The 57,671-nt window shown below is 34.5% G+C and carries 50 protein-coding genes (2 of these 50 running past the window's edge); 12 read left to right on the top strand and 38 right to left on the bottom strand.

Translation table 11 applies throughout. The features are described 5' to 3' along the window. On the bottom strand, nt 1–694 hold the 5' portion of the coding sequence (rlmB, locus tag EZJ43_RS10550; protein ID WP_133262675.1) for a 23S rRNA (guanosine(2251)-2'-O)-methyltransferase RlmB. Its footprint begins 74 nt before the window's first position; 694 of the gene's 768 nt are visible here — the first part of the coding sequence; the start codon lies at nt 692–694; its stop codon lies off the left edge, out of view. A 198-nt stretch (nt 695–892) separates the two neighbouring features. Here rlmB and dnaB point away from each other — a divergent pair, with 198 nt between their 5' ends. After that, entirely contained in the window at nt 893–2,458 is a 1,566-nt protein-coding gene (gene dnaB, locus EZJ43_RS10545) for a replicative DNA helicase (RefSeq protein ID WP_133262674.1), read from the top strand. A 143-nt stretch (nt 2,459–2,601) separates the two neighbouring features. Here the strand turns inward: dnaB and chrA are convergent, their stop codons facing one another. Both chrA and EZJ43_RS10535 read right to left on the bottom strand, forming a co-directional pair. Then, entirely contained in the window at nt 2,602–3,819 is a 1,218-nt protein-coding gene (gene chrA / locus EZJ43_RS10540; protein ID WP_133262673.1) for a chromate efflux transporter, read from the bottom strand. A 39-nt stretch (nt 3,820–3,858) separates the two neighbouring features. Next, nucleotides 3,859–4,194: a tetratricopeptide repeat protein gene (locus tag EZJ43_RS10535; RefSeq protein WP_133262672.1), complete on the bottom strand. Its 336-nt coding sequence runs from the start codon at nt 4,192–4,194 to the stop codon at nt 3,859–3,861. A gap of 63 nt (nt 4,195–4,257) precedes the next feature. Between EZJ43_RS10535 and EZJ43_RS10530 the strand changes: the two genes are divergently transcribed. The 4 genes from EZJ43_RS10530 to EZJ43_RS10515 all read left to right on the top strand — a co-directional run bounded on the left by EZJ43_RS10530 (nt 4,258) and on the right by EZJ43_RS10515 (nt 8,532). Further along, nucleotides 4,258–4,995, top strand: a complete 738-nt coding sequence (locus EZJ43_RS10530) for an electron transfer flavoprotein subunit beta/FixA family protein (RefSeq protein ID WP_133262671.1) — start codon at nt 4,258–4,260, stop codon at nt 4,993–4,995. A gap of 70 nt (nt 4,996–5,065) precedes the next feature. Continuing rightward, entirely contained in the window at nt 5,066–6,034 is a 969-nt protein-coding gene (locus tag EZJ43_RS10525; RefSeq protein WP_133262670.1) for an electron transfer flavoprotein subunit alpha/FixB family protein, read from the top strand. A gap of 65 nt (nt 6,035–6,099) precedes the next feature. Beyond that, nucleotides 6,100–6,714, top strand: a complete 615-nt coding sequence (locus EZJ43_RS10520; protein ID WP_133262669.1) for a bifunctional nuclease family protein — start codon at nt 6,100–6,102, stop codon at nt 6,712–6,714. Between the two features lie 432 nt (nt 6,715–7,146). After that, on the top strand, nt 7,147–8,532 hold the full coding sequence (locus EZJ43_RS10515) for a nucleoside permease (protein WP_133262668.1): 1,386 nt from the start codon (nt 7,147–7,149) through the stop codon (nt 8,530–8,532). 306 nt (nt 8,533–8,838) lie between these two features. On the opposite strand, the gene EZJ43_RS10510 is transcribed toward EZJ43_RS10515, so the two are convergent. From EZJ43_RS10510 to EZJ43_RS10405, 22 genes are all read right to left on the bottom strand, one after another. Then, nucleotides 8,839–10,128, bottom strand: coding sequence for a citrate synthase (locus tag EZJ43_RS10510; protein WP_133262667.1), 1,290 nt, complete (start codon nt 10,126–10,128; stop codon nt 8,839–8,841). A 118-nt stretch (nt 10,129–10,246) separates the two neighbouring features. Then, nucleotides 10,247–10,774, bottom strand: a complete 528-nt coding sequence (locus EZJ43_RS10505; RefSeq protein ID WP_133262666.1) for a DUF3347 domain-containing protein — start codon at nt 10,772–10,774, stop codon at nt 10,247–10,249. A gap of 96 nt (nt 10,775–10,870) precedes the next feature. Further along, nucleotides 10,871–11,410, bottom strand: coding sequence for an outer membrane beta-barrel protein (locus tag EZJ43_RS10500; protein ID WP_133262665.1), 540 nt, complete (start codon nt 11,408–11,410; stop codon nt 10,871–10,873). Nucleotides 11,411–11,531: 121 nt separating this feature from the next. After that, on the bottom strand, nt 11,532–11,915 hold the full coding sequence (locus EZJ43_RS10495) for a DUF3037 domain-containing protein (protein ID WP_133262664.1): 384 nt from the start codon (nt 11,913–11,915) through the stop codon (nt 11,532–11,534). Continuing rightward, the gene (locus EZJ43_RS10490; RefSeq protein WP_133262663.1) at nt 11,893–12,678 is read right to left on the bottom strand and encodes a HipA family kinase; all 786 of its coding nucleotides are present in this window, start codon (nt 12,676–12,678) and stop codon (nt 11,893–11,895) included. The genes EZJ43_RS10495 and EZJ43_RS10490 overlap by 23 nt, the downstream gene beginning before the upstream one ends. Nucleotides 12,679–12,802: 124 nt before the next feature. Then, nucleotides 12,803–13,435: a DNA-3-methyladenine glycosylase gene (locus EZJ43_RS10485; protein WP_133262662.1), complete on the bottom strand. Its 633-nt coding sequence runs from the start codon at nt 13,433–13,435 to the stop codon at nt 12,803–12,805. A 144-nt stretch (nt 13,436–13,579) separates the two neighbouring features. Beyond that, a complete protein-coding gene (locus tag EZJ43_RS10480; protein WP_133262661.1) occupies nt 13,580–14,173 on the bottom strand; it encodes a vWA domain-containing protein in 594 nt (197 codons plus the stop codon). Nucleotides 14,174–14,456: 283 nt separating this feature from the next. After that, the gene (locus EZJ43_RS10475) at nt 14,457–15,578 is read right to left on the bottom strand and encodes a hypothetical protein (RefSeq protein WP_133262660.1); all 1,122 of its coding nucleotides are present in this window, start codon (nt 15,576–15,578) and stop codon (nt 14,457–14,459) included. A gap of 17 nt (nt 15,579–15,595) precedes the next feature. Further along, a complete protein-coding gene (locus EZJ43_RS10470; protein ID WP_133262659.1) occupies nt 15,596–16,204 on the bottom strand; it encodes a hypothetical protein in 609 nt (202 codons plus the stop codon). Nucleotides 16,205–16,221: 17 nt separating this feature from the next. Then, nucleotides 16,222–16,422, bottom strand: coding sequence for a hypothetical protein (locus EZJ43_RS10465; RefSeq protein ID WP_133262658.1), 201 nt, complete (start codon nt 16,420–16,422; stop codon nt 16,222–16,224). Nucleotides 16,423–16,443: 21 nt separating this feature from the next. Beyond that, nucleotides 16,444–17,835 (bottom strand): 5-methylcytosine restriction system specificity protein McrC, encoded by a 1,392-nt coding sequence (locus EZJ43_RS10460; protein WP_133262657.1) that lies wholly within the window; start codon nt 17,833–17,835, stop codon nt 16,444–16,446. An 8-nt stretch (nt 17,836–17,843) separates the two neighbouring features. Then, nucleotides 17,844–20,303, bottom strand: coding sequence for an AAA family ATPase (locus EZJ43_RS17355; protein WP_207924611.1), 2,460 nt, complete (start codon nt 20,301–20,303; stop codon nt 17,844–17,846). Further along, nucleotides 20,296–20,607 (bottom strand): hypothetical protein, encoded by a 312-nt coding sequence (locus EZJ43_RS10450; protein ID WP_133262656.1) that lies wholly within the window; start codon nt 20,605–20,607, stop codon nt 20,296–20,298. The genes EZJ43_RS17355 and EZJ43_RS10450 overlap by 8 nt, the downstream gene beginning before the upstream one ends. Further along, nucleotides 20,600–21,916: a restriction endonuclease subunit S gene (locus EZJ43_RS10445; protein ID WP_133262655.1), complete on the bottom strand. Its 1,317-nt coding sequence runs from the start codon at nt 21,914–21,916 to the stop codon at nt 20,600–20,602. Before EZJ43_RS10445 ends, EZJ43_RS10450 begins: the two co-directional genes overlap by 8 nt. Next, nucleotides 21,909–23,534, bottom strand: a complete 1,626-nt coding sequence (locus tag EZJ43_RS10440) for an HsdM family class I SAM-dependent methyltransferase (RefSeq protein WP_133262654.1) — start codon at nt 23,532–23,534, stop codon at nt 21,909–21,911. The genes EZJ43_RS10445 and EZJ43_RS10440 overlap by 8 nt, the downstream gene beginning before the upstream one ends. Before the next feature lie 1,440 nt (nt 23,535–24,974). After that, nucleotides 24,975–25,433: an IS200/IS605 family transposase gene (tnpA, locus tag EZJ43_RS10435; protein ID WP_133262653.1), complete on the bottom strand. Its 459-nt coding sequence runs from the start codon at nt 25,431–25,433 to the stop codon at nt 24,975–24,977. Between the two features lie 118 nt (nt 25,434–25,551). After that, complete coding sequence (locus EZJ43_RS17350) at nt 25,552–25,713, bottom strand: hypothetical protein (RefSeq protein WP_207924610.1); 162 nt, start codon at nt 25,711–25,713, stop codon at nt 25,552–25,554. A gap of 2 nt (nt 25,714–25,715) precedes the next feature. Continuing rightward, the gene (locus EZJ43_RS10425; protein WP_133262652.1) at nt 25,716–28,790 is read right to left on the bottom strand and encodes a type I restriction endonuclease subunit R; all 3,075 of its coding nucleotides are present in this window, start codon (nt 28,788–28,790) and stop codon (nt 25,716–25,718) included. A 402-nt stretch (nt 28,791–29,192) separates the two neighbouring features. Then, on the bottom strand, nt 29,193–29,618 hold the full coding sequence (locus EZJ43_RS10420) for a hypothetical protein (protein ID WP_133262651.1): 426 nt from the start codon (nt 29,616–29,618) through the stop codon (nt 29,193–29,195). 171 nt (nt 29,619–29,789) lie between these two features. Further along, on the bottom strand, nt 29,790–30,368 hold the full coding sequence (locus EZJ43_RS10415) for a hypothetical protein (protein WP_133262650.1): 579 nt from the start codon (nt 30,366–30,368) through the stop codon (nt 29,790–29,792). A gap of 10 nt (nt 30,369–30,378) precedes the next feature. Then, a complete protein-coding gene (locus EZJ43_RS10410; RefSeq protein ID WP_133262649.1) occupies nt 30,379–31,239 on the bottom strand; it encodes a M28 family peptidase in 861 nt (286 codons plus the stop codon). Nucleotides 31,240–31,336: 97 nt separating this feature from the next. After that, nucleotides 31,337–31,732 (bottom strand): hypothetical protein, encoded by a 396-nt coding sequence (locus EZJ43_RS10405; protein WP_133262648.1) that lies wholly within the window; start codon nt 31,730–31,732, stop codon nt 31,337–31,339. Nucleotides 31,733–32,533: 801 nt separating this feature from the next. Between EZJ43_RS10405 and EZJ43_RS10400 the strand changes: the two genes are divergently transcribed. The 3 genes from EZJ43_RS10400 (at nt 32,534) to EZJ43_RS10390 (ending at nt 36,560) form a co-directional block, all read left to right on the top strand. Further along, on the top strand, nt 32,534–33,670 hold the full coding sequence (locus EZJ43_RS10400; protein ID WP_133262647.1) for a DEAD/DEAH box helicase: 1,137 nt from the start codon (nt 32,534–32,536) through the stop codon (nt 33,668–33,670). An 81-nt stretch (nt 33,671–33,751) separates the two neighbouring features. Further along, nucleotides 33,752–34,087, top strand: a complete 336-nt coding sequence (locus tag EZJ43_RS10395; RefSeq protein WP_243718079.1) for a hypothetical protein — start codon at nt 33,752–33,754, stop codon at nt 34,085–34,087. A gap of 631 nt (nt 34,088–34,718) precedes the next feature. After that, nucleotides 34,719–36,560: a tetratricopeptide repeat-containing sensor histidine kinase gene (locus EZJ43_RS10390; protein WP_165953141.1), complete on the top strand. Its 1,842-nt coding sequence runs from the start codon at nt 34,719–34,721 to the stop codon at nt 36,558–36,560. A 404-nt stretch (nt 36,561–36,964) separates the two neighbouring features. On the opposite strand, the gene EZJ43_RS10385 is transcribed toward EZJ43_RS10390, so the two are convergent. From EZJ43_RS10385 to EZJ43_RS10355, 7 genes are all read right to left on the bottom strand, one after another. Next, nucleotides 36,965–37,882: a HipA domain-containing protein gene (locus EZJ43_RS10385; protein ID WP_207924609.1), complete on the bottom strand. Its 918-nt coding sequence runs from the start codon at nt 37,880–37,882 to the stop codon at nt 36,965–36,967. Nucleotides 37,883–37,907: 25 nt separating this feature from the next. Beyond that, nucleotides 37,908–38,240 carry a HipA N-terminal domain-containing protein gene (locus EZJ43_RS10380; RefSeq protein WP_133262644.1) on the bottom strand — a complete coding sequence of 111 codons (333 nt, stop codon included), beginning with the start codon at nt 38,238–38,240 and terminating at the stop codon, nt 37,908–37,910. Nucleotides 38,241–38,242: 2 nt separating this feature from the next. Then, nucleotides 38,243–38,458, bottom strand: coding sequence for a type II toxin-antitoxin system Y4mF family antitoxin (locus EZJ43_RS10375; RefSeq protein WP_133262643.1), 216 nt, complete (start codon nt 38,456–38,458; stop codon nt 38,243–38,245). 138 nt (nt 38,459–38,596) lie between these two features. Further along, nucleotides 38,597–39,697, bottom strand: a complete 1,101-nt coding sequence (locus tag EZJ43_RS10370; protein WP_133262642.1) for a Fic family protein — start codon at nt 39,695–39,697, stop codon at nt 38,597–38,599. Between the two features lie 250 nt (nt 39,698–39,947). Continuing rightward, entirely contained in the window at nt 39,948–40,874 is a 927-nt protein-coding gene (locus EZJ43_RS10365; protein WP_133262641.1) for a HipA domain-containing protein, read from the bottom strand. Then, nucleotides 40,867–41,202 (bottom strand): HipA N-terminal domain-containing protein, encoded by a 336-nt coding sequence (locus EZJ43_RS10360; RefSeq protein WP_133262640.1) that lies wholly within the window; start codon nt 41,200–41,202, stop codon nt 40,867–40,869. Before EZJ43_RS10360 ends, EZJ43_RS10365 begins: the two co-directional genes overlap by 8 nt. Beyond that, complete coding sequence (locus EZJ43_RS10355; protein WP_133262639.1) at nt 41,202–41,405, bottom strand: helix-turn-helix transcriptional regulator; 204 nt, start codon at nt 41,403–41,405, stop codon at nt 41,202–41,204. Before EZJ43_RS10355 ends, EZJ43_RS10360 begins: the two co-directional genes overlap by 1 nt. A 954-nt stretch (nt 41,406–42,359) precedes the next feature. On the opposite strand from EZJ43_RS10355, the gene EZJ43_RS10350 reads away from it, so the two are divergent. From EZJ43_RS10350 to EZJ43_RS10340, 3 genes are read left to right on the top strand one after another with little or no spacing between them, the layout of a single operon-like run. Next, a complete protein-coding gene (locus tag EZJ43_RS10350) occupies nt 42,360–44,816 on the top strand; it encodes an ATP-binding protein (RefSeq protein WP_207924608.1) in 2,457 nt (818 codons plus the stop codon). A gap of 5 nt (nt 44,817–44,821) precedes the next feature. Continuing rightward, nucleotides 44,822–46,225 carry a restriction endonuclease gene (locus EZJ43_RS10345; protein ID WP_133262638.1) on the top strand — a complete coding sequence of 468 codons (1,404 nt, stop codon included), beginning with the start codon at nt 44,822–44,824 and terminating at the stop codon, nt 46,223–46,225. A 44-nt stretch (nt 46,226–46,269) separates the two neighbouring features. Further along, the gene (locus tag EZJ43_RS10340; protein ID WP_133262637.1) at nt 46,270–47,493 is read left to right on the top strand and encodes an IS256 family transposase; all 1,224 of its coding nucleotides are present in this window, start codon (nt 46,270–46,272) and stop codon (nt 47,491–47,493) included. Nucleotides 47,494–47,679: 186 nt separating this feature from the next. Here the strand turns inward: EZJ43_RS10340 and EZJ43_RS10335 are convergent, their stop codons facing one another. The 6 genes from EZJ43_RS10335 to mnmE form a co-directional block, all read right to left on the bottom strand. Continuing rightward, nucleotides 47,680–48,135 carry a GIY-YIG nuclease family protein gene (locus EZJ43_RS10335; RefSeq protein WP_133262636.1) on the bottom strand — a complete coding sequence of 152 codons (456 nt, stop codon included), beginning with the start codon at nt 48,133–48,135 and terminating at the stop codon, nt 47,680–47,682. Further along, entirely contained in the window at nt 48,132–49,892 is a 1,761-nt protein-coding gene (locus tag EZJ43_RS10330) for an ATP-binding protein (RefSeq protein ID WP_133262635.1), read from the bottom strand. Before EZJ43_RS10330 ends, EZJ43_RS10335 begins: the two co-directional genes overlap by 4 nt. Before the next feature lie 8 nt (nt 49,893–49,900). Beyond that, the gene (locus EZJ43_RS10325; protein WP_133262634.1) at nt 49,901–51,016 is read right to left on the bottom strand and encodes a phosphoadenosine phosphosulfate reductase family protein; all 1,116 of its coding nucleotides are present in this window, start codon (nt 51,014–51,016) and stop codon (nt 49,901–49,903) included. Next, the gene (locus tag EZJ43_RS10320; RefSeq protein WP_133262633.1) at nt 51,000–54,236 is read right to left on the bottom strand and encodes a P-loop NTPase family protein; all 3,237 of its coding nucleotides are present in this window, start codon (nt 54,234–54,236) and stop codon (nt 51,000–51,002) included. The genes EZJ43_RS10325 and EZJ43_RS10320 overlap by 17 nt, the downstream gene beginning before the upstream one ends. Then, entirely contained in the window at nt 54,229–55,104 is an 876-nt protein-coding gene (locus EZJ43_RS10315; RefSeq protein WP_133262632.1) for a DUF4007 family protein, read from the bottom strand. Before EZJ43_RS10315 ends, EZJ43_RS10320 begins: the two co-directional genes overlap by 8 nt. Nucleotides 55,105–55,393: 289 nt before the next feature. Next, complete coding sequence (gene mnmE, locus EZJ43_RS10310; protein ID WP_133262631.1) at nt 55,394–56,752, bottom strand: tRNA uridine-5-carboxymethylaminomethyl(34) synthesis GTPase MnmE; 1,359 nt, start codon at nt 56,750–56,752, stop codon at nt 55,394–55,396. 327 nt (nt 56,753–57,079) lie between these two features. Here mnmE and EZJ43_RS10305 point away from each other — a divergent pair, with 327 nt between their 5' ends. Continuing rightward, nucleotides 57,080–57,671, top strand: the 5' portion of a protein-coding gene (locus EZJ43_RS10305; protein WP_133262630.1) for an AI-2E family transporter. 530 nt of this gene lie beyond the right edge of the window; the window shows 592 of its 1,122 coding nt (coding positions 1–592); the start codon lies at nt 57,080–57,082; the stop codon falls past the right edge of the window.

The raw sequence follows: 57,671 nt of genomic DNA, 5'->3' as shown, positions 1-57,671 counted from the left end.
TGCCAGACATTGGTATTTTTGCTAAATGATCGGCAACGCGCAAAAGATCGTTGGAAATTCCTTCATCTTCCGAACCCATAATAATTGCGGTGGGCAACATATAATCTGGCGCATAAATTAAATCGTTCGTCTTTTCGGTACATGCAACTAATTGTAAGCCACTTTCTTGTAAAAACAAACATATTTTATGCAAATTAGAATGCCTGCAAATTGGAATGTTAAATAATGCGCCAGCAGAAGTTTTAATCGCATCGGCATTAATTTGAGCAGCATTTTTTAACGGAACAACAATTGCATGAACACCCGAACAAGATGCTGTTCTGGCAATGGCGCCCATATTTCTTACATCGGTTATGCTATCTAAAACTAAAATTAAAGGTGTTTCACCACTTTCAAAAATAGCCGGCACTAGGTCTTCGATATTTTGATAGGTAATTGGAGAAATAACTGCAATAACCCCTTGGTGGTTTTTCTGCGACATTCTGTTCAGTTTTTCTACCGGAACAGTGTTTAATGGAATTAACGAGCCGGATAACAGTGCCTTCAATTCTAAAAATAAATCGCCACCTAAACCACGTTGTACATAAATGGTTTCAATATCTCTCCCCGCTTTAATGGCTTCTATAACAGCTCTAATACCAAATACAAACTCATTATTTTCTTTTGCTCTTTGTGGTCTTCTAAAATTATCCATTTTTTATAATTGTTTTGCAAAAGTATTGATTTAAAAGTTTTGCCCCTAATCAATAATTACCTTATTAACATTTAATTGTTGGAAAATAGTGATACGCTAAAATTTTGATAAAATTTCATTTCGTTAAACTTCAATTTGTTAGCAAAGAGCTAATAACTTGTTCCATTAATCGGCAAAAGTTTTACCTACTTTTGTAGTATGAGTATGGATAATGATCAAGGTGGAAAACCGAATATAACAGCACGAAAAGCAAGACTGAGTAATACTGTAAGTTCAATGGGGAAATTACCTCCACAAGCTTTAGATCTTGAAGAAGCTGTTTTAGGCGCGCTAATGCTCGAAAAAGATGCCCTATCAACGGTAATCGATATTTTAAAACCCGAAGTTTTTTACCACGAATCTCATCAAAAAATTTTTGCTGCCATTCATAATCTTTTCGAAAAATCGAAACCAGTCGATATTTTAACCGTTACATCTGAATTGCGCCAAATGGGCACTTTAGAAATTGTTGGTGGTGCTTATTACATTACCAACCTAACTAACCGGGTAGCATCGGCCGCTAATATTGAATACCACGCCCGAATTATTTCTCAAAAATATATTCAGAGAGAGTTAATACGGATTTCTACAGATATTATTACCAGTGCTTACGAAGATACCACTGATATTTTCGACCTTTTAGATCATGCAGAAAAAGGTTTATTCGATATTGCCCAAAATAATTTGCGTAGAGATACCCAAAAAATGGACGATATTATTAAGCAATCTTTAGCTACGCTTGAAGAACTTCGTACCAAAACAGATGGTTTAACGGGTGTTCCAACAGGCTTTACAGGTTTAGACAGAATTACTGGTGGTTGGCAAAAACAAGATTTGGTGATTATTGCAGCCCGTCCGGCGATGGGAAAAACGGCTTTTGTACTAACTTGCGCTCGTAATGCGGCTGTAGATTTTCAAAAACCTACCGTAGTTTTCTCATTAGAGATGTCATCCGTGCAATTGGTAAATCGTTTAATATCCGGCGAAGCCGAAATAGAACAAGAAAAAATTAGAAAAGGAAATTTACAGGAGTGGGAATGGCAACAATTGCACAGCAAAATTGGCAGATTAACAGAAGCTCCGCTCCTAATTGACGATACACCGGCACTAAATATTTTTGAATTTAGAGCAAAATGCCGAAGATTAAAATCTCAATACGATATCCAATTGGTGATTGTAGATTACCTTCAACTCATGCACGGTAAAGGCGAAGGCGGTAAAGGTGGCGGTAACCGTGAACAAGAGATTGGTAGTATTTCGAGAGCATTAAAATCAGTTGCTAAAGAACTCGATGTACCCGTTTTAGCACTTTCCCAATTAAGTCGTGCGGTAGAAAGCAGACCAGGTTTGCAAGGTAAACGCCCAATGCTGTCCGATTTACGTGAATCGGGATCTATTGAGCAAGATGCAGATATGGTGTTATTCTTATACCGACCTGAATATTACGGAATTACGGAAGATGAGCAAGGTAGATCGCAGGCAGGTGTTGGTGAAGTAATTATTGCAAAGCACCGTAACGGCGAAACCGGAATTGTGCCACTTAGGTTTATTGGAAAGTTTGTTAAATTTACTGATCTTGAAGAGGATTTTAGCGCTCCAACTTCTTTTTCAATGGATAGTCCTTCATCCGGAATGTATCCTTCTCAAGATTTTGAAAAACAAAGTAATGTGATTATTCGCCCTTCGAAAATGGATGATTATAATGATGACGAACCGCCTTTTTAAAAAATGAAATAAAAATATTTGCTCAAGGATTGTGATGATGTTAATGCAATTTTAATACATCAATTAAGATTATTATTAACTTGATATAAATACCACAAAGTACTATTTTTGAATATTTTATGGATGTTTATTAAACAAATTAATTAGAACAAATAACCAATCAATATCCCGATTAGCACAATAATTGGTGGACTAATTTTTGTAAAATTTAGTGTTAAAAACGTGGCAATCATAATTAAAATGAAAAGCCAATTTATACCTATCGGGATGAGTAAAAGGATAAACGCTGCAATTATAAAACCAACGCTTACCGCATTAATGCCAGCTAAACTATAGCGAATTCGAGAGATTTTTTTCAAGTCATCCCAGAATGGAACAATAAATAATACCAAAATTAAGCCGGGTAAATTGATACCAACTACGCCAATTACTCCACCTAATATTTGCCCCCAAACACCATAGCCAAAATTCTTCATACTTAAAGCACCCAAATAACTGCTAAAAGAGAAAGTCGGGCCAGGTAATGCCTGTTGCAGTGCAAAGCCTGATAAGAAACCCGGCGCCGCCAAATAATGCTTCATTTGTACAAACTCGGTAAACATTAATGGCACGAGCACTTGTCCGCCACCAAAAACTAGAATTCCATTTCGATAAAAATTTTCCAACAAGCGGATTGGCAAACTAAAAGGAGATGTTCTGTTGATGATTGCCCCCACCAATGCGAACAACAGTAAGGCGCCCAAAAAATAAATTAATTTGCGTGGATTGATGTTTGAGAACAGTTTTACGCGCAAATCTGATTCTTCTGTTGGTGTAGCCAAGGCCGAAGAAATCATCCCTCCTATTAAAATAGCCAAAGGAAACACATAGGCGTTTTTTAAAACTAAAGTGGCAATAATGGAACCTACTGCTAAAAATATTGAAATTTGATTGGTAAGTACTTTTTTACCTAATTTAAATGCACCATAACCAACAATGCCCAAAGCAATAGGTTGTATATAATGAAGAATATCGATAAATTTCTGTTTCTGATCCAACATGGCATAACTTATGGCAGCAAAAGTCATTACCGAAGCTGTGGGAATAATCCAGATTAGGAACGTTATGATTGCAAGTTTTAGTTTTCCAACTTTCCAAGCAATACCCACTAAAGTTTGCGTAGATGCAGGGCCAGGCAATACCTGTGCTAAAGCATTAAGCTCCAACAGTTCTTCTTCAGAAATAAATTTAGTATTGTGCACAAAATACTTTAAAAGCAAAGCCAAATGCGCTTGTGCACCACCAAAAGAAGTAAAGGTAAACAATACAACTTTTTTAATAAATAGCCATTGTTTTTTTGCTGAGATAGGTTTTGTTTGCATTTATAATCTAAAAATAAGAGACATCAAAGGGATTTTGGTTTAATCATCTTCATAATCTAGGCCAGAAGCCGAATTAAAGGCACCTTGTAATTCTGAGAAAGCATGCATATCTCTTTTGTTTCTAGCCACTTCCATTCCTTTTGTAAACACTTCAATAGCCTTCTCTTTTTGACTGTCTTTTTCATATAATTTACCCAAATGATAGTATGTTCCCACATAATCGGGATGTTTCTCGGTTAATTCTAGGTAAAAAGAATATGCTTTTTCTTTATCATTTATAGCGTTATACTCTGTGGCTAAGGCATATAGTATAAATGGATCGTTTGGGGTATCTACTAAAAACGATAATAACTTGCTTAATCGGGTTGATGACATTTTATTTACTTGCTTTTTTAATTAAATTTGCACGAAGACCTTATATATTAAACCTAATAAATTATGAAAATATTAGTTTGTATCAGTAACGTGCCAGACACAACTACAAAAATAACTTTTACCAACGATAATACCGAATTCAATACAGCGGGTGTGCAATATATTGTTAATCCTTATGATGAAATTGCATTATCTAAAGCCATCGAACTTACCGAAGGTGGCAAAGGAACGGTTTCTGTTATTAATGTTGGCGAAGCAAGCAACGATCCAACCATTAGAAAAGCATTAGCGATTGGTGCAGATGATGCGGTTAGGGTAAATGCTTCTCCACGAGATGCTTATTTTGTGGCTAAACAAATTGCGGAGTATGCTAAAGATAAAGATTATGACCTCATTTTAACTGGTAGAGAATCTATCGATTATAATGGTAACCAAGTGGCTGCCATGATTGGCGAATTTTTAGATATTCCATCTATATCAATTATTAAAAAACTAGCTATTGATGGTGATACCGCAACATTAGAACGAGAAATTGAGGGTGGAAAGGAAATTGTAACCGTTAAAGGAAAATTTATTGCAAGTTGTGCTGAAGGCGTAGCCGAAGCGAAAATTCCGAATATGCGTGGCATTATGAGCGCAAGAAGCAAGCCTTTAACCGTTGTTGATGCGGTGGCTGTAGAAGAAGTGGCAAAAATAGTGAAGTATGAAACACCGGCACCACGCGGAACGGTAAAGCTTATTCCTGCAGATCAAGCAACTGAATTAATTAATTTATTGCACACCGAAGCGAAGGTTATATAAGCCAATAAATCCCCTAAAGGGGACTTTTATAAATGTTAAATTTTACTAAAATCCTATAAGGAATAAAGATATGTCAGTATTAGTATATGTAGAACAAGCAGAAGGTAAATTTAAGAAATCGGTTTTCGAAGCTGTTTCTTATGCCAAAGCAATTGCCGATCAACAATCAACCACTTTAACTGCAATTTCAATTGGTAACGTTGCCGAAAGTGAATTGAAAGAATTGGGCAAATACGGTGCATCAAAAGTATTAAACGTAAATGCTGAGCAGTTGGTCAGTTTTGTTAACCAAGCTTACGCAAGCGTTATCGCAGATGCGGCAGAAAAAGAAGGAGCTGATATTATCGTGTTATCCAACTCTTTCTCTGGCAAGGGATTAGCACCACGAATTGCAGTAAAACTTAAGGCAGGATTGATAGATGGTGCGGTAGAATTACCATCTACCGATGGGAAATTCGCTGTTAAGAAAACAGCTTTCTCCGGAAAAGCCTTTGCCATAACCGAACTAACATCAACCAATAAAGTAATTGCCTTAAACCCAAATGCTTTTGGAGTTAAAGAAAACGCTGTTGATGCAACAATAGAAAACTTTAGTGCAGCTATAAAACAATCAGACTTAGCAACAGTTATTAAGGAAATTGTTCGTGCAACGGATAAAGTTTCTTTGCCCGATGCAGAGCTTGTTGTTTCAGCAGGTAGAGGTTTAAAAGGACCCGAAAATTGGGGAATGATCGAGGAATTAGCTAATTTGCTTGGCGCTGCTACCGCTTGTTCTAAACCAGTAAGTGATGCGGATTGGAGACCACATTCTGAACACGTTGGCCAAACAGGCATATCAATTAGTCCTAATTTATATATTGCAATCGGTATTTCGGGCGCCATACAGCATTTAGCTGGTGTAAGTTCATCGAAAGTTATTGTTGTGATTAACAAAGATCCTGAAGCACCATTTTTTAAAGTGGCTGATTACGGAATTGTTGGCGATGCATTTGAAATTGTACCAAAATTAATTGAAGCTTTAAAAGCACATAAAGCATAAAATAATTTGTTAAATTATGCCTGTTGCTTTCTTTTGCGATGGGCTAGTTTAACAGTTCTAAATATATGAAGAAAGTTAAATTAGATATAGTAGGTTTATCTTACAGTCAAACCCAATCTGGCGCCTATGCACTTGTTTTAGGCGAAGTTAATGGCCGAAGAAGGTTGCCTATTATAATTGGTGCTTTTGAAGCGCAAGCCATTGCTATAGAAATTGAAAAAATGACACCAAGTAGGCCACTAACTCACGATTTGTTTAAATCGATGGCCGAAACCTTTCACATTACTATTAATGAAATTATCATTTACAATTTAGTTGATGGTGTATTTTACGCAAAGCTGATTTGCAGTGATGGAAACGCCGTACACGAAATTGATGCGCGTACTTCGGATGCCATTGCACTCGCTGTACGTTTCAAATCGTTAATTTATACTTACGAGTTCATTTTATCTACTGCTGGTATTGTGATTGAAGGAAATGATCTATTATTTTTAGAAAATCTAGATAGTATTGCCAAAGAGCCAGATGCAGATAGCTTACCAACAGCATCTAAAAGTCAGGGATTTGTGGATTTAAGTACAGAAGATTTACAACAAAAACTGCAAGAGGCAATTGCAGAAGAAGCTTATGAAAAAGCAGCTAGATTAAGGGATGAATTAAACCGTAGAAATAAAGCTTAAAATCAGTAGGTTATCTTTTAAATTTTGATTAAAAAGTAATTTTTCGTTCATATTAAAATAATTGAAAGACGTGGTTTGATAATCACTTTTTAGATCTAATTCGCAACATAATATCTTGTAAAATCGTCATGCCCGCTTGCCTGCTGCAAGCGGGAATCTTACTACTATTGCATAGCCAAAATAGCTACCTACTAAAGCATTAGCATGCCCTTCCGATAGCTATCGAAACGAGCTGACCATGACGATAACGCCAAATTTAATTCCCTTATATTTTATCGACTTGTTATTTTGAGACCAGCCTCTTTTTGATCTTAAATCTTTTAGCTGTAAATGTTACATAACAAATTGAACTATTTTAATGCAAATTCTATATTTTACTTCGAAATAGTTCTATATTCAACCTTTGCTTTAATAAACTAAATATAATATTATATGAACGTTAAGTTTCGCTTAACTGTAATGAGCTTTATGCAATTTTTTGTGTGGGGCGCTTGGCTAATTACTATTGCCAATTATTGGTTCGGTACCAAACAATGGGATGGAACTCAATTCGGTGCAATTTTCGCAACCATGGGTTTCGCATCATTATTTATGCCAACCATAACCGGAATTATTGCCGATAAATGGGTTAACGCTGAAATATTGTATGGTATATTACATATTTTATATGCCGGTGTTTTATTTTACCTTCCACAAGTTTCTAGTCCGAGCGAATTTTTTTGGATTATTTTGTTGGCGATGTGTTTTTACATGCCCACAATATCCTTAAGCAATTCTATATCTTACACCACATTAAAATCTGGCAATTTAGATGTAGTTAAAGACTTTCCTCCTATTCGTGTTTGGGGTACAGTTGGTTTTATAGCCGCCATGTGGATTACCAACCTAACGGGAAATAAAGCCAGCGCAAATCAATTTTATATTGCAGGTATAGCGGCCTTGTTATTAGGGATTTATTCTTTTACGCTACCGAAATGTAAACCAACGAAGTTAATTTCAGAAAAGGCATCCATGATGGAAACTTTAGGTTTGGAAGCCTTTAAGCTTTTTGCCAATTACAAAATGGCTTTATTTTTTGTTTTTTCGATGTTTTTAGGCGGTGCTTTGCAATTAACAAATGCTTACGGAGATGTATTTTTAGATGAATTTAAAAATTTTCCGAAATATGCTGATTCTTTTGTAGTGCGTTATTCTACAATTATCATGTCGATATCGCAGGTATCCGAAACGTTATTTATTTTAGCGATACCATTTTTCCTCAAACGTTTCGGCATTAAGCGGGTGATGATTATAGCAATGCTTGCATGGGTATTCCGTTTCGGTTTCTTTGCTTACGGCAACCCATCAGAAAATCTATGGATGATTATTTTATCGTGTGTGGTTTATGGAATGGCATTCGATTTCTTTAATATCTCTGGTTCTTTATTCGTAGAAACCTCAACTACAGCTAAAACACGTTCATCTGCCCAAGGGATGTTTATGATGATGACCAACGGATTTGGCGCTGTTTTTGGTAGTTTGGTTTCTGGATGGTTGATCGATAAATATTTCACCAAAACATTTACCAATACCCAATCCATCTCAGAATTTGTGGGTTCGGTGCCTACAAATAGCCATTTACTCACGTTTATTAAAAGCCAAGGTGTTAGTATTTTAAATAACGGCGTGTTTGATAAAGCTATTCACATGAAAGACTGGCATAGCATCTGGCTGTCTTTTACAGCTTATGCACTGGTAATTACAATTCTTTTTGCGTTATTATTTAAACACAAACATACACAAGCAGAAGAAAAAGCGATTGAGGCAATTAATCATTAAAGCATTTAGTGGATTTGGGATAATTCCTTCTGCATTATGATTCCCACTTGCCTGCCTGCCGGCAGGCAAGTGGGAATGACGAGCGTTTTATAGAGTTAATCGTCATTCTCTACTCGATAGGGAATCTTAAAAAGAGCATAGGTTTCTTTTTTGCATTAGCATTCATACCTGCGCCTGCCTGCCGGCAGGCAAGTGGGAAATACGAAGAGCTTAAAAACTTATAAAACCGATAAACAAAAAATGCCCTTAACATTTCGCTAAGGGCATTTTAATTTATGAAATTAATTATTTGCTATTTCCTCTTCACTAACTCCTATCCCCAATTTCCACAAATTCTCTATCGGTTTCGCCAACGTAAATTTGACGCGGACGGCCAATCGGTTCTTTGTTTTCGTGCATTTCTTTCCATTGTGCAATCCATCCTGGTAAGCGCCCCAAAGCAAATAATACCGTAAACATTTCAGATGGGAAGCCTAAAGCACGGTAAATAATACCCGAATAAAAATCGACGTTAGGGTATAATTTGCGATCGATGAAATATTGATCGGTTAAAGCAGCCGCTTCTAATTTTTTAGCAATATCCAAAATTGGATCATCGATACCTAAATTCTCTAAAATATCATCGCAAGCTTTCTTAATAATTTTAGCTCTTGGATCAAAGTTTTTATAAACACGGTGACCAAAACCCATCATACGGAAAGGATCATTTTTATCTTTTGCTTTATTTATCCACTTATCCGTATCGCCACCATCTGCTTTAATTAATTCGAGCATATCAATAACGGCCTGGTTCGCACCACCATGCAGTGGACCCCATAAAGCAGCAATTCCCGCAGCAACCGAGGCATACAAATTACAGTCAGATGAGCCCACAATACGAACGGTTGAAGCCGAGCAATTTTGTTCGTGATCTGCATGTAGAATAAGCAACTGATTCATTGCATTAACCACAATTGGATTTACGGTATAATCTTCGGTACGCTGACCAAATGTCATCCAAAGGAAATTAGTGACATAATCATATTTATTTTTAGGATAAATAAGCGGATGACCTAATGATTTTTTATAAATAAATGCTACGATAGTAGGCAACTTAGCCAATAATTTTATTATCGTTTGATTTTGTTCTTCAGCAGTTTGGTTTGGCTTTAAACAATCTGGATAGAAGGTTGATAAAGAAAAGATTAACGAACCTAACTGTCCCATTGGATGAGAACGGGAAGGGTAACCATCGAAGAATTTTTTCATATCCTCGTGAATCAGCGTATGCTTACTAATTTCTCCCTGAAAATCATCAAGCTGTGCTTGCGTAGGCAATTCGCCGTAAATAACTAAGTAAGAAACCTCTAAAAAACTAGATTTTTCTGCAAGTTGCTCAATAGAATAACCTCTATATTTTAATATTCCTTTTTCACCATCTAAAAACGTGATTTTACTTTTAGTAGAACCCGTATTTTTAAAACCTGTATCCAATGTTACGTAACCGGTTAAATCTCTTAGCTTCGAAATATCGATCGCCTTTTCATTTTCGGTTCCTGTAATTATTGGTAGTTCTATTGTATTACCATCAAGCTTAATCTCTGCAATATCCGACATATTATTCCTTTGTATTTCTAATGTTCTAAATTATATAAAATTAGTATACATGCATAGTAAATTCGATAAATAAATATCAATAAAACGTCAAATACACGTAACGATAATAACTACTTTTCTATTTTGATTTGATTTCTTCGGTAACCGAACCACAGTTTAACATTTCATCACCGTAGTAAGGGTTTTGAATATCTTTATTTGATGATAACCAATCGCCACCATCGCCTTTATTGGCCATTGGGCAATGTTGCACATAAATTGTTCCTTTCGCCACATCGGCATGTTTAAACAACGCAACTAAATCGGAGCTGATTGCCGTAAAATCCTTTCGTTGCGCCTTCAAGCTATGCGCAACAGAAAGCATTTTGGCTGTTGCTACCGTAGATTCGCAACCTTCAAAACCAGCCAAATTTTGGCTCAATGCCAATGCTTTTTCGCTTACCGAAGTTGAATCAGATTTTACTAATTCATCTTTGAGCGCAATATACGAACTGTAAATAGCGGCTAATTTACTATCCTTTAACACTACTGCATTATTGTTTACTGCATCCTTATTAGTAGAATCTTTTTGTGAGACGGACTTTTTTTCAGCCTGATTGCAGGAAAGCAAACCCACCAAAATTAAAATTGCGAACAGTGATTTCATAATAATTAGTTTAAGGCTTAAAATAGTAAAATTTTGGGGTAAAACAAAAAAAGTCCCGATTTTCATCGAGACTTTTTAATAATTTATATTGGGTAATTACAATTTGAAGTTGTAACCTAAACGTACTGCAAATTGACCAGTTTTCTTGAAATAAGTTGGAGAAGAACTGTTATTAGTGTAACCTTCGTAACGTACACCTAAATCAATTCCGTTTTTCCATTCGTAACCAACACCACCTGCATAAATTAAATTAGTTTTTGAACCATCTTTAATTGCGAAACCAGCACCAATTTGAGGAGCGATGTACATTCTTCCGATAGGGAAAACTCTAACACCACCTAAAACAGGAATGAAAGAAACATCAGTAAAACCAGTTTTAGCCATTAATTTTGTGTAACCACCAGAAGCTGTAACTGCAACGTAAGGCGTTAAATCCCATTGTAATTTCAAATCAGCACCATAACCGTAATCAAGTTGAGAAGGCTTTTGGAAAGTACCAATGCTAGCACCTACACCGATTTTGAAACCCATTCCACTTTCCATCATTGGCGTAGTAGTTTGTGCGTTAGAATTTGTTGCGGCGAACAGTAAAACTGTAGTTGCAACCGAAGCCATAATTTTTGTAATTGTTTTCATGTTTATGTATTTAAAATTTAAAATTCATGGCTTTAAGACATTTAAAGTGTTAAAAAGTTCTAAAAAGAAACAATTTAAGTGTAAAAGTGCATTAAAACCAAACCTAAGCCTGTAACAACAATTATAGTGCCAATTCGGTGTGCAAACGCATTAACATTGTGTTTGCATCTTTACAAAAACCTGGATGTACTTTTGAACACTGCAAAACCGTACTTCGCGTTGCAGTTAACCACCTAAACCTCGAAGCCATATCTAAAATCGCAATGGATCCGGCAGATTTGTCACCTGCTGAAATACGTTGTATCGAGTATAAATTTTGTGCTAATGCTTGTAAATCTAGTTCGGGTGCAAAAAATTTGAATTTATCTTCGTTTATCACAAACATCATCCGTAAAAAATTTTGTTTTGCACAGTAGAGAATCACGCCAACATTTAAAAATTCTTCACGCTCCACCCTAGGCATAACGCGAATTACTGCGTACTCAAATAAGTAATGATCTTGCATCAATTGCCTCTTTTATAAATAAATTAGAATGTGCCAACCGGATTGTAAGAAATTCCATGTAAGCCGCCCTGTAAGCTTGTGTTGTCGGAAACAAATCTTCGTTACCTAACCATTCATCAGGTATTAAATTAACTATTTCTGCTATAATATCTTCGTTTATTAGCGCCTTAAATTCTGTGTCAACGATTTCTAACATCGATGCATGAGGCAATAAAACATGATCTTTTATCAAAGAGAAAGGACGTTTTGCTTGCGCTTGCCAATTTTGCCATGAATGGTGAAAATATAAAGAAGCACCATGATCGATTAACCAAAGCTCTTTATGCCAAATTAACATGTTTGTATTTCTACAAGTTCGATCCATATTGGTTAAAAAGCAATCTAACCAAACAATTTGCGATGCCAAATGCGCATCCACCGTTGTTACCGCAGGATCAAAAGTGATGGCACCCGATAAATAATGCAATGCGAGATTTAAACCTACGCTCGCTTTCAACAAATCCTGAATCTCTTCATCGGGTTCCGTTCTGCCAAAAGCTTCATCAAGATTGGCAAAAACCAATTCGGGCATACGAAAACCTAAATGGCGGGCAAGTGTTCCACCTATCAATTCTGCTATTAAAGCATTTGGGCCCTGCCCCGCGCCCCTAAATTTTAAAACATACAGAAAGTTATCATCCGCTTCGGCAATTGCCGGCATAGAACCACCTTCTCTAAGCGGCGTAACATATCTTGTTACATTAACTGTTCTTAATTGCATCATAAAGTGTTTCAAATTTAGCAGAAATTGTTAAGGATATTTTAAAAAACTGTATCGAGGTATTTCAAAATCAAAAAACCGAAGAATTTTAAAAGCACTTACCTTAGGTTATAAATTTGCTCCTCGCCTATTTTCTACTCACAAATTCATTCCCTTTAATGTAAAATCGGTAGGGCAAATCAACTCCTTTTGTTAAGCCAATGCGAGTGGTGGTAATTATTTCGAAATTTTTTAACCTCGATTTACGGATAAAAATAGCACTATTAATGAGTGATGCACCATTATGATTAGCTTTAGTGATGCCCATTGCGGTTGTTAATTTTGCTGGGCCGTTGGTGAGGTTTTGTAAACCATTTGCAGTATTGGAACCAATCACGTTATTGCGGAAGCGGGCAAAACCAGTTTTGAAAGCCTCATTTCTGCGGGTCGTCATTAACTCAATGTGTTCTTTCGGCGCTAACGCTCGAATCAGCACGGCCTCCCCAACACCTTCCTTGCCACTAACCACATTGATACAATTGTAATGGTTATAAATTTGATAGACATATAAATTTCCAGCTGGACCAAACATCACAGCATTTCGAGGAGTTTGCTTTCGGTAAGCGTGGCAAGCTGGATCATCAATTAAATAGGCTTCTGTTTCTACAATAATACCGGAGGTTATGCCTGCTGCAGTTTCATGTACGAGTTCACAACCTAGTAAAAGTTTAGCCAAGGTTAAAGTATCGTGATTGTAGAATTCTTGATCGAGTTTGCGCATGGGATAAGAACAAGTAAAGGGGCAAAAGTGTTTAAAGCATCATGCCAACCCCTCTCGGAACAAGAGGGGCTTTTGTATTTTTAGGGTTACGGCATTGATGCAATTTAAAACAATTTCTTAAGCAAAACATTTCAATTGATTAGATTAGTAATTCTCCTTTCTAAAAGCAGAAGCCTTTTCCGACATGGTATTAATCATGCCATCTACTCCATTTTTATTAAACTCCCAATTATTTGCCTTATCTCTAGCAACACCTATATTTTCTGCTTCTGCGAAAGAATTGATGTTCGCCCCAAAAAATTCAAATTCCCATTTGTTGTTTGTGGTTAATTTCGAAATCAGATCTTGAACGAAAGCTTTCGAATAATGTTTACTGGCATTTTCCAATCCGTCGGTGATAATGAATACCATCATTTTATTAGGTCTCAATTCTGCAGGGAGGGTAAAGATGGTTTCCATTGCCTTTTTAAGCGTGATACCCAATGCATCGTATAATGCAGTGTAGCCGTTGGGTTGATAATCATTCGGTTGCAAAGTTGCCACTTGTTTAATCGGTCTGCGGACAATCGTAGGACTTAATTCTTGATTGAACTGAACCAGTGAAAAGTTGCAGGCAGATTCTTCCGCTTGCTGACTTTTAATGAAGTTGTTTAAACCACTAATGGTTTCATTTTTAAGGGCATCCATCGAACCAGATTTGTCGATGATGCAGATGATTTCTGTAATTGAATTTTCCATGTCTTTTTTATTTTATAAGTCAAAAGTCAGGAAAACAGGGTCTATAATTGAATCTCTACAAGCTTGTAGTGTGTGAATGATAATGCTGGTTGATTTTAAAAACTCGAATGACATCCATGTTCGTCCATTCGTTGTCCCGATGCATCGGGATCAGGGTCTTTATAGCGAGAAAGATGCTGATCCCGATGTAAAATCGGGACAGCATGACGGCATTCCAAAGTCATAATGAACCTGGAATAACTTTGAGAATCAACTCTACAACTCAGGTTACATAACCTTTTATTTAAGCGTAGGTAAGACTTCGGTCCTCTGGTAAAACAACCAAATGGCGATCGACATTTATTTTAAACACTTCGCCAGATTCTCCACCAATCTTATACTGTTGAGCCAGATTTTCACCAAGCAATGCTTTTATTTTATTATTTAGTGATGATTTTTTCTCACTAAAAGATGATCCAATTGGATTGATTAAATCAGCAATTCGGGTATTGATTTGCGCATTCGTATCTGCATTAGAAAATTTGCGATACCAATACAAAAGTTCTGCTTTGTGGTCGCTCAACTCATTTAAACGGACACCTTCTAAGTGATTTAAATAAAATGCATAAAGCACTTTTTGCAAAGGAAAAAGTTTCAATTCCAAATTACCATATCCCGTAAAATAGAATTTGTTGTTATCTGTTAACTTAATTTCACTCAATTGTCGCGGGCGCCGAGAGCCTTCTCTAAACAATAATTGCGATCTAATCCCTTCAATAATACCAATGCATTGATCTAAAACTCGATCATCAATACCCTGCTCGTTTAAACGCTCCACGCAAACTGGACAAACATCTGCTGTGCGTAATTTGATGGATATTTCCGATTTGTTCATGCATAAATCATTGATGCAGCCAATGGTCTGTTTATGGAAATAAGGATTGGGCAACGTCAATTTGGGACACATGATGGTACGCAGTACATTTGCTACTACCTCATAAGCAATTGGATAGGTACTGGGCGACTTCGTGAAATACTCCCAATCTGCGCAATCAATAAAGGCATTATTTTTACCATCGAACATGCTGAACCAATTGGCCAAATTCCGCTGTTCTGTTAACAGCATCACAAAATCTGAAGTGCCAACGGCATTATTTCTCCGATAATTCGAACAGCGTTTAAAGAAAGCACGCCAGTCCTCCGGCAATTCATTTACCGTGCTTAAGCGATGTTCAAAACATTCAAGTACTAGCTCGTTATTCCCATCCCAATTCAAAGCGGCATTTTGAGCATCTTCATCATCTGTGGGTACGCGATCAATCGGCGATAAAAATTTCATCGGACCAGTAAAGCTTCGCAACAGTTCTAAAACTTGCTTGTAGTTTCCGAGTGGATATTCGGTGGTTTTAATGAGGTGGATGTTCATTGACTTCGTGCGTAAGTTTAGATAGGTGTTTTTTGCTGGCCATAAGCTTTTTCTATCTCCATTTTTAAATCTTTATAAGCGACTGGCTCAACTAATTTCTTTAATGAATTTAGGGTTATCGAATGTTGACTTCGAGTATAATTATCTAAACGGATGGTTGGCAAAACATAAAAATCCCATTGTTCCATTTTTAACGGATCGATGGTATTTTGGTCTTGATGCTTTAAATGGCAAAGCACATAAACATCAGCGTGTCTTTGTGGCGCTCCATTGCGCATATTGTTAATCGCATCCCAAAATCTCGCCTTCTTGATAGAAAACGAGATTTTAGAAAATGCTTTTTGATTCCAACTTTGTATATATGCTGCCGACTTCACTTCAATTTTAATTCCGCTGGGCGAAGTAATATCATAGGCATCCCATTCATCACGTAAATCTAGCGGATTAATACCCACAGCCGTGCCAACAATAAACTCTGCAAATCGACCACGTGTGGCGTTACTTAAAATATCAGAAACGCTCCAACGCCAAAAATCTAACAAGCTATAATTGGTTTGGTCGCCATCATTGCTGATGCACTCCGCTCCTGTTTTTGGAGTGGCTTTTATTTGTTTTAGAGATTCCAAAGTTGGTTAGTTAAAAATTAGAGATTCTTTACCATTTCATCAAATTTAGTCCAATTGATTTTGATCGGTTTCTTTGCATTAGTTGGATAATAATCCAAACCACCTTTAGAAATACGTATTTCACCGAATTTTCCCTCATCTTGAAAAATTTCGAAAATAACATCTATTTTGCCAAGTTCTCTCCTTGGTAGATCAACGAATACATTGTGTTTAGGCATCTTTATTTGGTTTAGGTAAACCTAAATATACGGCATTGGAATCCCAATTTTATAAACTTGTCTGTAAGCCTTTATAGCACTATTATCATTTAAAACGCATTTGAATTTATAATCATCTTTCAGCACCTCGTTGCTCGGATAAATAATTAAGCAATCAATATTCTCATTACAATCATCAAATTTCAACGCTTCATAAACCTTATTTAACCTAGCATAACCAGCCACTTGCCTAATATCCTCATGAATTTGACTGCTACGGTATTTCATTTTATACTTAGCATCCACTACCATTTCTTGGCCAGCTTTAGTAATCAAAAAGTCTAAAATATTGCCATAAGTAGAAAACTGGAATTTAACTTCACTTGCACTGAATGCTGACAACAAATGATGGTAAACATAAAGCTCAAATAATTTAGGCATATCGATCCAAAAAGGCGGAGTCTTAATTTGTTTGCTCGCAGATGTATTGCTAATGTTATAGGCAAAACGTTTTAAAATATATTCGCCAATTTTAATGGCTTCTTTATACTCTTTAAAAAATGGATTGTGTATGATGTTTTTTAATGCCGTAATTTCGGTTTCATCGCTAACCAATTCAAAAGCGGGTTTGCAATAGCTGATTAGCTGTTCTAAACTCTTTTGATTACCTGCAAAAAAGCCAGCGTTTTGGTTTACATAATTGCTACAGTAGTAAAGCACCTTTTTTAGAAAACGATTTTCTTTATGGTCTATTCCAAATTGCTGGTACTCGCAATATGTTTTTGTTAATCGGTTTTTTAAAACATTTTGCTTGATGTTTGTGCCGACTAATATTTTCCCTTTTATCCTATTGTTTAAATTCTCCTGGACTTTATAATAAGATTTCTTTAAACCTTTTCTGACAATATGTTTGAGCATATTTAAAAACTGAACCACCAAAAAAGGTGTTAAAGCATCATCTTTTTGCTGTATCTCTATTTCGGGTGCATTCCAATCAATAAAAACTAAATCTCTGGTATGTTCTGCTATAACGGAATGTTTAAAAGCATCTAATAAAATTTTTAGGTAATCCAATTCCTTGTAATTAGCTTCAAAATTTAAATTATCAGGTATTTGTTCTATTTCATTACCATATTTTAATTCTGTTTCTAGTTTGTTTACCTCGTTATTAAACCTATCAAGAATTGCTTTATTTAATTTAGGTTTTACTTGTATAAAATGTTCATTTTCTATTAACCAATCTACACCTATATAATAGTTTGCAGATAGATGCAGAGCATTGGAACCTACAATTATTTTGAAACATTTTTGATCGTTTCTTTTAGATGGGAATAGTCTAGCCTCAATTCTTTCGTATTTCTCGAATTGATATTTACCGTTATCAAGAAAAGGACAACAGCCTAATTTACCATGTTCAAAAAGTGTAATCTCCATACCAAGAATTATGAAGTTTTGAAATTTGCAATTTCCTCAATCTTTTTCAGTGTAGCTTCGCTATTATTCAAAACCCCATCTTTTACATATTCATTTAAAATAGGAACAATTTCATATTTAATTCTTACGCTAAAATCAGAAGGTCCAAGAATCTCATTTTCAGCATCATCCTTTATTTTCTTTTGGATAAAATAAGAATGACCTAACCATACATCTTTTGGTTCAAATTCAGCAGAAAGATAATCACTTGATCTTTTTAAAGGAGTTGAATCATTCAAAACATATTCATCATAATTCGTAATAAACAATTCCGCAACTTTTTTGAATAAGTCAGCATGGAATACAATCTCATTATCTTCCAATTTCTTAGGCAAAACATCCACAAAAGCAAAACGTCTCCTTATCGCATAATCAATATGCCCCACACTCCTATCTGCGGTATTCATTGTACCTATGATGTAAAGGTTAGGAGGTAAAACCAACTTATTAGAACCCGCTACTTCATACATACTATCTACCTCTTCGTTACGATACTCTAACGCATAAATTAATTCACCTAATACTGAAGAAAGATTAGCTCTATTGATTTCATCTATGATAAGTACGTAATTTTTCAGTTCCGTTTTCTGGTTGTCTTTAATTTCGCCATCCTTGATAGCCTCCAATTGCTTTAACAACATGTAGTAATAAGGATACTTACCTTTCATAGCAAGCCCAATTTCTGACTCTAAATCTCTTAAATCAATAGGTTTATTAATGTTCTCTTTTGTAAGATAGACTTTCTCTAAATCCCCAAAAAGCAGTTTATACTTTATGTCTGGGCGATTAGGGAAACTGTATAAAAACCCATCTTCCTTTACAGCTATAATCTGTCCTTTACTTTTATCACCAAATAAATATTCTTTCCCATCGTCGAAGTTTGCGGTAATATTTTCTATTAACGAGGTTAATTTGTTTTGAAAAGTTGAATCCTGCTTTTTCACACCTTTGGAAAATAAATAATTATCTAAAGCAAGTTTGGCAAACGAGGCTAATACTTTATTTTCAGCATTATATAAGACACCTTCACCACTTTCATTTGGCTTCGCTGAAATTCCTCGTACAAAATCTTCATAAGTATAAGATGGATGGAATTGAATAATCTTAACTTGTTTATCGTTTTCTTTTTTAAACTTTTGCCACTCCTCATAAACGTATTTGGCAATCATAACAGAATACGAACCATTTCCTGAAGCATCCCATTTCTTAACAGAATCCAACCATGCTTTACCTTCAACACATTTTGTGATTTCATTAAAATTTATAGAATAAGATTTCCCTCCCGAAGCAACCAAAACAGATAATCGGTTTTCTTTTGGCACAATTTTGCTAATCGAAAAAGAGTATCCTTCTTTAGTTGCTAGTTGTAGATTCTCAGTTAAAACAGAGCTATAATATTCAGTAGAAAATTCTTGCGGGAGATTGGTCATCATATTTGCAATGATTTTTGCTTCTCTTGTTTTTCCAGTGCCTGGGGGGCCTTGTAAAATGACCTGCTTTTTATACTGTATTAGACTTTTTATATCCATTATACTTTTCTCAAATTTTAATTGGTTAATTGGCAATTTAGATTTCTCATAAATATATTTATATGCTTTAAATTGTTTGTTTTTAAGGTCATATAAAAGCTCAAGAAATTTAAGCCCATTTACTTCGAACTCATTTTCTTTTTTTGTACTACTAACTTCAATCTCCTTACCATACAGCGAAAACGCACCATAGACTAAATTCTTTAAATTTTCTTCATCATTACCAAAGAAAACATAATCAATTATAAATGAGTCAATATCACTTCTATTTAAATAAAAAGCATCTTTAAATGGTATTACGTTTGAAATTGGATCATGATTATTTTGAGAGGCTTGCAAATTAAAGCCTAAACCGTATTTAATTTTATTATTTGATAGATGAATATGATATTGAATTTCCTTTTCTGCGCCTAAATTTATAGACCAATATTGGTCCCTTACCTTACCAAATAAAATCTCTTTATTGACAATTTTTGATTGCCCTGCCATAACCCTTCTAAATTCTCGGAACGTCTGAATAAAGCCCTTTAAATAATCTGTATTATGGACTTCATCAATAAAATCTTGTAAGGAATTAAATAATAGTTTTCTATTAAAATAGAATAGAAAATTTATATAATGCAAAGAAATAATTGCGGCCGGCACACCACTTCCTGTTGCTTCGCTGTAAGATCTAAAATCATTTTCGTTTACTTTTGAGTTTTCCTTTATTAATTTTATCGTTTGAGTTACATCTATCACCTCAAAAGGATTAAAACCAAAAGACTTCTTGTACGTTTTTAAAAGAATATCAATTCTTGTATCAAAATTGTTTTTGTTAAAAAAGGCTGTGTAAGAGGTTTTATTTGGCAAAACAACTTTTAAGAAAAAGTCTTTAAAAGCTTCTGTATAATCACTCATTTATTGCTAATTTTTCTTTAAGAAAACCCATAAATCGAGAAACATCTCTTACAATATATTTAAAACTTAACGTTTCGTCATAACCATATTCATTACCTCCGTGATATTCAAAGAGTAAATCTGATAGCCCTTTATTATTTTGAAGATATCTGTCAAATTTTGTAACTGCATGAGAGATTTTCGAGGTTTCTTTATCCCTAATTGTTTTATTTTTTCCACTTCTTGCTTGATAATCGCTTAAATCCTCAGTTAGATTTTGTAGGAATCTCAAATAGTTTTCTAAGTCTTCTTTTTTGCTAGCCATGTTTGCCTATTTTATTTAATTTGTATTCAACCTCCCCCGCCGCAGCCATACCCAAATAATCCTCCACAACGTAGTCATTATTTCCAACTGTTACCTGCCCATTTATTAACATTGGCAATAGCCAGTCTCTTAATTTAGCGAGTTCTTGGTTTTGTATTTTATTTTGAATAATTTTTCCAATAACAGGTTTTAGAATCGAATCTAACTTTTCAATAAAATTTAATGGAGGTAATGCAATTCGACTTTCTTTGAGATGGTCTTGAGTAATATGCCCCATCGTGGTTTTCCTCAAAGATGCCATCATTTTAAAATGTTCTAAATAATTTAGTAATTGAAAATAGTAAAAACTCCTAGGATATACTTTAGAATTAACTTTGAATATATGCTGATTAAGTGCTCCTATTCCGCCAGTCCAGATCTTAACATCTAAAGTTGCAGACCAAGAAAAAAGCACATCGCCATTCTGGACTATATATTTTTCTGGTATATCAGTTGAAACTTTTTCTGTATTAATAGAAATGCCATCATTCATTTCTCTGATTTTAATAACAGGCAGATAATTCTCATTTGTTGGCCGAAATTTTTGACAAGCTAAACCATTAGTAAAAGAGGCGATTTTCAATAAATCTTTTACCTCCCAACCCTTCGGTATCTCTCTCTTTAATTCTTCATTATAAACCATTTCGCCACCTGATGATTTATAAGGTTTACCTTCTGTATTGGGAAAATCAAACTGCACAAACCAATAATCGTAAAGCGTTTTAGCCATCGCTTCTAACTCCATATTAATTTTATTGTTAAGTTCTATTTTTGAATCTAAAGCAGAAAGAACTGAGGCGATTTGTCTTTGGATTAATAAACTTTTTGGTATTTTAACCTCGAATTCTTTGATATCGTTTGAGTTCAGATTTTTTCGAACACCAGACGATAAACTTCTTAATTTTTGGTATTGAGTTTTTAGAAAATAATATACATATTCATAATCTGCTTTCGTATCGTCAATTACAATATTACAGCAAGCCTGATTAGTTGTCATTTCATTTTTTAATATAGAAACATTCCCTCTTGTTCGTCCTTCCCCATACATCGCAATGGAAAGTGTATTTTTTGGAAAAACTTTAATAGATGTATTTCTAACTGCAAATTCCGTGATTTTTTCGGTAGTATCGTAGATTTTATGCTCACCTAATTGTTCCGTCTTAAGCCAAGAAATTGTTCCCTTTACCCAAAAATCAGCATTGCTTCTTAATGGAGTTACACCACTTCCGATAGTTCTAGAAATATCTTTAAGCTTAATGCTCTTAAACATATTTTAACTCCTTCAACTGATTTTGAATCTCCACATCTAATAAATTTCCCTCGGCAAACAATGCATTCAAATTATTTTCAAAACTTTCCATTTTGGCCTTAAATTCATCTGCGGTAATATCTATATACCCAATCTTCACTTCAAAATATTGCCCTGCACTTAAACTGTAGTTTTTCGCTTTAATATCTTCATAAGAAACCACTACTGAGAAATCTTCTTTGGCAACGTGTTGGTTAAATATGTTAATAATATCATCTTCCTCTTGGGTAGATAAAAGCGTTTTTTGGTTTTTGCCTTCTTTAACGGTTGTACCTAATTTAGAAGCATCCATTAATACAATGTCGCCTTTCTTGTTTTCTTTATCTAAAAAGAGAATGGAAACGTTTGTTCCGGTTGTGGCGAAAATATTAGAAGGCATACTTACTACGCCTCGTAACATTTTACGTTCTACCATTTCTTCGCGTATTTTACGCTCTATTCCGCTTTGCGCAGTAATAAAACCGGTAGGCACTACAACGGCAGCTTTCCCTTTATTTGAGAGCGAATACATAATGTGCTGTAAAAACAAAGGGTAAATGGCCATGCTGTCTTTCTTGGCTTTTGGTATGTTGGGCATGCCTGCAAAAAAACGTTCGTGGTTTTCCTTACTGTCTAAATCGGCCACATAATCAGAAAAATCTAATTTAAATGGCGGGTTAGAAACGATATAATCAAACTGTTGTAGTCTGCCGTTTTTATCTTTGTGGTAAGGATCTAAAATGGTGTTCCCTTTTACAATGTTCGGGATAGAATGGACTAAATCGTTCAGTATCAAATTTAGTCGCAACAGGTTGGATGATTTTTGAGAAATATCTTGTGAATAGACGGTGCATTTATCTTCGCCAATTTGGTGCGCCAAATTCATTAAAAGCGTACCCGAGCCTGCTGATGGATCGTAACAGGTAACATTGCTTACGTTTTCATTGACTAAACAACGGGCCATAATTTTGGCCACCGCATGTGGCGTAAAATATTCGGCGTATTTACCGCCACTGTTGGTGTTGTAATCTTTAATTAAATATTCGAAAATGGTTGCGTAAAAATCAAATTTCTCGTGGAAGATGTTTTCAAAGCTAAAGTTAATCAGCTTGTTGATAATGGCTCGGCAAAAATCATCCCGCTTGTCGGTTACATACTTACTAATGTTTTCGAACAAAACAATCTTTTCGCCACCTTCTGTTAACACCGAGAATAGGTCGCTGTTTTCTTTTGCGATATCTAGTAACGTGTTGTCAAAAATGTCTGAGAAGTTGGCTTCGTTCTGCCGATCGAATAAACTCGAGATAAAATGTTTGGGTTGCAAACGGGCGGTACTTTCGCTCATTTCCATTAAAAGCATTTCGTAATCATCGTCATTATACGATTTTAGCACAGCTTCCCAATTATCGGCTTTAGCTATTTTCTCGTCGAGCTGTTTTACTTCGTGAACAAATTTATCGTTCAAAAATTTGTATAAAAATACTTGGGTAATAATTTTGAATTCGTTTCCGTCGTTTCCCAAACCGTAATTGGCACACACGGATTTTAAATCGTCTATGAGGTTTTTGGTTTGCTTTTCGAACTGTATTGTGGTGGTCATGTTATTTTTTTAATTTTTTAATTTAATGTTTTTATAACCCCAGCGGGGTTAAACGTTTATAAAAAACAAATATCGAATTGGTTCGACCCCGCCGGGGTCGTATATCTTGCTTTAAAATTTATGCTATAAACATTTGACCCATTCTGGGTCTTTTTTTATTCAACTAGTGCGGATTTACATAAACTGTTTTTATAACCTTAAGAGGTCGCATTCCTTTATTGTAAATTTTTTCTATAAACATTTAACGCATTCTGGATCTTTGTTAATTCAACCAATACCAATTTATATAAACTGTTGCTATAACCCCAGCGGGGTTAAATGTTTATAAAACGCTATAAACATTTGACCCATTCTGGGTCTTTGTTAATTCAACCAATACCAATTTATATAAACTGTTGTTATAACCCCAGCGGGGTTAAATGTTTATAAAAAACCAACTCTGTTTTGTTCGACCCCAACGGGGTCGTATTCTTTCCTATCAAAATGTGCTATAAACATTTGACCCATTCTGGGTCTTTTTTTATTCAACTAGTACGGATTTACATAAACTGTTTTTATAACCTTAAGAGGTCGCATTCCTTTATTGTAAATTTTTTCTATAAACATTTAACGCATTCTGGATCTTTGTTAATTCAACCAATACCAATTTATATAAACTGTTGTTATAACCCCAGCGGGGTTAAATGTTTATAAAAATCAAATCTCGCATTGGTTCGACCCCAATGGGGTCGTATATGTCGTTTAAAATTTATGCTATAAACATTTGACCCATTCTGGGTCTTTTTTTATTAAACCAGTGCGGGTTTACATAAACTGTTGTTATAACCTTATGAGGTCGCATTCCTTTATTGTAAATTTTTTCTATAAACATTTAACGCATTCTGGATCTTTGTTAATTCAACCAATACCAATTTATATAAACTGTTGTTATAACCCCAGCGGGGTCAAATGTTTATAAAATCCAACTCTATTTTGTTCGACCCCAACGGGGTCGTATTCTTTCCTATCGAAATGTGCTATAAACATTTGACCCATTCTGGGTCTTGTTAATTCAACCAATGTAATCACACAAGCTGGTTTTTTAACACCAACCGGGTTAAATGTTTATAAAAAACCAACTCTATTTTTGTTCGACCACAACGGGGTCGCATATCTCGTTTAAAATTTATGCTATAAACATTTGACCCATTCTGTGTCTTGTTAATTCAACTTATGTATTTATATAAACTGTTGTTATAACCCCAGCGGGGTTAAATGTTTATAAAATCCAACTCTGTTTTGTTCGACCCCAACGGGGTCGCATATCTCGTTTCAAAATTTATGCTATAAACATTCGACCCATTCTGGGTCTTTTTTTATATTATTCACTTTTTTATATTGGTATTCAGCAATTTTATAATCAAGGTTTAATTTACCTTTCACTATGTCTATTTCCACAATCTATTCTATCCAATTGAATAAATATTCTTCTTTAAAATCAATATTGAAACTCTCTAAAAATTCAAGATACTCTTCTTTAAAACTCTTTTTTCTATGGTGCTCTTTTTGATTTGAAATATAAGCAATCACATTATCTAACGCCGAATGGCTGTACGAAAATGCACCATAACCTTCCTGCCATTCAAATTTGTGTTTCGTAAATTCTTTCTCTTTTATAAAATTATTGGAAGACTTTTTAATTTCACGCACTAAGTCAGCCAGACAACAAGTAGGTTTCATTCCAATTAAAATATGAATATGATCTGGCATACCGTTAATAGCCAACATTTTTTGATCTTTATTCCGAACAATTCCGGTTATATATTTATACAATTCCTCTTCCCACGATGTGGATATTAATGCCTGTCTATTTTTTACAGCAAACACAATTTGAATGTAAATTTGAGAATAAGTGCTCATGTTATTAAATTTATAATTTTTAAGATATTACCAAATCAAGATTGTAATGATTAGTTGGTTTGGTAGAAAAATCGGAAATTCTGATTTTTCTAATACTTGTTTCTTCAACCAATTCATTTTAAGCATAAACATTTAGAATATGCTCATTAATTGTAGATTTTTTTTTGCCAAACAACAATGCCATTTGGTTTTGTGTAAGCCAAACGGTTTCTTCTGAACGAACATAAATTTTGATATTACCGTCTGGATTTTGATAAATAAGTATTTCTCTCGTATCCATAATTAAGCTACTTTGCCGTGAAACTCATTCATGTATTCCTTTACAATCATTCCGTTAATCCTTTTTGTCGTCGCTGCATCAAGTTGGATCTTTTGCTTATTTTTAAATTGATCAATCACCAATCTGAACATCAATTGTTCTACAAAACTTTCGTTTTCTAAAATTTTAGAATTGTGAATAATCTTTGCATCTACTTCTCTTTTTAAACCTTGTAATGCTTCAAACAACTTGCTTTCATTATCCGTAAGCGGATTTTTCTCCATTAAGCGTTTATGGAGCCGAGCATATTTTTCGTCATTATCATATTTGGCTCTTAACAGCTGGTCTTTTCGGTTTAGTTCCTTTGCATCGAGATATATCTTATCTAAATCCTTAATATTGCTTTCCATTTCTTCCTTGGTCACTTCATTCAAATTTTTCTTTTTGAATAAGCGTTCCAATTCTTCCTTTAATGAAATGAATTCGGGTGCTTTTTGATCAAAATTACCACCAAGCATCTCTCTGGTTTTCTGTAAAATATTTTTCAATTTATCTGCTAAAACCATTTCTCCTTCTTTAACCTTCACGAAAGCAAAAATTACATCTTCTAGCGCAATGTTTAAAAGATTTGAAGTGTCGACATTGCCTTCTAACGCCTCTTTGGCATTTATAAGTGCCAGGCGGTTATTTGCATCACGAGATAAGATACTGAGTTTTTGAAAATCGAGTTTTTCTAATAATTCATAATTACCAGCCAAACGGATGAGGTTATATAAACTTTTGGCGTTATTTAAAACTTTAACAATCCGTTGTATTTCACTACGGTTATTAATTTGTGTGATTTGTTGAGAGAAAATTTCTGCATTTAAAGTATCGAAATGAAACAAAACTTCTTTTATTTCATTAATCTCTGCATCTATTTCTTCTTGCGACTTGAAGATGTTGGAATAGTGCTCCATTTCATCCCCTAATTCTGATTGCAATTCGTTAAAGTAATCAAGATTGGTTTTGTCGAATTCCTTTTGAATATCAGCAAAGTCGACCACGTACCCGTATCTAAAATCTTTATAAGTTCTATTAACTCGGGTTAAAGTTTGCAATAAGTTGTGCGCTTTAATTACTCTGGCAATGTAAAGTTTCTTTAATCGAGGGGCGTCAAAACCAGTAAGGAGCATGTTATAAACAAATAGAAAATCGATCTTTCCATCTTTAAATTCTTCAACTTTATTTTTGCGCTCATCTTTAGTACCAACATCGTGTAGAATTACCGCAGCGGTTTTTACTTTACTTGCTATTTTCATTTTACTGCCATAGCTTACAGCTGGTTCGGCTGCCATTAAAAGTGTTTCTTCAGCAAAAATGCTCCGGTTATACTTTGATTCGAATATTTCGTAAAGCTTTTTGGCTTGTTCTGAAGAATCACAAACAACTAAACCGCCAATCGTATTGTCATTCATGGCAATTCTAGCCTTTTCAAAATCTTGGATAATATAATCCAGCATTGGCTCGACAAACTTATGATGCGCATAAACCATTTTCTTATCGCCATCACCTTTTAATATCTCAATTTCTGCTAAAGCTGCTTTTAAAGTTAACTTGTAACTGGTCGCAATTTCTTCCCTAATTAATCTTAAAGTATAACCATCAGCTATGGAAGAATTATAATAATATTTGTGAATGTAATCGCCAAATAAAGCCTTTGAATTATAATCCGTTCCCAATAACGGGGTGCCTGTCAAACCAATTTTTATTGCATTGGGATCCGACTCGTTGAGGTTGGCCAAGAAACTACCCTTGGGATTGTAGCTTCGATGTACTTCATCTAAAAAATAGACACGCTGAATGTTGAGCTGATAATCGGTATTTCTAACCACATCTGGGTCGTCTTGAAATTTTTGGATATTGACTACTGTGATTTCAGCTTTCCCTAAATTATTATGAATAACACTAGTTGACTTGATGTCTCTCGCAAACTCTTCTCTTGAGTTAACATTGTGAACTACTAAGCCCCTACTTTTAAATTCTTTTCCTGCCTGAACTAATAAATCCAAACGATCTACAATAAAATAGAATTTTGGAATAATTTTTTTAGTTTGAAAATAATCAGTCAGGTATTTTACATTATAATATGCCAAGGCAGTTTTACCACTTCCCTGTGTGTGCCAAATTATCCCCTTTTTAATCCCTTTTTCTAGCTTAGCCTCTATCGCTTTAGTCGCAAAAAGTTGCGGATAACGCATAATGTGCTTTTCTAAACCTGTAGCGGTTTTAACATAAGCAATGGAATATTGCAACATAAACTTTAAACGTTCCTTTTGAAACAGTGAAGTGCAAATTCTATTGGTAGGTGTATTTGGATTTTTGTTGGTTAAAAATTCAGGGGAATTTTTTATGCCGACCAGGTTATTGTCCTTAAGTATAAAATTTTCGATTGCCTCATCAACATCTGATAAAATGGTATTCAAATCAAATATATCTTCCTCTCTAAAATAGTTGAAAGACGGCTTCTGATAAGAAGGTGTTGCATAAAACGCCCCCTCAATAGCCACTGGCGAACTATCGTCATACTCCATATTATTGGAGAAAACCATCAATTGGGTGATATTAATAAAATTTCGGAACTTACTATTTTGAAAGCGGGTTTGAATGCGTTTGTGCTCCGCTAAGATACCATCTTGATTGTTTGGCTTTTTAACTTCAATAAAAACCAAAGGCATCCCATTAATCAACAATGTAATGTCAGGACGAAATTCCTCATCATCTTTTTTGCACGGCAACTCGGTTACCACGTTAAAAGTATTATTATCGAACCGCTCAAAATCAATTAACCTAATACCTGACTTAGCAATCATCTTTTCGAAGAATGATTTACCTAGATCTTCGTTTTCCAAACAAAGTGATACATCATCCAATAACCTAAGCGCATCTGCTTTCGTTATCTCCGGGTTAATTTTACAAATGCTATTAACAAAGATATTGGGGAAGATATTGTTCTCAATATTCCAGACTTGGTTTCTTAAAGAAACGTATTCATAACCCAATCTAATAAAATGTAGAATGGTGGGTATTTTTACGCGAGAGTCTTCGTTAAAAGTCATTAAATTACCATTGATTAATTTATTGGCTGTAAATTACTTATTTCTGTGGAAGGATACTGGTTTTATTTGCAATAATCAGCTTGCAAGATAACAATTATTACAAATCATTTCAATTTCGCTAAAGTAGATAAACGCATCAAATTAAAATCACGGTTTCCCGTAAAGTGATTATTTATTTAGCAAGGGATGCTATTTTTATGGAGTGAAAAAGAATTAAACCACCCCGCCACCGCGCGAAATCCAACACACCCCCTCCTCGAAAATAAAGAGGGGAGTTTGCGGGTTGCAGAAAAACCCAATTAATTATTTTCGTTAAAAACCACCACCGCCACCGCAAAAAAGTCCAATTCACCCCCTCCTTGAAAATAAGTTGGGGAGTTTGCGCCTTGCAGAAAAACCCAGTTAATTATTTTCGTTAAAAACCACCCCCGCTACCGCAGAAAAGTCCAACACACCCCCTCCTTGAAAATAAGGTGGGGAGTTTGGGTGTTGTAGAAAAACCCAATTATTTTCGTTAAAAACCACCCCCGCCAATGCAAAAAAGCCCAATTCATCCCCTCCTTGAAAATAAGGTGGGGAGTTTGCGGGTTGCAGAAAAACCCAGTTAATTATTTTCGTTAAAAACCATCCCCGCCACTGCTCCAAATCCAACACACCCCCTCCTTGAAAATAAGGTGGGGAGTTTGGGTGTTGTAGAAAAACCCAATTATTTTCGTTAAAAACCACCCCCGCCAATGCAAAAAAGCCCAATTCATCCCCTCCTTGAAAATAAGGTGGGGAGTTTGCGGGTTGCAGAAAAACCCAGTTAATTATTTTCGTTAAAACCACCCCCGCCACCGCAAAAAGCCCAATTCACCCCCTCCTTGAAAATAAGGTGGGGAGTATGGGTGTTGCAGAAAAACCCAGTTAATTATTTTCGTTAAAAACCACCCCCGCCAATGCGCAAAAGTCCAATTCACCCCTCCTTGAAAATAAGGTGGGGAGTTTAATTTACAAATGCTAAAACCCAACCTCGAAACAATGTTGTCTGTTAATTAAACTATCCATTCGATTAATTGCTAACGCTTTTCCGCAAAGTTTTATGCCTTGTAAAATTCTCGATTTTTTATCTGTTTTATTTAGTTCGAGTACATCGAAAGTTAAATCGTTGATATCGAATTTGTTAATCAATTCATTGTATGAGGCAATGAGACCGATTTCTTCTTGCTCAATATAAATCCCGGGCTTAAGTGCTGTAAAGTCGAACGTTTCGGTTTGCAGTTTATATAATGGGAACAGCAAATTTTCTGGAAATAAATCGTTCATGGTAAACTTTAAAATCTTTTTACCTGCAAACCAAATCTCCAGCTGACTTTTAAAATCCATTAAACCACTTTGGGTTTCACCAGAAAGACCTTCATAATTATAAATCCCCGAAATAAGTTCATCTTCAAAAAGCTCGGAGTCAAAAATTGCTTCGTTAAAAGGCAGTTTCAAATTCAACGCTTTTGCTTTTAGCTTTTCAAAATCATCAAAACTAAGGTCGAGCTTTTTAAGCCTCCATCCTACGCCATGAAGATTGATTTTAAGCCGCTGCAAAGTGGATTATTTATAAGTTAACGATTGCGTGATACGTGCAATTGACTACCGCACACATTTTATCAAAATTTAAGGTCTCGATGGTGTCGGTTACTTGGTGGTAATTTGGATTTCGGATAAACGAGGTATCGTTAATCATCAATGCTGGATAATCGAAAGCCCAATAATTTCGGTGGTCTGATAATCCCGCAAGGTCATCCCCCGTTGGGAAGCTAATCACCTGAACATCAATTTCGTTTTTTTGACGCATAAATTGATGCACTTGGTTGTTAAAATGGCTAAATTCTTGCTTACCAACCACTACGATAAAGTTTGCCGTGCTTGGATATAGGCTCGCCAATGTGGCATTTGGGTAAGATTGAGAGTGAGGTACATCAGAAAAATAGCCGATCATTTCATAACAAATCATGCCTAAAACTTCTGTATTCGCATCTTTTAGCGATTTTGCATGAACATAACTACCCATTAATTCAGTTGCAAAAAATGGAGGTTCTTCTAAGCAATAGGCTACAAAGTCTATTCGATAATCTAGGTTTGGTGCGAAATGAGCAATTATTCTGGCGGTTTCTAAAAGTCCGGCTATGGCACTTGCATTGTCATCAGCGCCATCTTGGTCGCCACAAACATCGTAATGCGCGCCAACAATTAACCTTTTGGTTTTGCTGGTGTTATAACTGGCAATAATATTGGTGTATTCTTCGCCTTTAGCTTGCCATTTTTGCTCGGTGCATGGTAAGCCGATTTTTGTAAATTCTTGTTTGATATAATCGGAAACAGCTTTTAAGCTGCCTAGGTTTTTATAATTTCGGTAAGGGCGAATCGATGTCAGGAATTCTACATCGGCATACATGTTGTTTTTGCTTGAGTGCATCTTTGGTTAATTTGGATACGCAATTTACTAAAAGTTAAATTAACGCTAAATTAAAGAAACAAATCTCTGCAATTACCTAACCTTAGGTATGGCTAACTTATCCTTCGAGCATTACAATTAACATTTCTATTTCTTTCTCAATTTCATCCATTTGAGCAACTTCTAAATTGGCTCGGTTGGCAAGAGCATCTTCTTTAATTTTAATAATGATTTCTAGAATGCCTTTTAAACGATTGGAGGTACTTTGATAACGCTGACCGGATAATTCGCTGATTTCAATATTATCGGTACTAAACTTCTCACGTAATTTTAGTAGTTTTTCTTCAAAAGCATTAATTCCGCTTAGCTTAACAAAATTTCGAGCCGAAACAAGGTTCTCTTTGAATTCTGAAATTTGTGAATGAATAATAAAAAGTGATGTCGATATCGCAATTAAATTTTCATTCACCTCATCATTAAGGCGATCATTGATTGTTTCAATATCGTTCTCCATAGTAAAACAGAACATAATAAGTTAGTTAAAATTCTTTAAAAATAAGTAAAATCATCAAACAATAACAGCAGTGTTATAATTTTGTTCAAAAATATCAAAAATATAACACTTGAATACTACGGGAAACCGTAATAAGCGAAAAAAATGTCTTTCCTTTTTTAATCTCAATCAAAAACCCATCCAACATAGCTACAAATCACTAAGTTTTATTCAAAATAAAGATCCTCAATTCAAATGTAATGCAATATTGCAAATAAAATACTGTCAATTTATTCATTTTGTTAAAAATAGCAAACAAATGGTATATTTTTAACATATCATAATGATTTTTTGACAGACAACTACTTTTTTGGTGTATAGAACGTTAAAAAATGACTAAAATTATATTTTAATATCGCTAAATGTGGTAACAACCTATAATGCAAGTATACCTCTGACAGACGCTTTTACACATGTCAGCTAATTTTTAATGAGGGTAAGCTGTCTCAAAACTACTTGTGAGATTTTAAAAGGCAGAATTATATTTTGCAAATCCAGAAGGTTGCGAAAACAGGAATCGTAATGCGACAGAATGGCTACGGAATTGGTTGCTACTAAAACATTAAGGCATACAGAAATACTAAGCATAGCGATGCTGCCAAAAGGTATATTAAATATGAGATCGGCTTTAGCAAACAAGTAAAATAAACATTAAGCAATTTTTTGTTTCCATTAAAAGAATTTTAAAGCGTTTGCCCTGCAATGGTAGCTCAAAGCAAATTTACAAGTCATTTTTACCTACTTTTGTAAAAAATATTTTTTATGCCTTTTAGTTCTTTAGGTCTCTCTAGCGTTTTATTAAAAACGTTAACAGCGCAAAATTTTACCGAAGCTACCCTTATCCAAGAAAAATGTATTCCGGCTATTTTAAACAAAGTCGATGTTTTGGGTATCGCAAAAACAGGTTCTGGAAAAACTGCTGGTTATGTTTTGCCCATCTTAACAAACCTACAGCGAGCATTATTGGTTAAAAATAGAAGTGCGAATGTATTGGTTTTAGTGCCTACTAGAGAATTGGCCGAACAAGTAGCAACCGTTTTTAAAACTTTTAGTAAAGATTTAGAACGACCAATAAAAACGTTGGCGGTTTATGGTGGCGTATCAATCAACCCGCAAATGATGGCCCTACAAGGTGTAAATATATTGGTGGCTACACCTGGTAGGTTGTTGGATCTTTTGAATTCAAATTCTATTTCCATATCAGAAATTGAAACCTTTGTTTTAGATGAGGCGGATAAAATGCTGAATTTAGGTTTTAAAGAAGAATTGAATAAAATAATCAGTTTACTCCCTCAAAAACGACAAAATATTTTATTTTCTGCTACATTAAGCAACGATATTCAAAATATCCATCAGCTGTTGCTAAAAACACCCGTAATTATTAAAATCGAAGCTGAAGAATTTTCGCTAGATTTGATTAAACAGGTGGCCTATATTGTTTCGAACGAAAAGAAAGGGCCATTTTTGCGTTATTTGATTACTTATCACAATATGAAGCAGGTATTGGTTTTTGCATCTTCTACCCACCAAGTTGATGCGATTGTAAATAAACTCCGTAAAAATAATATTGACGCAAGAGCCATCCACAGTCAGAAAAGCCAAGGGTCTAGAACAGAATCGCTAACACTTTTTAAAGCAGGCAAACTTAGGGTTTTGGTTGCAACGGATTTAATGGCAAGAGGAATTGATATTGATGCGTTGCCTTACGTTATAAATTATGAGTTGCCGCGCTCGCCCAAGGATTATATTCACCGCATTGGCAGAACGGGACGTGCAAATGTACATGGCGAGGCGATTTCGTTAATTAGCACTGCGGAATTAGATCATTTTGGTGTGATTCAGAAAAAAATGGGTAAGCAGGTTGAATTAATTGACAGTGAAAATATTGCCATGAAATAATTTTTTAAGCTTTGCCTATTTATAAAATTTACGTCGGTGAAAACTAATTGTCATCAGCTGGGATTAAATGAAGCGTAAAAAATGTATCTTTGCCGAAATATGGGTTACGCAAAAGAAAGAGGAAAATTTGAAATACTAGCTACAAAAGTTGGTGGTTTAACTATTTACGATGATAAAAGTGTTAAAATTATAACAGATATTTTTGAACAGTTTTCTCATTCGGTTAGAATATTAAAAAATAAAAATCCTGAAACCTTCACAAATCTTTTCTTAAATGAATTGGAACAAGTAAAGGTTGTTAAAAGAGCTTTAAAATTGAGCGAAGAAGCCGATAGACAAGATACTTTTGTTAAATACAGAGATATTTTAAAAGACGGTTTAGAAAGTGCAGTTGCCTTAACAAAATTAAGTGACTAAGTCTATCAATTAGCATTGCATATTTAAAATGCGTTTGTAAGTTCAATTTCTATTGCCTAATAACTACTTACCATGTTTTACGCAAAGTATTTAATTTTTAGCAAGTATAAAATGAAATAAAACATAGCATATCTTTTGTGTTTTTCCTTCTTTTTTTGAAGTTTGGCAATGTGTAACTTACTACAAAGTTACTTAAACCCCATACTGTAAATTTTCCTAAACCTTTTCAACTACTGCCCAAGCAAATCAATAACAGTTGTGTTTACAAAGTCATTAAATCAATTTTGTACTAAATGGTTTATGCATTGGAAGCGTCTGCCAAAAGAAATATTTGCTTTTCTATTTAAATATTCTTAACCTTAAACTATGTTTTAAAATTGATTAAAATAATTATTGGTTTTTCCGTTGCGTAAATATGGAAAAACTAAATTAATTATAGATAGCTTGCATTGTCTACTCAATAATTCGCGCGAAAATGAAGTCATCCCATGACAAGACTAACTTATCGAATTTGTTTAGGAATTGCTGGCAGTTCTTACTACCATTGATTGGGTTCGCATTCATTGTAGGCAATTTATCCGCACAGGAAAATTTTAAGGATTTAAAGACAAGTGACGATTTCATAAAAATTGTGAAACATTACCGTTATCTCAATCCAGATTCTGCGTTGTTTTTTGTTAATTTAGGACTGCAAAATGCACGAGCAAATAATGATGAATTGGGTGAAGCTGCTTTGCTAAATCAATTAGGAATGATTGAGGATAATAACGCAAATTATAAAGAATCTAAACAAAAATATCTTCAGGCAGAGGCTATTTACCGCAAAATTAATAACGAAGAAGGCATTGCATCTACATTAGTAAGATTGGGCGTAGTTGAAAAACGCAATGGAAATTTCGATAAATCTTTAAAATATTATTTTGAAGCTTTAAAGCTGAGCGAAAAAAACAACAACAAAATTGGTACGTTAGAAGCTAGGGTAGTGATATTTGAATTATATTTTCAGCTGCGCAATTTTAAGGCATCTATAGAAAATTTGCACTTCGCCGAACAACTCAACAATACGCTTCCAAATTCCAATTTTTCTTTAAATATGTACTGTGGCTTTGGTGCTTATTTTATCGAAATGAAGCAGTACGACAAGGCAATTAAATATATAAATATTGGTTTACCCAAAAGTAATAAGGTTGAGTATAATGGTTTAAAAATAGGCTTGTTAAAATTATTAGGCATTGCTTACTTTAAAAAAGGCGATTTTGCCAAATCAGTTACAACATTAAAAGAAGCTTTAAGGTTTACTAGAGAAATTAAAAATGTTTTAAGAGAGCAATCAACATTATTGGAGTTGGCAAAGGTTAATATCAAAAATAATCCCGATACAGCTATCCTGTATCTAAATGCTGGATTGAAAATTGCGAATGAAAATAAAATGTTTAGCCAAGAAATTATTTTCTTGAACAAATTGAGCGACATTTATGCAAGCAAGCAAGATTATCAGCAGGCGCTAGCTTTCAAAAATAGAAGTTATCAAGTTTCGGAAAGGGTTTATTATAAAGAAATGTCTAAGCAAATTTTGAGTTTAGAAAGTGCAAACGAACTCGAGAAATCAAATAATCAACTCACTCAGCTTAAGTTAAAATCTAAAGAGAAAACCATCGTTAACAACATAATTTTATCCATAACCATCACGATCACCTTACTTTTTATTGTAACATTATTTTTCTTTAAAAGATCGAGGCATTTCAACAAAACCCTTCGTTTACTAAACAATAAATTGGCTGATAGTAATCAACAGAAAGACAAGTTTTTCTCTATCGTGGCGCACGATTTAAGGTCTCCGCTTGCCTCTACGGTTAGCATTATGAAGTTGATACAAAGTCGTTCGTTAGATGAAAAAACGCAAGATGACGTTGTAAACAAGCTTTCGCTACATTGCGAAAGTAGTCTGGAGGTTTTAGATAATTTATTAAAGTGGGGCTACATGCAAATTAAAGGCACTAAAATAAACATAACTGAATTTGAACCCTTAAAAAAAATAAAGAGTAATGTAGCTTTGTTAAAGGAAGCAACTGAGGTTAAAAACATTACAATTGCTTTGCAGGTAGCAAAAAATATTAAAATAAAGGCAGATTCAGATCAATTTGATTTTATAGTAAGAAATCTACTATCTAACGCTATAAAATTTACACCAATTGATGGAATGATCAATTTAAGCGCTGAAATAGAGCACGATGAAATTGTGACTTTTAAGGTAATTGATAACGGTATGGGCATTTCTGCAGAAAGAATTGCAAAACTTTTCGAACTTTCCTCTGAGGGTACAAGCGGTACTTCTAATGAAGGTGGAACTGGTTTAGGTCTTTTAATTTGTAAAGAATTTATTGATGCCCACGCCGAAAAATTAACTGTTGAAAGTATTGTTGGAAAGGGCACTTCTTTTACATTCACTTTTCCAGGGAAAATAGTTGAATAAGTTTGTTTTATTTTAATTGAAATAGGCGTTCATTGACGTCGATATTTTAAGAATTGATTTGGGCTGTAAGGGTGAAGGTTTTATTTAGCCTGGTAAATTTACGTTTACTCAGAGCGCTACTCCTGCCCGATCGCAACTTCTTGTTAGGTTAATCTTTCTTTTTTTCTTTTATTCTTAACAAGCTGAGATAAATTTTTCATTATATGCTATTACTCGTATTTGCATCAAATAACAATTTTTATATGTAAAAACGTAGAAATTTGAGTATTTAGCTGGGTTTATATGCGAATGGCTATAATATTTTCAGAATTTATTTCCCGATGCAGAAAGTAATTTGTGTTGATTATCAAGCACTTAATTTTAAAAAAATACAAAAAACAGACAAATATATTTTTTGAGGGAATTTATCGGTACAAAAGCTGATATCTTTTGCTCATTAATTCCGTATATTTTGCTTTAAATTCTTCCGATAAAAATGAGTTTTCTATCCATTTAAAAGCAGTCGGTTTGAGTTTTTCAAACCTCTTAAATACACTCATAATCTGTTTTTCGTTGAGATCAATTTTAGCACCTAAACTTTGGAAATTTTCCAATCTTAATTTTTTCTTTTTGCCCTCGAGTGTCAATGCAAGTTCCTCCTTATCCTCCGGATTAACGATGGCTACATTCAACAAATCATACGCTGGCGAAAGTACCCATTTTCCACGATCAAGAAGCAGGGAGAAGTTTTTAAGATGCATATCGTTATTTCCAGTTAAGAAACTGAAAACACCCAATTCAAAATAATAAAGCTTATCAAAAACAGCTCGACTTGAATACTCTCCTACTGCTTTACCAACCTTTTCCATCGAACTTTTGTATTTATCGAAAGCTTCCAGAATTTGAAACATATCGATCATATGAATCTTTTCCCCCAAGTCTGTTCGGTCAAAGCGTTTGGTGATGTAGGAAAGCTCTCCAGACTTTAAACGTATTAAACTAGATTTTGCAGTTTTCATTCCAAAAGCCTCCGCCATTCTCATCGTTAAATGTTCATTTTGTGGCATCTCTTGAAATACAGCTGAAGGCGGTTTAAAAATATAGTTACCACCTAATGCACCTACAATGGTTAATCTAGCATTATGACCCTCAGTTAAAGCCGAGTTCACTAAAGTCAACGATAATTTTGGTTGCACACCAGGCACAGCAATACTGCGCTCAATTACGCTCTTTGCTAATTCATCCATTTCTGCCAGCGAATAGGAAAAATCTGGTTGTTGAAGCGTTCCAAAAAAATCAAGACTGCATTGTTCATGAAAATCCCCTTCCGTATTTTCAGGCAACGCGTTGTAGCAATATAAACAGTTCCTACTCATCAGCTGGAATTATAGATAGAACACTTACAGCTCCTATACAATTTTGACAACAAGCCAATAGCAAACCCATTCTGTCATTATGATTGATTTTCCAGTTTTTCGAAGCAATATCTAAAAGCCATCCTTCGGGTATTAAGCCCTCGAAGAAAGGAAATAACCTATTTTCTTTATATTTAAATTTGGTTACCGGCATAGAAAAGGTAATGAATTGATCCGGATACGTTGCAACATAATCTGCATCGTATTCAAAGGTATATTCCCCATCATCAGTTTCTATAAGTATTCCAGCCAATAAATCTTGATAAAATATTTGCGCTTTTCTCATGATTAATTATCCTTTGACCCAACACTTTCTTGAATAGGCGCTAACACATACCCAAACATTTTCAACACTTGGTTTACGCTAGAAAGATTAAGATTGTCTTTTCCCTGTTCAATTTTGCGTATTACTGTGAGCGCTACTCCTGCCCGATCCGCAAATTCTTCTTGGGTTAATTTTTCTTCTTTTCTCTTATCCTTAACTAACTGAGATAAACTTTTCATTATATGCTATTACTCGTATTTTAATCAAAGATGTAAATCTATATGTAAAAACGTATAAATTAAAATATTTAGCGATTTCTATGTGCAAAAAAATATAATATTGCACAAGCTTTAGCTATTGATACGAAAAATAAAGTTTTAATTCACAAGCAAATAATTAGTACTCCTGCCCCCAGCTTCGTCTTTGACTAACAAACCTTTAACTATTAAATCTTGAATATCTCTACTGGCAGTATCTTGTGAGCATTTTGCTATTTTAGCCCATTTAGACGAAGTAAGTTTGCCATCAAAACCATCCAATAATTTATTTAACATCATTTTCTGCCTATCGTTAAAACTTAAAGCTACTGGCATTGCCCACAACTTGGCTTTACGCAAAACTGAAGCTAATACTATATCCGAAGACTTTATAGCACGTTCTAAACATTCCAAAAACCAAACCATCCAATTCGTAATATCTAAACCCCCAGATTGTGTTTTCTCTAATATCTCATAGTAAGCACTTCTTTCTTGTCTAATTTGATTTGACATGCTGTAAAATCGTTTCGAACTACCATCAGCACGAGCCAATTGCATATCTGCAATAGCCCTTGAAATACGACCATTACCGTCTTCAAAAGGATGAATGGTTACAAACCACAAGTGCGCTATGGCTGCTTTTATAATCGGGTCACCACTAAAACCACCATCAAACCATGATAAAAACGTTTTCATTTCTTGAAGTAAAATATCAGAATTTGGTGCTTGAAAGTGCAACGTTTCTTTTCCCATAGCAACCGAAACTACTTGCATTGGATCATCAACATCATTTTGTCTCCAATCTCCAACTACAATCTTATACATTCCGGCTCTACCTGTTGGAAATAATGAAGCATGCCAAGAGAACAGCCTTTCTTCATCTAGTCCCTCAGTAAATTTTTGCGTAGCATCCACCATCATCTCCACAACACCATCAACATATCTATCAGAAAGAACAGCGCCTACAATATCCATCCCCAAGCGTCTAGCAATTGATGATCTCACTTGTTCTCTATTCAAAATCTCTCCTTCAATTTCAGATGATTTAATAACCTCTTGTGTTAAGGTTTGCAATACGGCCTCTGATTGCAAATCGAAGCCTAATTGCGCCATCGCTCCCAAAAGTTTACCTTGTTGAAAGCGTACACTAGCCAACAGCGTTGTTATTTGAGCTTCCCTCCAACTAAATTGAGGCCATTTTTTTAATTGATGTATAAACATTCTCCGCAAATATTAAGTCGAATATAATTATAATGCGGATAAAATCAAATTATATTACGCAAAAAATGCGGAGATTAACTTACTTAATCTCCGCATTGCAACAAACAATAATGGTTTTTAAATTGATTTTACTTAAAACTAAAATAAGTTTAATTAACTGATAGGCAATTGATTTACACACAATACAGGTAGTAAAGGTATACAGATTAATAAATAGTTATAGTGTTAAAGGTACAAATTGGGTACAAAATCATTTAAATAGTTGTAATTGCTTCTTCTTAATCAGTCTTTTGTATTCGTCTTTATAATCAACATTTAAGAAACTTTGTTCAATCATTTTATTACAGTTTTCTATTTGTTTTATAAATTCATTGTAAATGTTATCCCTTACTTTCTCTACAATATTTAAACTACTTGCAAGCAAGTCGAAATCAGTTTTTTTAACCTTTCTTTTCCTACCCCCTAAAGTTAAGGCCAAATCTTCTACATCTTGTGGGAAAACCAAGTTTACGTTTAGCAAATCGTAAGCAGGAGAAAGTAAAATTCCTTTTTCGGTATGCATCAATGAAAAATTCTTTAAATGCATATCGTTATTGCCAGTTAAGAAGGAAAACAAAATCAATCTAAAATATTTAATCGCATCTAAACCAGAATTGGTAGTGTATTGTTTAATTATTTTTCCAACACGCTCGTAAGAACTTTTATATTTTTGCTCGGTCTGTAGTTCAGAAAGCTGACAAAGATCCTCTACATGAATTTTCATGCCTTTAACCCGATCAAAACGTTTTGTAATATAAGCCAATTCTCCAGTCGTAGTTCTAATTAAGGTATGTTGCGCAGTTGCTATTTTAAATAATTTTGCCAAATGCATCGTTAAATCTTCTATTTCGGGCATAAATTTGAATTCGGCTGATTGAGGTTTTAGAATATAATCACCCCAAAGCCCCACTAAGGTAAGTCGTTTATTTCCCTTCTCTCCCTCTAAACTCAGTGACAATTTAGGCTGAACACCAGTTACAGCTAATCTTTCATTTACCGTAAATTGGGCTAATTGAGCTAATTTTTCCTTATCCAATTCCAATTTCGGCATTATAGCCGTTCCGAAAAACTTCTTAGTACAAGCTGTATGGTATTCTCCTACTTCAGTGGGTTGATAACAAAATAAACAATTAGTCATTTCGTACCTCCTCTATTGGATGTACCGAAACAGCACCGATAGTATCTCGACACAAATTGATTAACAATTCAAACCGATCTCTTGGATTAAGCTTCCAATGCTTCTCTCCTATATCTAAAAGCCAACCTTCTGGAATTAAACCATCAAAAAATGGGAATAAAATCTTACTGTAATAAGGTTTACTACTTAACGGCAAGGTTAAACTAATCGGTTTCGGATGCTGTATTTCCAAATAGCTCGCCTCATATTGAAAAGTATAGCCATTATCTGTTTCTGATAGATGGCCAGCCAATAGATCTTGGAAATATATTTTTGTCCGTCTAGCCATTATTTAGTTAATTTATCCGTAACACCAACTACTTTACCAAACAGCGCTAATACATCATTAACTTTATCTAAACGAAGTGTATTTTTACCTTGCTCTAAATCACGTACAAAGTTTAAACCAACACCAGCATTTAAAGCTAAATCTTCTTGTGTTAAGCCTAACTCTTTACGTTTAGCTTTTACAAAATCACGTAAATTATTCATTTTATATCCTTTCGGATATAAATATACAAAAATTGTTTAAACTATATGCAATCGGATATAAATTTATTTAAAACTAAGAAATTATATGCTTTGGAATATAATTCAAAAATCAAATTAGCAGTTGAATTCCTTCCAATAAAGCATACATAATTCCTATTTATTGCTATTTATCGTTTATTACTTCTGACAGAAAAGCAAAATTGTATTGCTTACCAGACGGCTACAACATTAAATATGCAATTTAGATACACAATTTATTATTTGATTAATTCTAACACATCAGCTTAATCAATTCCTAATGTTTACCTCGCAAGCATTCAGGGTCAATATTCACCAATAAAGCATATAAGAATTTTCTTATTACTCAAATTTTACGCAATTGATTTTAGGTACACACCTACCCGATCCGGAAACTCTTCTTAGGTCTTTTCGTCTTTTCTCTTATCCTTCACTAGCGGGGATAAGCTTCTGATTATATGCAATTACGCTTAATTGAATCAGATATATACATCTATATGTAAAAGCTTGTAAATTAAACAATTATGTATTTTTATATGCAATTAAATTTATTGTATTAAAAGCTTAGCTATTGATACCGAAAGGAAAGACAAGTTCACAAGCAACTTATTCTTCGCATTTTTGGAAACCGGTAATATGATCCATCTAAGATATTTAGTCCAATCTCCATTAACATCCAAATCAAAAATATTTAATATATTGCACACTGCTTAACAAAACTGAAGCAAATTTGAATAAATATGTCAATTAAAATTACATTGCAAACTTTATTGATCATTGTTTATATTTTTCAGCTCAAAATCTGTGGCAATCATTTTGACCAATTTAATAACCTTGCTCACCAATTATCCCAACGCTTTAATGGAGGGAATTTCGACAAGGATTAATCAACAATTTATATTTAAGTTTAGTTAATCTTCAAATATTATTTAACGTATGTCTCAACTACTTTCATTATCAAATAAAGAACTTTTCTTCCTGCTATTCAGTTGCCACACCGAGAGTGAACTCGAAGAGATTATTAACTCAAATAAAGATATTTTTAAGCAGTCTAATTGGTTCCCCTTAGGTGGAAATGAAAACAATTATGGTGTAATTGAAAACCAACAAGCTTCTCCTATCGCAGCTTTAATAGAAAAGATTACCAATTCTATTGATGCTACTTTAATGAAAAAATGTTACGAGGCAGGTATAGATCCAAAATCTGATGAGGCACCAAAAACAATGGAAAGTGCCAAAGCATTGTTTTTTCCCGATTATAAAAATTGGGATTTAAATAGTCATAAAAAAGCGCAGGCAAAAAATATACAAATCCTTGCCGATGGTCCTAAACTTAATACATCACTCACAATTTATGATAATGGAGAGGGACAACACCCAGCCGATTTTGAAAAATCTTTTTTATCCTTATTAAGTGGTAATAAAAATGAAATTCATTTTGTACAAGGCAAGTATAATATGGGCGGTAGTGGCGCAATCATTTTTTGCGGCAAAAATGGCTATCAAGTAATTGCTTCTCGCAAATATGATAAAACAGGCGATTTTGGTTTTACATTGGTGAGGCAACATCCACTAAGCAATGAGGAGCAAACAAAAAAGAAGAATACTTGGTATGAATATTTAAAAATTGATGGTAAAATTCCTTCATTTGAAATAGACAAGCTGGATTTGAAGTTACATGATACATTATTTGAAACTGGTAGTATAATCAAACTTTATTCTTATGATTTACCTTCTGGAAGTCGTTCGGTTATATCTCGAGATTTAAATCAGAGTATTAATGAATTTTTATTTGAACCTGCTCTACCTATTTTAACTGTTGATAGAAAAGAAAGGTATCCTGACGACAGAAACCTAGAACGAGATCTTTTTGGTTTAAAGCGTCGTTTGGAAGGTGATGAGAATAAATATCTTGAAGATTATTTCTCCGAAGAATATAGTGAAGAAGAAATAGGCAAGTTTAAAGTTACGTGCTATGTATTTAACTCTCGTATTGATGATAAAAATATAAAAGAAACGAAGGAGACAATTCAACGGGAATTTTTCAAAAATAACATGTCTGTACTTTTCTCGATGAATGGCCAAGTACATGGTAACTTTAGTTCAGAATTTATTACACGTTCATTAAAATTCAACTTATTAAAATACCATCTATTGATACATGTTGATTGCACTGCTATGAATTATAATTTCCGAAAGGATTTATTCATGGCCTCGAGAGATCGACTGAAGGAAGGGGATCATACTTCAAAACTAAGAAAATTCTTAACTTCAAAGTTAGGCACGAGCAAGGGAAGGTTAGCCGAAATTGAAAAGCGCAGAAAAGATAGTATATCCGTTGATGCAAAAGACACACAGGAAATGTTGAAATCATTTTCTAAAAATCTACCGATGAACAGCTCATTAATGAAGCTTCTTAGCCAAACTTTCAAACTAGATCAAAAGGATGACAAGCCTCAAAAAAAAGAACCTGAAAAAAAACATGTTAAAAAAGAAATGGAGCCTTTTAAACCGCAACGTTTTCCGTCTTTTTTAAATGTGAAAGCATCAACGGTTGATGGTAAGTCATGCATTAATTTACCTCTTGGACAAGAAAAAACCATCCGTTTCAATACAGATGTAGAGAACCATTATTTTGACAGAGTAGAAGAGCCTGGAGAATTCAAAATAGGGTTAGTGAGTTATCAGCCTAAGCCTAATGATGCAGAAGGTGGTAATGCTGCCGGCAAATCTGAAAATGTAGAGGATGTTTTTAATATTTCTACAACGAGCCCTCACGATGGAACCATACGTTTAAATCTAAATAGTAAAGCCGAAGTAAAAGTTGGCGACGAAATAGAAATGAAAGCTACGTTAACGGCTGCTGGCGAAAATCTGGAGGAACTATTCTGGATACGGGTAGTTGAGCCAGAACAGAAAAAAGAGATTATAAATAAAGAAGAAAAAGGGGACAATGAAAATATGGGTCTACCTCCTTTTGTTTTGGTATACAAAGAAAAAAAAGAAGATTTCTCAACCTGGGATGAAGTAGGCGAAGGAATTGATGCGGATATAGATTATGAAACCGTGATGGTACCACAAGTTAGTGGCGATAACTTGGATAAGATCATCATTAACATGGATAGCCATGTCTTAAAAAATTTCAAATCAAAATATAAGGATCAATCGCAACTAGAAGTTGCAGAACGTAAATATATTTCTTCAGTTTATTTCCATACTTTATTCTTATACACAATTACAAAAAACCGAAAATACACCATTTATCAGGGTGCTGAAAATAAAGACGAAGAGATTGATTTGCAAGTTTATTTAAGAGATTTGTTTTCAAGTTACTATTCAGAATTTATTTTAAATTTCGGAACAAATGATTTGCTGCAGATGATGGGGACTTAGGCATAATGAGCAGTCGCAAAGAATCAGCCTCCTTAATAAAAGATATTGCAGAAGAGGCAAAAAAATGGAATTTGAGTGTAGATGGTGTTAGTAAAGATTCCATAACTATAAGAAGTAGCCCATTTTTAGGAATAAGTTTAAGACTTTGGATAGAAGCAAGTGATCTGCTGTACTTTGATTTTTATTGCCGTACAACTTCTTGGCATTACAATGGTGAACGTACTGATTTGCACGACATTTTTAGCTTATTCTTCTCAATTTTTTTGAAGAAAATGGCTCTAAGTTCAGTAAAAATTATAAACGTTATGAACCCAGCAACGTTTGCGGATAGCGAAATTTATGGGGTATATATTATTCCAAAACAAATAAATCCTGGCCTTATTAATATCCGAGATTTAGATAAAAATACACTAAGTAATTTAATCGAATCCTTATTTGTTTTCGAACAATATATATGGGGGCAGTATAATGGTTGCCCCTGCCAAAGTTGTAGAGACCGTTTAGGTTATAGTTTTACCTACCGTTGGGAAGATATTGACATTAAGGAGCTAAAGGCATTGAAAACTATCATTGGTTTTAATGAACGTGTTAATTATATGGAACGTACACTTCCGTCGTGGCTCTATTATAGAAATTTTAAGAAAAGGATCTCAGTAATAAAGTCGCACGATATCATTGATTTTATTTCTGCTATATCGAAATCAAAAGAAACTAGTATTGATGGTATTAATGGGAAGTTAATTACTACAGAAAACTTTCATCACTTTGTAAGTTTTAAGAAGAAAACAATAATTTACGAGTATTTTAAAAAATTACAAGATGCTGAACCAATTCTTGTTGTGTTAGAGAATAAAATTATTGGAATTGGGGGAAAGTATATCTTGAGTTTAGATATTAATTGTGGCCTCGATGAGTTTAAAAAAGAAAGAGAGAAATTACGTGAGCGACATAATAAAGAATTCGAAATACTATTTCAGCCATCAACACTCGAATGGCAGTATCCGATTAATGATAGTTTATTTGAAAACCTTATCAAGGATCTTTTAGAACGAGAACCAAATGTTACTCGGGTTAGAAAACTAGCAAGTACGAGAGAGCCTGACGGAGGTGTAGATCTTATCGTTGAATGGCTAGTTCCTAAAGAAGCAGTTATTCCTGATGAGGATCCATATATCAAATATAGTGTTGTTGTGCAGTGTAAGGCATATAAAAATGGTGTAGGTAAATCAGATGTTCAGGATATTCGCGATACTGTAGAATCGCGAGATTATGAAGGCTATTTTTTAGCAGTATCTAGTTATACAAAAAGGAGTCTAACAGACTATTTAGATAAACTGAGAACATCAAAAAAGCTCTGGGTGGAATGGTGGACAAAAAGCGAAATCGAAGATAGAGAGAGTGTAAAATAAACTGTGTCAAGAGTTAAAAATACTAACTTTAGATACAGTTTATTATGAATATAGAACAGCAGCTCGATTTTGAGCAAATGAAAACAACGGCCCTTGAGCAGTTACGCTCGGGCAAATCTTTGTATGGTAAAGATGGTGCATTTGCGCCTTTACTAAAGAGCTTTCTTGATTCTGCACTTGAGGCAGAGCTAGAGAGTCATCTTAACGCGGATGAACGCCTTTCTGGCAATCGCAGAAACGGCAAAACGACCAAGGATATCAGGACATCTTCGGGAACGATAAGCGTTCAGACTCCCCGTGACCGGAGTTCTACCTTTGAACCTGAAATTATCCGTAAGAGGGAAACGATACTTGCTGAGAGTCTAGAGAACAAGATTATCGGCATGTACGGCCTTGGAATGAGCCTCCGTGATATTTCAAAACATATTAAAGATATGTACGATACAGATATTAGCCACACCACTCTTTCAGCTATTACCGATAAAGTTATTCCAGAGGTGAAGGAATGGCAGTCAAGACCACTTGAAGAGCTCTATACCATTGTTTGGTTAGATGCCATGCACTATAAGGTTAAGGAAGATCACCGCATGGTCTCTCATGCAGTATATAACATTTTAGGTATCAATAGAGATGGCCACAAAGAATTATTGGGTATGTACGTCTCACAAAGTGAGGGTGCAAACTTCTGGTTAAGCGTGTTAACAGATTTGCAAAATAGAGGAGTCAAAGATATTTTGATTGCCTGTATTGACAACCTTAACGGTTTTCCAGCTGCGATCAATACAGTTTTTCCGCAGACAGAAATACAGACCTGCATTGTACACCAGATCCGAAACAGTCTAAAATATGTTGCCTCCAAAGATCAAAAGTCGTTTATGAAAGATCTAAAGCCCGTTTATCAAGCAGAAACACTTGAACTGGCAGAATTAAGGCTCGATGAACTTGATGAAAAATGGGGTAAAAAGTATGAGAAAGTCTTAGAATCCTGGCGTAGGAATTGGTCAAAACTCACCACCTATTTTCGTTATGATGCCGTAATACGAAAGTTGATATACACTACAAATACCATAGAAGGTTTTCATAGACAGGTTAGGAAAGTGACGAAAACCAAAGGTGCGTTTACTTCAGACATGGCTCTTTTAAAGCTGATTTATCTAGCTCAAAGAAACATTAGCGAGAAATGGACAATGCCTTTGAGCAACTGGGCTACAACTGCTCAAAAACTCGCCATTTGGTTTCCTGATAGAATGATATTAGATTTGAACTAAGAAAGCGCTTGAGCAGCATTAATTTAGAATGACACAGTTTATTTTACACACCCAAGATAGATTAAAAAAACATGAAGATTTAATAAGCAAGTATGCTTCAATTTTAAAATTTGATAATATATAACTTCTCTTTACCAAAAAGAGCTATTGAGCCATAATCGAAATATTCGTTTAATATAGAAAGATTTAAAACGAACTATAGTTCAACACAAAACTATTAGCTATGTTTTTCGCCAAACTTAAGACCTCTGTGTTGCTTGTCCTCCTTGGATATCTATCATGCCAAGATACCACGTCATAATTCGGGTTCAAAATACCTCTTTGCAATTGAAGCTCCTTCATTACTAGGTACTCCACAGACTCTCTATATGAACTCTCTACCCCAGTATATTCTCGTTTTTTGGGTAGTGGAAAACTTAAAAGAACCATATCAGATGCTAATTCAATTCCTAGCCCTGTTTCTTCTAAAAATCTTTTCCTAAATGTCCCCTTAGAATTGAAATGACCTTCTGCCCTGCCAATTGGTCCTACAGAATTATTTGTCATACCTATATAAATAATCTTGAAAGCCTTAGAAATCCAAATATAGATATATGCAGTGTCTATACCGTTATGGATATTATAAATATTAGATATTATCATTCATTATAAGTAGTATAATTTGGTGGTAATTCATTTTCTAGCTTCCTAACCATATGTGCTAAAAATTCAGACGCAATCCTCCTGAAGTTCCATAAAATACTTTTCATCTGCTCATAGTCAAAATCAGTGATATTTTTATACGCATAATATTCTGAATCTGATAACTGAAGCATCATTAAATCAAAAGTGACTTGCAAATCTTGATTATCAGCATTATTCTCGTAAATATACAATGCAAATCTATGCAATTTGTTAATTCTTACACAGTTACCAAGGTCAGTGTCATAATAAGGTTCCCATAATAAATTATCAGTTACAGAACTCACTCTAAAAATTTTAGACAGCTGCGGATTTATTTCACCTTTTACTGCTTCTTCCTTCTCTTCTTGCGTTAAATTCTCTAAATCTCCTGGCTCTTCCCCCTTATCTTCCCTCATCATTTTAACGATAAGTCGAACTTTAGTTGCCATATCATTCGTAATAAGCCCTAACCTTTGTTCTGCCTGTTCTTCAGTAGGTAATTCATCACCTGGTAAAATTTCTATCTGTTCATATTCGCTTAGTAGTTTGTTTGCTATCTCATTAGGATCCTTATTAATTATTTCCCGTCTAATTCTACCAGCATTTAGCCATGCACTTCTGCTTTTAGATTTCGCTTCCCTTGTAACATCACTAATCACTCTCCAAGCTTCTTCCGAAAGAGTTAATGATGATTTTTTTACATCAATATTAAAAAAATCATCGGCACTATTGTCTATATTGATTCTACCTCTAAAGGCATAAAAATCTTGATCATAAGGAATTATACCATTTAAATGGGAAGCCCAAGAAATTAATCGATTATTTCTGTAAACATAGAACCCATAATTACTTGCCTCAATTAAGTATTTTCTTCGAATTTCTGCATCTTTAGCTTCTCCTAAATGCTTTATCTTAAAAATAGGGGGATAAGGTAATTGAGTAATTTCTATATCAGCTGTAATTCCTAGCTCGTCGTCAAGAGTGACCGTCTTTTTCTTTTCAATCCATTTTACTTGAGTACCATCCCATTCATTTTCGTTTAAATTTCCATTTACATTGGCTTCATCTAAAAAGAGTGGATCTATCCCTAGCACTTTATTATTTCCAATAAAGATGTCTTGATTGTCGTTATGTATAAAATAATAATATATAACTCCAACTTTGGTATTAAGCTCATTTATTGTATTACTAACACTTGGATGATTATTTTTTCTAATATTCGAAATTCTGATGATTGTGCCTTTACCCTCGCTCAAATAATCATCAATTATCTTTTGATCTAATGAATCAATATCTTTTTCTGTGGCCGCATAAACCTTCGATGCCATGATTGAAGGCAAGGAAATTTGAAATTTATTAAAACCATTACCATCAGATGAAATAACGTCAAGAATATCCCCTTGTGAAAAAGAGGCTGATTTAAGACCTAAACCAAACTTTGACAACGAGTTCCCGCCGTAATCATGATCGGAAGAGCCAAGTCTTAATGCACTTAGCAGGGCATCCCTATTCATGCCATCCCCATCATCTATAATTAAATATTCTTTTACGTTATTCTTTTTACTATCAGCAAAATCTTTTCTTTCTTTTATGATTAACAATCGTATTACCGTTGCATTTGCTCTTATCGAATTATCAATAATATCACATATTGCTGAAGAAGTGGTATATCCTATCCGGCTTAACCCAAAGAGTAAGCGGCCAGCATCAATATCTAATGGTATAGATTCAGTCATAATTTATCTTATACAAAACAAGCTAAACAACCTTCTTCTTCTGCATCTAATATATCAATCAGTTTATTAGAGCGATAATTTTTGGCAGCGTTTTGTTGTTTGGTTAAAAATTCTTCTTTTATCTGTTTAATCCTTTCAGGATTGATTAATTCTTCTAAACGTTCATCCTGCATCCAGGTGTAGCCATCTTTTTCATACTCAACCGCTAAAAAGAATTTGGCTGGGTTTTGTTCGTATAGCCACACCCATTCTATTTTACGTTGGAAAAAGCAAAAGAAACAACCGGATCGGCTACGGTTATAATACCCTGTTTTCCCGTTTACCTCATAAGGTATCTCTTCGTAATAAGCAGGTACACCTACCCCGCTTTCTCTTAATATCCTAAAGATATCATCACGTATGAGGATGGATTCATTATCCAATAAAGGAAAATCATCTACCAATGCAATTGGCAATGGGCTGTCTTTTAAGGAATGGAAAGCTACATGATTAAACTCTTTAATCCCTAAACTCATTAATGCTTTTAACTTTTGGTTTTGGCTATAAGCTAAAGACAATGGAGTTTTAATAATATCAACAGCACGTTGATATAAATTTTGGCTTAAAAAATCTTTGTATAAGGAAAGTAGCTTTTGCTGGTTATCGTTTTTTAACACTTTTCCAATTACTTCTTCACTCCAGATATTTTCACGGAATGGGAAGATAGATTGTACATGTGGTTTGGTAGAGATATAACCTTCACGATCTTCATCACCACGGATGCCCACATAAGAGATTACTGGAGTAGTACCAATATAGTTTTCAAAAGGCTCAATCTTTAATTTTTGGGTACACCAACGGGCGTTTGAAGATGGTAAATAGCCACCATATAAATTGTGGTAGAAATCGAATGGATTTCCTTTATCACCTTCCTTTGCGTATAGCTTATTAATGCTTAGGCCAAGCTTAGACTCTAGATTACGGATAAGTTGGTAAGTTTCTTCCAACTCCTTCCCCGTATCGCAAGTATAAAACTCGATATCCATTTGTGGATACAGTTCTTTCATGTAAATGGCAAGTGCAGCACTGTCTTTGCCACCTGATATACCCAATACATGCCTTACGTGGTTATTTTCCTTCGTCATCTAATACTTGTTTGAGTATTTTAGCCAAGATAGCAATTTTTGTGCTTTTATTTGTAGTTCCCATTAAATCTGACATTCCCCTTTCCAAACTTTGGAATTGAGCATCTTGTGTTTTCGACATGCGGATAATTCTATGGTTCAAAATACTACCTGGTGTAGTGAGTTCAAATTTAAAAATCAATTCCTCATCCAAGTTTACTTTTTGCAGAGCCATATCGTTAAGGTTATCTAATTCGTGTATAAGCGAATGGAAACGTTCTTGCAGGTTTTCTACTTCTTTATCGGTAATTTGATCGAGTGTTTTACCAACTGTAGCTTGTGCTACAGACGACAACCAAGCCCCTCTATCTTCTAATGGAGAGCATAATCGATCGTAAAAGGTTTTTTGGTAAGGAAGTAATAAATATTGTTTTAATGATTTTTGATACCGTGCCTTTAGCTTTTCAGTATAGCTAGTGAAATCGTAATCTTCATTCCAAAGGCCGTTAATAATAGCCTCAAATTTATGCAACAGTATATCATAAGCATTGCGTAATTCTCTGATTGATTCTTGCAGGTCGGCACTGTAATTGGTTAATAATTCGGGATTATTGTTTAATTGCACCAAATCATAATTCAAAGCACTTGGAAAATCTTCAAAAAATAATTTCTCGGGTTCGGTTGCTTCTGTTAATGCCCTTCTTACCGCAATTGTTTTTTTGCTTAAGTTTTTAGTTTGTTTTACATAAGGTTTTAAGTCTTTATAAAATTTAAAAAATGGAATGATGGTTTTAATGAAAGCATCGTTAGAAGTTCTTTGCGCCTCACCTAAAGACAATAAGTCTCTGTACTGATTGAATAGGCGTACTTTAATGCCATCTGTATCATAAGCTTTGATGTAATACTGCTGTGGATTTTTAACCAATAATTCCAAGACTTCCGCATCTATATCGGGAATGAAACCATTTGTGCCATAAAGCGCAAAATCGTCCGTTTTCATAATGAGGTAAATGGGAATCCAAAAATCTAAGAAACCTTTTTTAAGTTTGAATGGCGCCTGTTCTAAAAGCTCATAAAAATCGGCAACACTACGTTTAGCACCCTTAGTACTGCCAACAAAATTATTGCAAGCATTAAACAAGGGGATAAATCGGTTATGATCTAAATTTGCATCGGTAATTTCTTTTAACGCCCAGCCATTTTCTGTTTCTTCGTGTATGCCTGTTTGATGCAATAAAGATAGGTATATACTTTTTTGTGGCGGAAAACCTTCTATACCTAACCCATCAATAGTTTCATTGTTTAATAAAGCATGTATTAAAGCTTTTCTAGCACCAGATATAGGTGTCGATAATTTGCTTTTATTGGCAAGTTCGCTTATAAACTTTGGTGTAAGCGAGTAAACTTCATCGGTAATTACAGATAAAAAGGCATTAAAATCTTTACTGCTGTTAAAGTTTTTGATTTCACCTTTATAATACCACTTTACCGAAGCAATATCATAAAAGCCTTCATATAGATAATAGTTAAGCAAGTTTTTTTGAATTTCTTCAATGGCACTTAACTCACGTTGGATAATTTTATCATTAGGGTATTTTGCTTTTGCAATTTTTGCTTTTTCGATTTCTTCAATGGCATGTTGTATATCAGTAACCCTTAAAAAGTGGGCATAAAGAACTGCTTGATCATTTTCAGTAGATGCCTCAATGATTTCAGATTCTTTAATATTTTCGTTAAAGATTAGGTTAATGAAACCATCTACTTGCCCTTTAGGTTTTGAAGCCGCATAAGGTGCATCTGTAATTTTATATTCAAAAGCTCTAGGCGTACCTTTTTCGTAATAGGCTCTTTTGGCTGCTATTGGTGCTAAAGGTAAATAGCCGTTTAAAAAACTAACGATATTATTCGCTCGGCTAACTTCTAAGCCAGCTTCTTGTATGGCATCATCAATATTTACAATGGTTGTTTCCGAATAAAAGAAACGATTAGAATATTTGTTATAGGCTAAGAGGTTTTTTCGTTGTAGATTGAGTAAAGCATCTGCAACACCAGTAAGCTTTCCTGTTAATTCGATATACGCCACTAAGAACTTTTCGTCTAATTTCGCTCCTGCATGACTGAAAATATTTAGCAAACCTATGGTTTTTATTAAGGTTTGATAAAGAATATGTTCTTTTTCTTCTACTTCGCCTTCAACTCTTTCTAAAGCATTTTTAATCTCTGCCCATTTGCTATAATGAATATTGGCTTTAGAATTTAGGTACGAATAAAGGTTATAATTTAAATAGTCATATACGTTTGATACCGCATAGAAATTTTGCCTTTGCTGATCAAATTCTCTTAAACCGTAAAAACTATCGGTATTTAAAAAGGTAAATAATGACCGTTCATTTTGTCCATATTGCTGTAAACCCAATGCTAGTATGCTACCCGATAGTAAATCTAATGGATAGATTTTTTTTGCAATTTTTTGATCGAAATAATCCTTTAGTGAAAATGCTTTAGCTTGGGCAATGGTGTTGATTAATGCAACAATATTTTCTTCTTGTGATGCATTAGGTGTTGCTGCAATTTTTTTACTAGACAACAAAAGCAATTGCTCTACAGGCTCGTTAAAGGTTAACTCTTTAAAGCGGCCTTTAACTTTAGTCCACTCATTACGTTGTGTTGCATTTAAGCTAGCCGCATAAGCAGAGAAATCTTGGTGCAGGGTAGTTATAAATGCAGCTTCATTTTCTGTATTGTTAATTAATTCTGCAATTTGCTGTAAAAAATAAAGTTCTTTTTCTGCTCCATTTGCTGAGGCATATTCTAGAAATTTACCGAACTCATCTATAACAAAAAACAAACAGTGTCCTTGACCATTAGCTGATTGAATCAAGGTTTCGAGCTCATGAACCAACACACTAGTTTTATTACTTGTTGAACCAATTGCCTGAGCTACATTATCGATAATAGAATCGTAACTGCCCACAAGGTTGATAAAATCGAAGCGTTTAAATTTAGTCCACTTTTTGTCGTCAATAAAAATATTTTCTGCGTTTAAATGGTAATTGAGCGCATTAAGAAATGTCGATTTACCAGTCCCATAGGCACCAATTAAATTAATTGACCTGATGCCTGAAGCAAAATTGTTAATTAGCACCTCAAATACATCTTGCGTATTGGGCGTAATGATATAATCTGCAACATCGAAGTTGTTCAGTAATATGTTTTGAGACGGCGAAAATTGCTTAACCATAATATTGATTTAAAACCTCCAACTTATCCACTTCATTTTTCATTTGTAACACCCTATTACCAGCCGTTTCGTTATAGTTAAAATTATGTGGCCATCGATTTGCCAATTGAATCAGCTTTTCTTCCAATCCTTTTTCCGTTAAGCAAAAAATGTTTCCTGGTGAATTAATAGCTTCTAGTAGATCCTTAAAGGATAGGGATTTGTCTTTATTACCGTAGTTATCTAATATAGCATAGGCAAAAATTTCCAAAGGCAATTCGTCTCTACTTTCTCGTACAACTCTAAACCATTGCACCGGATTTTTGCCATCCAGGTCTAATCGACTAAAGGGTCTAATTAAATTAAGTTCTACTAATAAATTAGCTGTTTCTTCTTCGATATCTGCCTTGCCATCGTTTGACCTATTGTAAGTTCGCAAGAAAACATTCGCATCCGAATCATAGGTTTTATCGCTAAAATGTTTAGCGCCACTTTCTTCAGTTTTTCTTTTTAGGTAGGCAATTAATTGCAGTTTATTAAATTCGTTTTTTTCCTTTAGAAATTGATTAAAGAAGGTATTAAAAATAAATAATTTTTCGTTCTTAATGGCAGCATAGTGTAGTAACCATAAACTAGCTGTGTCTTCTAAATAGGGATCTCGTCCAGCTAATAAATAATCTCCAAACTCTGTTATGGCATTATCGTCAGTTATGATGTTGAATCCGCGTAGCCAGAATTTTATGGAGGTCGTCATATTCTTACCAACACCTAAATGCACTACTGCATCTTCGTCGGTAAATGACCTGTTTGATAAAATATGTTCAAAACCTTTTTTCAGCCAGAATTGGCGGCATACAAAGGTTTCATGCCCACTAAAACTTATTTTCATTTTGATTCAATTATTCTTCAAAAATTCATTACTTACTACTGCCTAAGCCTTTGCCCTAATGTTTCCAGGCGTAGATCGGAAATAAATAAAACACTACAAAAATTAGCATTTTTCAATCGCCTTATAATACTTTTTAACATCCATGCAAAATAGGTCTACTCAAAAAGAAAAATAAAAAGTTCTATAGAATCAAGTAAGTTGCAGAATTCATCTATTTAAAAGCACTTTAGCCTCCGCATTTACAAGGATAATAAAGTTATGCATTAAAAACACAAATTTCTACCATTAATTATTTTCCGATGCAAAACTTACTAAAAATATTTTCCAACAAATCATCAGTTGTTACTACACCTGTAATCTCACCTAAATAATGAAGGGCCTGTTTAATATCCATCGCCAAAAAATCAGAAGTGATCGGATTATCAATATTATTTAGCACGTTAGCCAAAGCGTTTTCTGTATTTTGTAAAGCTTGTAAATGGCGAATATTGGTCACCAATGTTTCGCTGGTGTTTATCGAAAGCAGATTAACTTTAGCGAGTAAAGCCGTTTTAAGTTCTTCTACACCGATATTTTCTTTGGCCGACAAAAACAATACTTCCTTTTGCGCAAATTCATTCTTTTGTTCGTCATTAAACAAATCTGCTTTGTTTACAACCGCCAAATATGGAATATCGATTTTATTCAAATCGGTCAGTTGTTCTTGAAGTTCATCTGGAGTTTGCAAAGCATCAACCATGTAAATAATAAGCTTTGCTTGCTTCATTCGTGCTAAAGTACGCTCCACTCCTTTCGCTTCAATAATATCGGCAGTATCTCTAATCCCTGCAGTATCAATAAAACGGAAAATGATGCCATTGATGTTTAATTCATCTTCAATGGTATCTCGAGTAGTGCCCGCAATTTCTGAAACGATTGCACGCTCTTCATTTAGCAAAGCATTTAGTAAGGTCGATTTCCCCACATTAGGCTTACCAGCTATTACAATTGGTACTCCATTTTTTAATACATTACCCATTTCGAAGGATGAAATAAGGCGTTGCAAAACAGAATTTATTTTTAAAATTAACGTACGCAATTGGTCGCGATTGGCAAATTCCACATCTTCTTCTGCAAAATCGAGTTCCAGTTCAATCATCGAAGCAAAGTGGACCAATTGATCGCGTAAACCCTTCAGCTCATTGCTAAAACCACCGCGCATTTGCTGTATCGCCACATCGTGCGAAGCTTTACTATCAGAAGCTATTAAATCGGCTACAGCTTCTGCTTGACTTAAATCGAAAGCCCCATTTAAAAAAGCACGTAAAGTAAATTCTCCAGGTTTCGCCGCTCTTGCGCCTTTTTTAATCAACAAATTTAAAATCTGCTGAATAATGTAATTGGAGCCGTGACAAGAAATCTCAACCACATTTTCTTTGGTATATGATTTTGGCGCAACATACAAACCAGCAACAACTTCATCTACAATTACATCGCCATCTTTTATTAAACCAAAATGCAGGGTATGCGAGATTTGTTGCGTAAGGTCCTTTCCCGCAAAAACTTGGTTGGTAATGCTTATCGCATCTGGACCTGATAAACGGATTACGCCTATCGCACCGCTTCCTTGTGGAGTTGATAAAGCAATTATAGTATCTTGAGTATTCATCTTTATTTTACGAGTGGTAAAAATAACGCTTATCGCCTTATTAATGATGGAAATGGGGTAATTTTTTTTAATAAATTTAATATTGGAGATTGTATAATGATTTTTTGGAGTGGAAATTACTAAATATGGAGCTTGTGAATTGAGTTGGATGTACAAAACAAAATATCACCCTCGCCACCTCGCAGTCCAGCACACCTCATCCTTGAAAAAAGGCAGTGAATTAAAAGAAACGCCTAATATTTCTATTATAGCGTATAGGTTTTAAACAAATTAAGAATAAAACATTTTTATTACCTTGCTGTTTAGCAGTTGGAAACTAAATAACTTATGCAGAATACCCTACCCTTAACCGTAAAAAGATCGATTGAATTATTGGGACTAATTGCCATTGTTGCAGTAATGGTTATTGGAAAAGACATTATTATGCCGATTTTAATGGCATTCTTTATAAGCATAATGCTCCTTCCTATTTATCGCTTTTTAAAAAGAAAGAAACTACCTGAAAGTTTGGCAATTGTGTTTTCAATTTTAGTAGTGGCATTATTTGTTTCGTTAGTAGTGTGGTTTTTTTCGCACCAAATCGGCTTGCTCGTAAGTGATTTTCCTCAAATCAAGAAAAATGTAGCCCTGCATATTAATTCGTTAAGCGATTGGATAACCAACATAACGCACTATAACGATAAGCAACAGAAAGCTTTTATTCAGGCCAAAAGCGATGATTTGATGAACATGGGAACCTCTCTTGCTGGTGGCGCAGCGGTTACGTTAAGTGGTGTTTTTGTATTTCTTGGATTGTTGCCAATTTACATTTACCTCATGCTGTTTTATAAAGATATTTTGGTAAGATTTATATTTATGTGGTTTAAACCTCAAGATCATCCAAAGGTGAAAGATGCTATTTATGAAACCGAATCAATCA

This window comes from Pedobacter changchengzhani, assembly GCF_004354365.1.
GTDB classification, from domain to species: domain Bacteria; phylum Bacteroidota; class Bacteroidia; order Sphingobacteriales; family Sphingobacteriaceae; genus Pedobacter; species Pedobacter changchengzhani.
Note: the sequence above shows the minus strand (reverse complement) of the source record. Positions and strands in the feature narration are given on the sequence as shown.

Coding starts and splice junctions, on each gene's coding strand:
- EZJ43_RS10530 (WP_133262671.1), top strand. CDS start 4,258: ATGAAAATATTAGTTTGTATCAGTAACGTGCCAGACACAACTACAAAA.
- EZJ43_RS10535 (WP_133262672.1), bottom strand. CDS start 4,194: ATGTCATCAACCCGATTAAGCAAGTTATTATCGTTTTTAGTAGATACC.
- EZJ43_RS10395 (WP_243718079.1), top strand. CDS start 33,752: ATGTATCTTTGCCGAAATATGGGTTACGCAAAAGAAAGAGGAAAATTT.
- chrA (WP_133262673.1), bottom strand. CDS start 3,819: ATGCAAACAAAACCTATCTCAGCAAAAAAACAATGGCTATTTATTAAA.
- EZJ43_RS10365 (WP_133262641.1), bottom strand. CDS start 40,874: ATGACTAATTGTTTATTTTGTTATCAACCCACTGAAGTAGGAGAATAC.
- EZJ43_RS10340 (WP_133262637.1), top strand. CDS start 46,270: ATGAATATAGAACAGCAGCTCGATTTTGAGCAAATGAAAACAACGGCC.
- EZJ43_RS10370 (WP_133262642.1), bottom strand. CDS start 39,697: ATGTTTATACATCAATTAAAAAAATGGCCTCAATTTAGTTGGAGGGAA.
- EZJ43_RS10425 (WP_133262652.1), bottom strand. CDS start 28,790: ATGACTTTTAACGAAGACTCTCGCGTAAAAATACCCACCATTCTACAT.
- EZJ43_RS10445 (WP_133262655.1), bottom strand. CDS start 21,916: ATGTTTAAGAGCATTAAGCTTAAAGATATTTCTAGAACTATCGGAAGT.
- EZJ43_RS10520 (WP_133262669.1), top strand. CDS start 6,100: ATGAAGAAAGTTAAATTAGATATAGTAGGTTTATCTTACAGTCAAACC.
- EZJ43_RS10335 (WP_133262636.1), bottom strand. CDS start 48,135: ATGATAATATCTAATATTTATAATATCCATAACGGTATAGACACTGCA.
- EZJ43_RS10400 (WP_133262647.1), top strand. CDS start 32,534: ATGCCTTTTAGTTCTTTAGGTCTCTCTAGCGTTTTATTAAAAACGTTA.
- EZJ43_RS10405 (WP_133262648.1), bottom strand. CDS start 31,732: ATGGAGAACGATATTGAAACAATCAATGATCGCCTTAATGATGAGGTG.
- EZJ43_RS10330 (WP_133262635.1), bottom strand. CDS start 49,892: ATGACTGAATCTATACCATTAGATATTGATGCTGGCCGCTTACTCTTT.
- EZJ43_RS10505 (WP_133262666.1), bottom strand. CDS start 10,774: ATGAAATCACTGTTCGCAATTTTAATTTTGGTGGGTTTGCTTTCCTGC.
- EZJ43_RS10350 (WP_207924608.1), top strand. CDS start 42,360: ATGTCTCAACTACTTTCATTATCAAATAAAGAACTTTTCTTCCTGCTA.
- EZJ43_RS10480 (WP_133262661.1), bottom strand. CDS start 14,173: ATGGAAAATTCAATTACAGAAATCATCTGCATCATCGACAAATCTGGT.
- EZJ43_RS10345 (WP_133262638.1), top strand. CDS start 44,822: ATGAGCAGTCGCAAAGAATCAGCCTCCTTAATAAAAGATATTGCAGAA.
- EZJ43_RS10460 (WP_133262657.1), bottom strand. CDS start 17,835: ATGGAGATTACACTTTTTGAACATGGTAAATTAGGCTGTTGTCCTTTT.
- EZJ43_RS10440 (WP_133262654.1), bottom strand. CDS start 23,534: ATGACCACCACAATACAGTTCGAAAAGCAAACCAAAAACCTCATAGAC.
- tnpA (WP_133262653.1), bottom strand. CDS start 25,433: ATGAGCACTTATTCTCAAATTTACATTCAAATTGTGTTTGCTGTAAAA.
- EZJ43_RS17350 (WP_207924610.1), bottom strand. CDS start 25,713: ATGGATACGAGAGAAATACTTATTTATCAAAATCCAGACGGTAATATC.
- mnmE (WP_133262631.1), bottom strand. CDS start 56,752: ATGAATACTCAAGATACTATAATTGCTTTATCAACTCCACAAGGAAGC.
- EZJ43_RS10375 (WP_133262643.1), bottom strand. CDS start 38,458: ATGAAAAGTTTATCTCAGTTAGTTAAGGATAAGAGAAAAGAAGAAAAA.
- dnaB (WP_133262674.1), top strand. CDS start 893: ATGAGTATGGATAATGATCAAGGTGGAAAACCGAATATAACAGCACGA.
- EZJ43_RS10495 (WP_133262664.1), bottom strand. CDS start 11,915: ATGCAAGATCATTACTTATTTGAGTACGCAGTAATTCGCGTTATGCCT.
- EZJ43_RS10355 (WP_133262639.1), bottom strand. CDS start 41,405: ATGAATAATTTACGTGATTTTGTAAAAGCTAAACGTAAAGAGTTAGGC.
- EZJ43_RS10325 (WP_133262634.1), bottom strand. CDS start 51,016: ATGACGAAGGAAAATAACCACGTAAGGCATGTATTGGGTATATCAGGT.
- EZJ43_RS10465 (WP_133262658.1), bottom strand. CDS start 16,422: ATGCCTAAACACAATGTATTCGTTGATCTACCAAGGAGAGAACTTGGC.
- EZJ43_RS10475 (WP_133262660.1), bottom strand. CDS start 15,578: ATGAACATCCACCTCATTAAAACCACCGAATATCCACTCGGAAACTAC.
- EZJ43_RS10315 (WP_133262632.1), bottom strand. CDS start 55,104: ATGAAAATAAGTTTTAGTGGGCATGAAACCTTTGTATGCCGCCAATTC.
- EZJ43_RS10360 (WP_133262640.1), bottom strand. CDS start 41,202: ATGGCTAGACGGACAAAAATATATTTCCAAGATCTATTGGCTGGCCAT.
- EZJ43_RS10525 (WP_133262670.1), top strand. CDS start 5,066: ATGTCAGTATTAGTATATGTAGAACAAGCAGAAGGTAAATTTAAGAAA.
- EZJ43_RS10320 (WP_133262633.1), bottom strand. CDS start 54,236: ATGGTTAAGCAATTTTCGCCGTCTCAAAACATATTACTGAACAACTTC.
- EZJ43_RS17355 (WP_207924611.1), bottom strand. CDS start 20,303: ATGAGTGATTATACAGAAGCTTTTAAAGACTTTTTCTTAAAAGTTGTT.
- EZJ43_RS10485 (WP_133262662.1), bottom strand. CDS start 13,435: ATGCGCAAACTCGATCAAGAATTCTACAATCACGATACTTTAACCTTG.
- EZJ43_RS10450 (WP_133262656.1), bottom strand. CDS start 20,607: ATGGCTAGCAAAAAAGAAGACTTAGAAAACTATTTGAGATTCCTACAA.
- EZJ43_RS10410 (WP_133262649.1), bottom strand. CDS start 31,239: ATGCACTCAAGCAAAAACAACATGTATGCCGATGTAGAATTCCTGACA.
- EZJ43_RS10490 (WP_133262663.1), bottom strand. CDS start 12,678: ATGATGCAATTAAGAACAGTTAATGTAACAAGATATGTTACGCCGCTT.
- EZJ43_RS10380 (WP_133262644.1), bottom strand. CDS start 38,240: ATGAGAAAAGCGCAAATATTTTATCAAGATTTATTGGCTGGAATACTT.
- EZJ43_RS10500 (WP_133262665.1), bottom strand. CDS start 11,410: ATGAAAACAATTACAAAAATTATGGCTTCGGTTGCAACTACAGTTTTA.
- EZJ43_RS10510 (WP_133262667.1), bottom strand. CDS start 10,128: ATGTCGGATATTGCAGAGATTAAGCTTGATGGTAATACAATAGAACTA.
- EZJ43_RS10515 (WP_133262668.1), top strand. CDS start 7,147: ATGAACGTTAAGTTTCGCTTAACTGTAATGAGCTTTATGCAATTTTTT.